Source organism: Cohnella lubricantis, assembly GCF_014212015.1.
Taxonomy (GTDB): Bacteria; Bacillota; Bacilli; order Paenibacillales; family Paenibacillaceae; genus Cohnella; species Cohnella lubricantis.
In genome coordinates this window covers 1-57,671 of record NZ_JACJVN010000023.1, presented here as the reverse complement: position 1 = coordinate 57,671, position 57,671 = coordinate 1, and the positions used below count along the sequence as shown (strand labels likewise).

The 57,671-nt window shown below is 56.9% G+C and carries 51 protein-coding genes and 1 pseudogene (1 of these 52 running past the window's edge); 5 read left to right on the top strand and 47 right to left on the bottom strand.

Going from position 1 to position 57,671, the window contains the following annotated elements:
* The 12 genes from H4Q31_RS05895 to H4Q31_RS05840 all read right to left on the bottom strand — a co-directional run.
* Positions 1 to 664, bottom strand: the 5' portion of a protein-coding gene (locus H4Q31_RS05895; protein ID WP_185178151.1) for an ABC transporter ATP-binding protein. 266 nt of this gene lie to the left of the window's left edge; the window shows 664 of its 930 coding nt (coding positions 1–664); its start codon is at positions 662 to 664; its stop codon lies beyond the left edge, outside the window.
* Positions 665 to 683: 19 nt separating this feature from the next.
* The gene (locus H4Q31_RS05890) at positions 684 to 881 is read right to left on the bottom strand and encodes a hypothetical protein (RefSeq protein WP_185178150.1); all 198 of its coding nucleotides are present in this window, start codon (positions 879 to 881) and stop codon (positions 684 to 686) included.
* Between the two features lie 53 nt (positions 882 to 934).
* Positions 935 to 1,447, bottom strand: a complete 513-nt coding sequence (locus H4Q31_RS05885; RefSeq protein ID WP_185178149.1) for a DUF1854 domain-containing protein — start codon at positions 1,445 to 1,447, stop codon at positions 935 to 937.
* Positions 1,444 to 3,675: an ABC transporter ATP-binding protein gene (locus tag H4Q31_RS05880; protein WP_185178148.1), complete on the bottom strand. Its 2,232-nt coding sequence runs from the start codon at positions 3,673 to 3,675 to the stop codon at positions 1,444 to 1,446. Before H4Q31_RS05880 ends, H4Q31_RS05885 begins: the two co-directional genes overlap by 4 nt.
* Entirely contained in the window at positions 3,675 to 4,148 is a 474-nt protein-coding gene (locus H4Q31_RS05875; protein ID WP_185178147.1) for a S24/S26 family peptidase, read from the bottom strand. Before H4Q31_RS05875 ends, H4Q31_RS05880 begins: the two co-directional genes overlap by 1 nt.
* Complete coding sequence (locus H4Q31_RS05870) at positions 4,138 to 4,404, bottom strand: PqqD family protein (RefSeq protein WP_185178146.1); 267 nt, start codon at positions 4,402 to 4,404, stop codon at positions 4,138 to 4,140. The genes H4Q31_RS05875 and H4Q31_RS05870 overlap by 11 nt, the downstream gene beginning before the upstream one ends.
* Positions 4,401 to 5,201: a hypothetical protein gene (locus H4Q31_RS05865; RefSeq protein ID WP_185178145.1), complete on the bottom strand. Its 801-nt coding sequence runs from the start codon at positions 5,199 to 5,201 to the stop codon at positions 4,401 to 4,403. Before H4Q31_RS05865 ends, H4Q31_RS05870 begins: the two co-directional genes overlap by 4 nt.
* A gap of 119 nt (positions 5,202 to 5,320) precedes the next feature.
* Complete coding sequence (locus H4Q31_RS05860; RefSeq protein WP_185178144.1) at positions 5,321 to 5,521, bottom strand: hypothetical protein; 201 nt, start codon at positions 5,519 to 5,521, stop codon at positions 5,321 to 5,323.
* A 29-nt stretch (positions 5,522 to 5,550) separates the two neighbouring features.
* Positions 5,551 to 6,912 (bottom strand): UDP-glucose dehydrogenase family protein, encoded by a 1,362-nt coding sequence (locus H4Q31_RS05855; RefSeq protein WP_185178143.1) that lies wholly within the window; start codon positions 6,910 to 6,912, stop codon positions 5,551 to 5,553.
* Positions 6,913 to 8,301 carry a sugar phosphate nucleotidyltransferase gene (locus tag H4Q31_RS05850; protein WP_185178142.1) on the bottom strand — a complete coding sequence of 463 codons (1,389 nt, stop codon included), beginning with the start codon at positions 8,299 to 8,301 and terminating at the stop codon, positions 6,913 to 6,915.
* 111 nt (positions 8,302 to 8,412) lie between these two features.
* Entirely contained in the window at positions 8,413 to 9,099 is a 687-nt protein-coding gene (locus tag H4Q31_RS05845) for a sugar transferase (RefSeq protein ID WP_376698219.1), read from the bottom strand.
* A gap of 192 nt (positions 9,100 to 9,291) precedes the next feature.
* On the bottom strand, positions 9,292 to 9,762 hold the full coding sequence (locus H4Q31_RS05840) for a PilZ domain-containing protein (RefSeq protein ID WP_185178140.1): 471 nt from the start codon (positions 9,760 to 9,762) through the stop codon (positions 9,292 to 9,294).
* Between the two features lie 233 nt (positions 9,763 to 9,995).
* On the opposite strand from H4Q31_RS05840, the gene H4Q31_RS05835 reads away from it, so the two are divergent.
* Entirely contained in the window at positions 9,996 to 10,376 is a 381-nt protein-coding gene (locus H4Q31_RS05835) for a helix-turn-helix domain-containing protein (RefSeq protein WP_185178139.1), read from the top strand.
* Positions 10,377 to 10,463: 87 nt separating this feature from the next.
* On the opposite strand, the gene H4Q31_RS05830 is transcribed toward H4Q31_RS05835, so the two are convergent.
* The 20 genes and pseudogenes from H4Q31_RS05830 to H4Q31_RS05735 form a co-directional block, all read right to left on the bottom strand.
* Positions 10,464 to 10,628, bottom strand: coding sequence for a hypothetical protein (locus H4Q31_RS05830; protein ID WP_185178138.1), 165 nt, complete (start codon positions 10,626 to 10,628; stop codon positions 10,464 to 10,466).
* 163 nt (positions 10,629 to 10,791) lie between these two features.
* Positions 10,792 to 12,018, bottom strand: coding sequence for an acyltransferase family protein (locus H4Q31_RS05825; RefSeq protein ID WP_185178137.1), 1,227 nt, complete (start codon positions 12,016 to 12,018; stop codon positions 10,792 to 10,794).
* 25 nt (positions 12,019 to 12,043) lie between these two features.
* Complete coding sequence (locus H4Q31_RS05820) at positions 12,044 to 13,072, bottom strand: NAD-dependent epimerase/dehydratase family protein (protein ID WP_185178136.1); 1,029 nt, start codon at positions 13,070 to 13,072, stop codon at positions 12,044 to 12,046.
* A complete protein-coding gene (locus tag H4Q31_RS05815; protein WP_185178135.1) occupies positions 13,069 to 14,139 on the bottom strand; it encodes an acyltransferase family protein in 1,071 nt (356 codons plus the stop codon). Before H4Q31_RS05815 ends, H4Q31_RS05820 begins: the two co-directional genes overlap by 4 nt.
* Positions 14,108 to 16,384, bottom strand: a complete 2,277-nt coding sequence (locus H4Q31_RS05810) for a glycosyltransferase family 4 protein (RefSeq protein ID WP_185178134.1) — start codon at positions 16,382 to 16,384, stop codon at positions 14,108 to 14,110. The genes H4Q31_RS05815 and H4Q31_RS05810 overlap by 32 nt, the downstream gene beginning before the upstream one ends.
* Positions 16,381 to 17,544 carry a glycosyltransferase gene (locus tag H4Q31_RS05805; protein WP_185178133.1) on the bottom strand — a complete coding sequence of 388 codons (1,164 nt, stop codon included), beginning with the start codon at positions 17,542 to 17,544 and terminating at the stop codon, positions 16,381 to 16,383. The genes H4Q31_RS05810 and H4Q31_RS05805 overlap by 4 nt, the downstream gene beginning before the upstream one ends.
* Complete coding sequence (locus tag H4Q31_RS05800) at positions 17,534 to 18,811, bottom strand: glycosyltransferase family 4 protein (RefSeq protein ID WP_185178132.1); 1,278 nt, start codon at positions 18,809 to 18,811, stop codon at positions 17,534 to 17,536. Before H4Q31_RS05800 ends, H4Q31_RS05805 begins: the two co-directional genes overlap by 11 nt.
* Positions 18,733 to 19,914, bottom strand: a complete 1,182-nt coding sequence (locus tag H4Q31_RS05795) for a glycosyltransferase family 4 protein (protein WP_185178131.1) — start codon at positions 19,912 to 19,914, stop codon at positions 18,733 to 18,735. The genes H4Q31_RS05800 and H4Q31_RS05795 overlap by 79 nt, the downstream gene beginning before the upstream one ends.
* A complete protein-coding gene (locus H4Q31_RS05790) occupies positions 19,911 to 20,789 on the bottom strand; it encodes a glycosyltransferase family 2 protein (RefSeq protein ID WP_185178130.1) in 879 nt (292 codons plus the stop codon). Before H4Q31_RS05790 ends, H4Q31_RS05795 begins: the two co-directional genes overlap by 4 nt.
* Before the next feature lie 25 nt (positions 20,790 to 20,814).
* Positions 20,815 to 22,176 carry a lipopolysaccharide biosynthesis protein gene (locus H4Q31_RS05785; protein ID WP_185178129.1) on the bottom strand — a complete coding sequence of 454 codons (1,362 nt, stop codon included), beginning with the start codon at positions 22,174 to 22,176 and terminating at the stop codon, positions 20,815 to 20,817.
* A gap of 1 nt (position 22,177) precedes the next feature.
* Entirely contained in the window at positions 22,178 to 23,287 is a 1,110-nt protein-coding gene (locus H4Q31_RS05780) for an acyltransferase family protein (RefSeq protein WP_185178128.1), read from the bottom strand.
* Positions 23,284 to 24,714, bottom strand: a complete 1,431-nt coding sequence (locus H4Q31_RS05775) for a hypothetical protein (RefSeq protein ID WP_185178127.1) — start codon at positions 24,712 to 24,714, stop codon at positions 23,284 to 23,286. The genes H4Q31_RS05780 and H4Q31_RS05775 overlap by 4 nt, the downstream gene beginning before the upstream one ends.
* Entirely contained in the window at positions 24,698 to 25,957 is a 1,260-nt protein-coding gene (locus H4Q31_RS05770; protein ID WP_185178126.1) for a glycosyltransferase family 4 protein, read from the bottom strand. The genes H4Q31_RS05775 and H4Q31_RS05770 overlap by 17 nt, the downstream gene beginning before the upstream one ends.
* Complete coding sequence (locus H4Q31_RS05765; protein WP_185178125.1) at positions 25,954 to 27,072, bottom strand: glycosyltransferase family 4 protein; 1,119 nt, start codon at positions 27,070 to 27,072, stop codon at positions 25,954 to 25,956. The genes H4Q31_RS05770 and H4Q31_RS05765 overlap by 4 nt, the downstream gene beginning before the upstream one ends.
* Positions 27,023 to 27,997: a glycosyltransferase family 2 protein gene (locus tag H4Q31_RS05760; protein ID WP_185178124.1), complete on the bottom strand. Its 975-nt coding sequence runs from the start codon at positions 27,995 to 27,997 to the stop codon at positions 27,023 to 27,025. Before H4Q31_RS05760 ends, H4Q31_RS05765 begins: the two co-directional genes overlap by 50 nt.
* A 14-nt stretch (positions 27,998 to 28,011) precedes the next feature.
* The gene (locus H4Q31_RS05755; protein ID WP_185178123.1) at positions 28,012 to 29,700 is read right to left on the bottom strand and encodes a hypothetical protein; all 1,689 of its coding nucleotides are present in this window, start codon (positions 29,698 to 29,700) and stop codon (positions 28,012 to 28,014) included.
* A 1-nt stretch (position 29,701) separates the two neighbouring features.
* The gene (locus H4Q31_RS21750; protein WP_185178122.1) at positions 29,702 to 30,991 is read right to left on the bottom strand and encodes an efflux RND transporter periplasmic adaptor subunit; all 1,290 of its coding nucleotides are present in this window, start codon (positions 30,989 to 30,991) and stop codon (positions 29,702 to 29,704) included.
* Between the two features lie 14 nt (positions 30,992 to 31,005).
* Positions 31,006 to 31,272: pseudogene (locus H4Q31_RS05745) on the bottom strand (UTP--glucose-1-phosphate uridylyltransferase); the annotation flags it as partial.
* A gap of 278 nt (positions 31,273 to 31,550) precedes the next feature.
* Positions 31,551 to 32,177 carry a CpsD/CapB family tyrosine-protein kinase gene (locus H4Q31_RS05740; protein ID WP_185178120.1) on the bottom strand — a complete coding sequence of 209 codons (627 nt, stop codon included), beginning with the start codon at positions 32,175 to 32,177 and terminating at the stop codon, positions 31,551 to 31,553.
* Positions 32,152 to 32,904 (bottom strand): YveK family protein, encoded by a 753-nt coding sequence (locus H4Q31_RS05735; RefSeq protein ID WP_185178119.1) that lies wholly within the window; start codon positions 32,902 to 32,904, stop codon positions 32,152 to 32,154. Before H4Q31_RS05735 ends, H4Q31_RS05740 begins: the two co-directional genes overlap by 26 nt.
* 228 nt (positions 32,905 to 33,132) lie before the next feature.
* Between H4Q31_RS05735 and H4Q31_RS05730 the strand changes: the two genes are divergently transcribed.
* Positions 33,133 to 35,535, top strand: a complete 2,403-nt coding sequence (locus H4Q31_RS05730; RefSeq protein ID WP_185178118.1) for a glycosyl hydrolase family 28-related protein — start codon at positions 33,133 to 33,135, stop codon at positions 35,533 to 35,535.
* Between the two features lies 1 nt (position 35,536).
* On the opposite strand, the gene H4Q31_RS05725 is transcribed toward H4Q31_RS05730, so the two are convergent.
* From H4Q31_RS05725 to gltB, 10 genes are all read right to left on the bottom strand, one after another.
* Complete coding sequence (locus tag H4Q31_RS05725) at positions 35,537 to 36,523, bottom strand: nucleotidyltransferase family protein (protein ID WP_185178117.1); 987 nt, start codon at positions 36,521 to 36,523, stop codon at positions 35,537 to 35,539.
* 1 nt (position 36,524) lies between these two features.
* Complete coding sequence (locus H4Q31_RS05720; RefSeq protein WP_185178116.1) at positions 36,525 to 38,288, bottom strand: ABC transporter ATP-binding protein; 1,764 nt, start codon at positions 38,286 to 38,288, stop codon at positions 36,525 to 36,527.
* A 13-nt stretch (positions 38,289 to 38,301) separates the two neighbouring features.
* A complete protein-coding gene (locus H4Q31_RS05715; RefSeq protein WP_185178115.1) occupies positions 38,302 to 39,483 on the bottom strand; it encodes a nucleotidyltransferase domain-containing protein in 1,182 nt (393 codons plus the stop codon).
* On the bottom strand, positions 39,473 to 39,937 hold the full coding sequence (locus H4Q31_RS05710; RefSeq protein WP_185178114.1) for a lasso peptide biosynthesis B2 protein: 465 nt from the start codon (positions 39,935 to 39,937) through the stop codon (positions 39,473 to 39,475). Before H4Q31_RS05710 ends, H4Q31_RS05715 begins: the two co-directional genes overlap by 11 nt.
* A gap of 2 nt (positions 39,938 to 39,939) precedes the next feature.
* A complete protein-coding gene (locus tag H4Q31_RS05705; RefSeq protein ID WP_185178113.1) occupies positions 39,940 to 40,239 on the bottom strand; it encodes a lasso peptide biosynthesis PqqD family chaperone in 300 nt (99 codons plus the stop codon).
* Positions 40,193 to 41,155: an aldolase gene (locus H4Q31_RS05700; protein ID WP_376698218.1), complete on the bottom strand. Its 963-nt coding sequence runs from the start codon at positions 41,153 to 41,155 to the stop codon at positions 40,193 to 40,195. The genes H4Q31_RS05705 and H4Q31_RS05700 overlap by 47 nt, the downstream gene beginning before the upstream one ends.
* Before the next feature lie 87 nt (positions 41,156 to 41,242).
* Positions 41,243 to 41,371, bottom strand: coding sequence for a paeninodin family lasso peptide (locus tag H4Q31_RS05695; RefSeq protein WP_185178112.1), 129 nt, complete (start codon positions 41,369 to 41,371; stop codon positions 41,243 to 41,245).
* 14 nt (positions 41,372 to 41,385) lie between these two features.
* Positions 41,386 to 43,335, bottom strand: a complete 1,950-nt coding sequence (locus H4Q31_RS05690) for an asparagine synthase-related protein (protein WP_185178111.1) — start codon at positions 43,333 to 43,335, stop codon at positions 41,386 to 41,388.
* Positions 43,332 to 44,210: a UTP--glucose-1-phosphate uridylyltransferase GalU gene (gene galU / locus H4Q31_RS05685; protein WP_185178110.1), complete on the bottom strand. Its 879-nt coding sequence runs from the start codon at positions 44,208 to 44,210 to the stop codon at positions 43,332 to 43,334. Before galU ends, H4Q31_RS05690 begins: the two co-directional genes overlap by 4 nt.
* 293 nt (positions 44,211 to 44,503) lie before the next feature.
* Positions 44,504 to 49,111, bottom strand: a complete 4,608-nt coding sequence (gene gltB, locus H4Q31_RS05680) for a glutamate synthase large subunit (protein ID WP_185178109.1) — start codon at positions 49,109 to 49,111, stop codon at positions 44,504 to 44,506.
* 422 nt (positions 49,112 to 49,533) lie between these two features.
* On the opposite strand from gltB, the gene H4Q31_RS05675 reads away from it, so the two are divergent.
* Complete coding sequence (locus tag H4Q31_RS05675) at positions 49,534 to 49,758, top strand: hypothetical protein (RefSeq protein WP_185178108.1); 225 nt, start codon at positions 49,534 to 49,536, stop codon at positions 49,756 to 49,758.
* A gap of 410 nt (positions 49,759 to 50,168) precedes the next feature.
* On the opposite strand, the gene H4Q31_RS05670 is transcribed toward H4Q31_RS05675, so the two are convergent.
* Both H4Q31_RS05670 and H4Q31_RS05665 read right to left on the bottom strand, forming a co-directional pair.
* The gene (locus H4Q31_RS05670) at positions 50,169 to 52,301 is read right to left on the bottom strand and encodes a YhgE/Pip domain-containing protein (protein ID WP_185178107.1); all 2,133 of its coding nucleotides are present in this window, start codon (positions 52,299 to 52,301) and stop codon (positions 50,169 to 50,171) included.
* Positions 52,302 to 52,447: 146 nt separating this feature from the next.
* Positions 52,448 to 53,035, bottom strand: a complete 588-nt coding sequence (locus H4Q31_RS05665; protein ID WP_185178106.1) for a TetR/AcrR family transcriptional regulator — start codon at positions 53,033 to 53,035, stop codon at positions 52,448 to 52,450.
* A gap of 334 nt (positions 53,036 to 53,369) precedes the next feature.
* Between H4Q31_RS05665 and H4Q31_RS05660 the strand changes: the two genes are divergently transcribed.
* The gene (locus H4Q31_RS05660; protein WP_185178105.1) at positions 53,370 to 53,753 is read left to right on the top strand and encodes a PilZ domain-containing protein; all 384 of its coding nucleotides are present in this window, start codon (positions 53,370 to 53,372) and stop codon (positions 53,751 to 53,753) included.
* Between the two features lie 136 nt (positions 53,754 to 53,889).
* Here H4Q31_RS05660 and H4Q31_RS05655 read toward each other — a convergent pair whose 3' ends face one another.
* Complete coding sequence (locus H4Q31_RS05655) at positions 53,890 to 55,134, bottom strand: RluA family pseudouridine synthase (protein WP_245347504.1); 1,245 nt, start codon at positions 55,132 to 55,134, stop codon at positions 53,890 to 53,892.
* A gap of 290 nt (positions 55,135 to 55,424) precedes the next feature.
* On the opposite strand from H4Q31_RS05655, the gene H4Q31_RS05650 reads away from it, so the two are divergent.
* Positions 55,425 to 55,751, top strand: coding sequence for a hypothetical protein (locus H4Q31_RS05650; RefSeq protein WP_185178104.1), 327 nt, complete (start codon positions 55,425 to 55,427; stop codon positions 55,749 to 55,751).
* Positions 55,752 to 55,808: 57 nt separating this feature from the next.
* On the opposite strand, the gene H4Q31_RS05645 is transcribed toward H4Q31_RS05650, so the two are convergent.
* Together H4Q31_RS05645 and H4Q31_RS05640 are read right to left on the bottom strand one after the other, a co-directional pair.
* Positions 55,809 to 56,477: a tetratricopeptide repeat protein gene (locus H4Q31_RS05645; RefSeq protein WP_185178103.1), complete on the bottom strand. Its 669-nt coding sequence runs from the start codon at positions 56,475 to 56,477 to the stop codon at positions 55,809 to 55,811.
* 110 nt (positions 56,478 to 56,587) lie between these two features.
* The coding region (locus H4Q31_RS05640; protein WP_311771692.1) for an ATP-dependent helicase C-terminal domain-containing protein at positions 56,588 to 57,671 on the bottom strand (1,084 nt) is incomplete at its 5' end.

The window sequence follows — 57,671 nt, the reverse complement described above, 5'->3', positions numbered from 1 at the left end:
CACCGCGAATGGAGCGGATGTCGATCAGCTTGCCGGTCTGGATGATCGCCACGCGGTCGCACATCAGCTCCATCTCCGACAGCAGATGGCTGGAGACGAACACGGATGTGCCTTCGGCCTGGGCCAGCTGGCGCAGATAGTCGCGCAGCTCGCGGATGCCGGCCGGGTCCAGGCCGTTCGTAGGCTCGTCCAGAATGAGCAGCTTCGGACGGTGCATAACGGCCTGTGCGACGCCGAGACGCTGCCGCATGCCGAGCGAATATTTCTTGACCTTGTCGTGAATCCGGCCCTCCAGCCCGACCAATTCGACCACTTCATCGATGCGCTTGCGGTCGACTCCCGGGTTCATCCGGGCGAAATGCACGAGGTTCTGATACCCGGTCAGATACTTGTACATCTCCGGGTTCTCGACAATGGCGCCAACCTGCGACGCGGCCAGCGGATATTCCTTGCGGACGCTGTGTCCGCCAATCTCGATATCTCCCGATGTCATGGCCATCAATCCGACCATCATGCGAATCGTCGTCGTCTTCCCCGACCCGTTCGGCCCCAGAAATCCGAATACTTCCCCCGGATTGACTTCCAGAGACAAGCGATCGATAATCGTGCGGCTGCCGATGCGTTTGGTTACTTCCTGCAGTCGCGCGACTGGTGCTTGAGACATGTGCTCCCCTCCGGTAACCTTATTGGATATCGGACCTATTATACCAGTCGATGGCAGCCAATCCGGCTTTTTTAACAAAATTTAAACCAGAGCATACCGAACAAATGCCCAACGGAATCTCCGATCGGTAGAATCCTGTCTTGAACAGCGCGTGCACGCGATCGGTCTCCAGCACCTCCGAGCAGGCCAGGCAGTAGAAGCGTCTGGGTGGTTCCAAATCAAGCCCTCCTTCGTCGAAAATACAGCTTGCCCTGCCCCGATCCTCCCTGCTCACAGCCACTTGGCCAGCCGCCTCCCGGTTCTGCCGTTCATTCTCCGCTCCTCCGGAAGAAGGAACCGCTGCCCGCAAGCATCGGTCACGATTCGCTGGCCGCCCGGCATCGCCGTGACGGCTTCGTACAGCGGTCCCGTCTGGAAAGCGAAGGGTCCGCGGTCTGTCGCGACCTCCCAATGGAATTGTCCGAGCTGGCGCCGCAGCGCCGTTATCCGCTTAATGCGAGGCAGATAGGGACTCAGCCTCAATTCGCCCTCCAGCACCGCCCGGCTGGCGGACTCCATCCCGTCCAGCGACAAGAGAACGCCCCATTCCTCGCCTGTCGGCTCGCCGATCCAGATCGCAGAATCCGTGTGTGTGATGGGAAAAAGCAGTCTGGCCGCAACGGTTCCGTTCCGTCCGTCCCAGCTGGCCGCCAGCAGCCCGCCTTCTTCTTGGCGGAACCGAATCCGCGCCGGATCGATCCAGATTCGCTCTCCCGTCCCGCTCATCCCGCTCATCGCACTCATGGAACGGCCTCCTCTAACTCTCTTGCTTCTTCGCGCGCTTCAAGCAGCTGCCGGTACAACCCGTTCCGCGCGCGCAATTCGTCATGCGTGCCGCTCTCGACGATCGTTCCGCGGTCCAGCACGATGATCCGGTCCGCGTTGCGCAGCGTCGACAGCCGATGCGCGATCGCGATTGTCGTTCGGCCTTCGCTTAGCGTCTCGAGCGCCGATTGTATGTCCCGCTCCGTCTCCATATCGACGGAGGAGGTCGCCTCGTCTAACAGCAGAATCGGCGGATTAAGCAGAAGCGCGCGGGCGATGGCGATCCGCTGCTTCTCGCCGCCGGACAGCCGCACGCCGCGTTCGCCGACCAGCGTATCGTAGCCGTACGGGAGCCGCTCGATGAACGTATGCGCGCGGGCCAAGCGGGCCGCTTCCATGATCTCCATCGGCGATGCGCCGGATCGGCCGTATGCGATATTCTGCGCGATCGTGCCGTCGAACAGGAATGTCTCCTGGAACACGATGCCGATATGCCGGCGCAGATCAGCGGTCGCCAAGGTGCGCAGATCGATCCCGTCGATCCGGATGCTGCCGCCGTCCGGATCGTAGAATCTGCCGAGCAGCTGCAGCAGCGTCGACTTGCCCGCTCCCGACCGCCCGGTAATGCCGATCTTCTCTCCCGGGCGAATGCGGAGCGAGAAGTCCTCGAGTACGCTTCGCCCCTTCTCGTAGCCGAACGAGACGCGATCGACCGCGATCTCGCCTCTCGCATCCGCGAGCGGCACCGGCTTCGCCGGCTCCGGCAGCTCCTCTTGGGTGTTCAGCAGCTCGAAGATCCGGTCCGCCGAAGCGATCGATGTGTTCGCCTGGCCGACCAAGCTTAAATTCCAGCGAAGCTGGCCGATAAACATCGACAGGTAAGTCGTGAACGCGACCAGTGTGCCTAAGCTGGCGGTGCCGCGAATGACCTGCCGGCCGATAACAAGCCAGACGAGTGCGATGCCGCCCGATACCGCCAGATTGAAGCCCGGCTGCAGCCATTGCGACCACCGCTGCTGCTCGATCACCCGAGCGACAGCGGATTCGTTCCAATAGCCGAACCGGGCCTTCTCTTCCTCCTCGCGATGGAACGCTTTGATCACTCGCACGCCTTGCAGCGCATCGCCTATGTACTTCTGCAGCAAGAACTGGACATTCCAGGTGCGATTCATCAAGGAACGCATCTTCGGCCATAGCAGAGCGGCGGCCAATCCGCACAGCGGAACGGCGCAGAGCACCCACAGCGTCAACCGCCAATCGATCAGCAGCAGGACGGCGAACACCGTCCCCGTCATGACGAGCTGGGCGAGCAGCTGCGGAAGTCCTTCGCTCAGGAACGACTGCACCGAAGAGGTGTCATATTGAATGCGCCCGATGAAGGGCGCCGACGCTCGATGCTCATAGTAGCGGACGGACAGCCGCATCAGCTTGTCGAACATATCCTCGCGTATACGGCTGATCATTCGGTTGCCGATGCGAATGCTGATCGAGCTGCGCAATACTTGGAAGGCCGCCTGAAGCACGTATACAGCCAGCAGCATGCCGATCAGGCCGGCGAACCGCGCCTGAGATGAACCCAAGACGCCGCCGTCGATCATCAGCTTCATAAGATAGGGAGGCAGCGCCTCTAAGCCGACGCCGATGAGCAGCGCGGCCCCGGAGAGCATAAGCGGCTTGCGATACGGAGCCGCGTAGCGCAGCAATCCGGACAGCACTCGAAGCCGCTTGGACATGGCTGTCCGCAGACTCCGCCCGGCAGGACGGGCTGCTCCCGCTTCCGCTTGACCCGCATCCGAGGCTGGCTCTGCGGAGCCATTCGCTGACTCTCCATCCGAATCCGAAGCCTCCTTCGCCCACTGGCCGATCCGTTCGGCGATAGCCGTCAACTCTCGGATGCCGGACAGCAGCGCCATCGCAAGCCGTATCTTGGTCCCGTCGGTCAGGCTCAGCTCTAGCCAAGCGCCGCCTCCGGTCTCCCGAACAGCCGCGCCGGACGACAAGCTGCGGGGAATGCTCCGCAGCAGCTCGCCATTCGGCCCTTGGACGTCCAGCGAATGCTTGCGCAGCACGAGCGTCCGCGGTTCGCTGACGCCGGTCTCGGATAGGGGGGTGCTCCACTGCGCCAGAACGTCGGTCAAGCCGGCCTTCTCTCGCAGCCGCGCCGCTGTGCCGTACGCCGTTAGCCGCGATTCCATCTTCGCAGCCATCACGCGCCGCTCCCTTCCGTGAAGCCGCTTCGCCCGCCGGACGAGATCCGCCGTGAGAGGTAGGCGAACAGCTTCAGTGCGCGCGGGATTCGCACGACGAGACGGGACCACAGGCGCCGTCCAGCCGCGCGCTCCTCGATCGTCTTGCCCCGGCGCTTCAATTCGGCCAGCACGCCGATAATATGGGCGCCAGTCACGGGAACGTCATAATGGGGGCTGCCGTCTCCGCGGAATTGGAACCAGTCCTCCCCGCCTTTGTACTCGACGGTATGAAGCCGGTGGGAGTAGAGCAAGCCTTCGCTGCTGACGACGAGCCCGATCTCTCCAATCGCCAATGGACGCTGAAGGGGGATGAACCGGCACTCATCTCCGGGAAGGATATAGGGATACATGCTGAATCCGGATGCCGGAAGAATAACCTCTCCCCGTCGTTCCATCAAGGCGCTGAACGTTCGAAGCAGCTCATCCCGCACGATGAATCAGCCCGATCTCTATCATCTGATCGAGGAAGAGGGCGACATCTTCTCGAATGCGGTGAGCTTCGGCGCCATCGAATTCGCCGCAGATCCTCTCCGCCACTTGCTCGAGCGTCCTATTCTCAGACAGCAGCTCCCAAATTCGGCCGCCGGTCTCGTTCAGCTTGGTAACGGCCAATGTCTCCTGATTCAGAAGGATCGTCTCTCCGTCTATCTCGAGCACCTCCACCGCCTGATGCCGCCGATAGGTCATGATATGGCCTCCCAGAACAAATCATTTTTCTGAAAATACAGCTCGTACGCCGGAACCCGCTCCACCAGCGTCTTGCAACGCTGAATAAGTCGCTGCGTCTCCAACGGATCCTTCTGCCAATGCACGATCTTGTTTAATAGGTTCAATAGAGCTTCACTTCGGCTGATCTGCCGGCTGCGAATATCTAGGGATTGCTTGATCAAGTAGATACCTCGAAGCGGATACGGCCCCGCCGCGGTATGCTCCCGGAAGTCGTTCCGGAACGGTGAATCGTGTACGAGTACGCCGCCATCGCGCGCAATCTCTACGATCGAGGTCTCATCCGCCAGCAGCGGGCGAGGCCTCGACATGCCGGCGATCGTCGTCTTCCCAGCGCCGGACAAGCCGGCGAATAGGTAAGCCATGTCGTCGTGTACGACGCAGGACGAATGGATGATGACGCCCCAGCCGTGCTGTTCAAGCACTCGGCTGTACCAATTCAAGAGCGCCGTGCGTAATCCGAAATAGTCATGGAACCGAATCGACGTCCGCCGGCCGTCCGCGCTTGACTCGATTCGATAATCCGTGCGGACCGTGACCGTTGCGCCGTCCGCGCTGGGCTCGAATCGCACCGGATCAACACCTTCATATGGCGCGCCGAATCCGCCGGCGACCGCGACTTCGTAATCCGGCTCTAATCCATGCTCTATAGATAGCCAATGATCGCCGATCGTAAGCTCGACCATCCGCTCGGCCTCTTCGCCATCGATCCGGAATCGTATGAGATGGCTGCCGATCCGCTGCCAATGCTCGAACACGGGAAGTCCTCCTTATAAAGAGAGAGGGAAAGAAAGATAAGCTCTTTCTCTCCCTCAGGCTAGCGAAGCTTGTACGCTTCAGGTCTATGGACAACCGGTTTATACCCGTCTGCCGTCCATTACTTCTTGCCCCAAGGCCACCAAGGCCACCAGGGCCAGCCCCAGTTGCCGCCTCCGCCGGGAGGCCACCCGCCGCCTCCTCCGCCTCCGCCTCCGCCGGGAGGCCATCCGCCGCCTCCATGGCCGCCGGACGGATTGGTGAAAGTCTCGAAGACAACCTTCTGATGAAGGATGATCTCGGGCTTAACATACGATCTCATATTCGATCACCTCGCTTTTATGATCTATTCTAGGATACGATATGTATCAAGTCAATACGGTTCGTATCTTGTTCGAGGTTTGCTTCATATTGCGTGTGGGCGGCTCTCCCAACCGAATAGGATTGATAGCCAGCCGATTCGAGCTGTTCCTGCGTGTAGACGTTCCGCCCGTCGATCATCACGCGGCTCTTCATCGCAGCCCCAGCCTGCCTAAGATCGAGTTCCTTGAACTCGGGCCACTCCGTCAGCAGGCAGATCGCGTCGGCGCCTTCAGCCGCCTCTATCGCACTGCCGCAATAGGCAACCGCATCGGTGCCGATCATCCGGCGGAAGTTATCGGCGGCGATCGGGTCATACGCTCTCACGATCGCACCGCGGACGATTAGCTCGCCGATAATATCGAGCGAGGGAGCCTCGCGAACATCGTCCGTATTCGGCTTGAAGCTCAGCCCCCACACGGCGATCGTCCGGCCTTGCAGTTCTCCTAGCAATTGTTCCAGCTTGATAATGACCTTCATTCGCTGCTCGCGATTGACCTCGACGACGGACTTGAGCAGCTTGAAATCATGCTGAACGTTACCGGCGAGCTGAATGAGCGCTTGGGTGTCCTTCGGGAAGCAGGAGCCGCCGTATCCGATCCCCGCCTGGAGGAAGGAGGACCCGATTCGCTTGTCATAGCCCATCCCTTCGGCTACCCGGGTGATGTCGGCGCCTACCTTCTCGCATATATTCGAGATTTCGTTAATGAAGGAGATCTTGGTGGCGAGGAAGGCGTTCGAGGCGTATTTGATCATCTCCGCGCTCCGAATATCCGTTATTAGAATATTGGCGGTCAGCGGCGCATGAAGCTCGGTGAGCGTCTGCCTGACGCGGTCGCTCAGCGTGCCGATCACGATTCGGTCCGGAGCCATCGTATCGCGAATCGCCGTGCCTTCCCGTAGAAATTCAGGAACGGATGCGATGTCGAACGAATAGCTGGCATGCTGGGCGATGATTCGGCTGACCGCCTCATTCGTTCCCACGGGGACGGTGCTCTTCGTCACGACGATCTTGTAGCCATTCAAGGCGCGACCGATCTCTTCCGCAGCCTTCTTGATGTAGCTTAGATTGGCTTCCCCGCTCGGAAGCGATGGGGTTCCTACTGCGAGAATGACGATGTCCGATCGCTGCACAGCTGCCGTTAGGTCCGTGGTGAACGTTAGCCTCTCTGCAGCCGAGTTGACTTCGATCAGCTCCTTGAGACCCGGCTCATAGAAGGGAACCTCCCTACGGCGCAGCTTGTCAATCTTCTCCGCGTCCAAGTCGACGCAGACGACTTCATGGCCGAGCTCGGCGAAGCACACGCCTGATACGAGGCCTACATACCCGGTACCGATAACCGCTAATCTCATCTATCCCAACTCCTGAATTTGTTTGGCTAGACTAATAATCTCGCTCCAATGGCGGTAGATTCGGACGACGTCCTCTTCTGCCAGCTCGCTGCCATGCTGAATCTCGATGAACTCGATGTCCGTCACCGCGCGAATCGAATGCCTCGTGCCGCCAGGGATAGAGATGACATCGCCGGCGCTCACCGTCCGATAGTCCGCATTGATCACCACTTCCCCTTCTCCCGCGATGATCGTCCAGACTTCCGTTCGCATCCGGTGATATTGGTAGCTTAAGTTCTTGCCGGCCTTCACGAGTATCCGCTTGGTCAACACCTCCGTGCCATTCGGATATTGGAGGAAATCGACGATCTTGTAGGAACCCCACCTTCGCTCCTCGAACATCGGCCGCTGCAGCCAATGGGCGGACAAGTCTTTGACGCGCGAACTAGCCGGCTTGTCGGAGACTAGAATGCCGTCCGGACTAGCCGCTACGACCGCATTGGCAAGCCCGATGACCGCGATCGGAATCTCCAGTTCATTAATGAGATGCGTGTTATGGCAATCGTCCGTAATGAAGCCTTTGCCCGACACTGCATTGTCCATCTCTTGGGTCAGCGACTCCCAAGTCCCCAGGTCTCTCCATTCACCTTCATAAGGAACGACGACGATCCGGTCCAGCTTCTCGACGATCGCATAATCGAAGCTAATCTTCGGAAGCCGCTTGTACTGCTTGCTCATCTCCTCGTACTGGATGGGCAGATTCATGTCGATTAATCTGTCGATGATCCGGCCCAGTTTAAATGCAAAAACCCCGCAATTCCAAAGCGCTCCTTGATCGATCAAGGCTGCCGCTTCTTCTGTGCGGGGCTTCTCTTTGAAGCACTTCACATCGTATTCATTCATCGGACTCGAGGGAGAGTCTGCGTCCGGAACGATGTATCCGAGATGCTCGGAGGGCTCGGTTGGAACGACCCCCATTAAAGCAAGTTCCGCATCCGTTCGGCGAAGCGCCTCTTCAAGCCTCTTCATCGTCTCGAAGAAGCCGGCGCTCACGTATGGGTCGACCGGCATGATCGTAATGACTTCATCGACGGATACCCCAACAACGGAATATAGATATACAGCCGCCAGCGCGATCGCCGGGAACGTGTCTCTTCGCTCGGGCTCTTCGATGATCGGAGCTTCCGTCCCAAGTTGGTGCAGGATCAGCTCCGTCTGGGGTTTGCCGGTCGCTATGTATCGCCCTTCGCCGAAGCCGGCTTCCTCAAGCTGTCTCCAGACACGCTGCACCATGGACTCCGTGATGCCTTCCGGGTTCTTGATCAGCGGCAGGAATTGTTTGGACCTTAGGTCGTTGGACAGCGGCCATAATCGTCTGCCCGAGCCGCCGGAGAGAAGCACGATTTGCACGGGATCGCCTCGACTTTCTGATGAGAATACGTCATTAATGAGGGCATGACTGATTCATCTCGGTTATCGCATCTAAATTGTCACATTGGATCCAATCCAACAGTGGATTTCCTAATAAGCGCCCTTCGGCCGAACAATCTGCCAGACTGTCCGCCAGATGATGCGACAATCCAGCCAGAGGCTTTGATGCCGGATATATTGCAAATCCAATTCGATCATCTCGTGGAACGACAGCCGGTTCCGGCCGCTTACTTGCCACAGGCCGGTACAACCCGGGGTAACCGTCAGGCGTTGGAAGTCTCGATCGCTGTATTGCAGCACTTCGCGAGGGAGCGAGGGCCGGGGACCGACCATGCTCATCTGGCCGCGGAAGACATTCCACAGCTGCGGGAGTTCGTCAATGCTTGTCTTGCGAATCCATCGTCCGATGCGGGTAACGCGAGGATCTTCCTTCATTTTGAACATAGCGCCTATCATCTCGTTCTTCTCGAGCAGCTGCTCAAGCCTCTCCTCTGCATCGGTAACCATAGAGCGGAATTTGAACATGCGGAACGGATAACCGTCCTTGCCGACCCGAACCTGGCCGAAGAAGACCGGCCCTCGCGGATCTTCTAACTTGATTAGAATAGCGACGATCAGCATGATTGGAGATGCGATAATCATCGCGAGGAGCGATACCAGCACGTCGAAGGCCCGTTTGCCTAAATCCGTGCGCTCTTGTCGCGACAGCTTCGACTGAACCAGCACTTGGGTATCTGTCTTCCAAGGCGTCTGCATCTCTAACTCTTTGACAGGCATATTCATCCCGAATTTCCCCTTATTCAAAGATAAAGCTTGTCGGGGCATTCAACCCCACCTCACGCCATACCAGCGACGATTGACGTCTAAGGCGCATGGTCGCGCCCACGGCATGGCCGAGTGCCTGCAGTGATAAAGGTGCGGCAGACATTACCTTCGGCACGAGCCGATCTTAAGAAGAGGAATGCCCGATCATACGCGGCAGCCATCCATCGAGTGATACATTCTGGACTTCGCGTCGCTCATGGACCGATACAGAATGTGAATTCTGGACTGGCCCGGCGTGAGCTTGAGAACCAGCTTGTTCAGTTCGCCATGCAGCCTGAGCCGTTGCGCTTCGGACAGCGGCAGGAATCGCATGCCGTATCGGTATGCGGCCTCTTCCGGCTTCCTCCACACGATCTGGCCGATCAATTGCAGGCGATCCTCTCCGGTATCCCATTCCATCTCGAGCCATATTCTCGAGGTGACGGGGAACAGCAACGGCGTGCGGAACCCGCATCCGCCAGGGCTGATATTGAGCAGCAGCAGCGCCCCTGCATGGGTTCGAATCGACATGCCGTTGATCCTGACGATCCGAATGAGCGCCCGAACACCGCCTACAAGCTGAAGCCGAACATGCTCCCGGCGATTACAGCCGGATGGCATCAATTCGCTAGTCATTAGCCTCCTCCGTTCAGTAAAGTTGGAGGTATACATGTGGGTCTTGGCGGCTATACTGTTGTTAAATGCTACGTATTGTAACCATCATGAACCTTACTTTAAGATACATTTAGTATCATGTCAAGCGTGTTTTTTCGAGTAAGCGTTTTATTGTGTGACATTTTGTCTCACTTGAAGAATTCCGAAACAAATCGTATTATGATGGAATTATAGTCAGGGGGGAGTTAATACGAATGAACATTGGGGATCGAATTGCGGAACTCCGGGACGCCAGATCACTCACGCAGGAGCAGCTGGCCTCCTCTCTCGGCATCTCTCGCGCGGCGCTGTCGCATTATGAGAAGAATCGGCGGCAGCCTGATTTTGACACCTTAATTAAGTTAGCGGATGTCTTCCATGTATCGATCGATTATTTATTCGGCAGAACGAATCGGCCCGAGATTACGCTCGACCCGAAGGTCCGGGACTTCGTCGACCAGTTGGAGCTGTCGGATCAAGAGATTCTGGAGCGATTCGACTTGTCGGTTGATGGACGCAAGCTGAGTCCGGATGAAGCCAAGCGCTTCATTGCATTCGTGAGGGCGGAGCGCTTGATGGATACCCCTCAAACATGACCGCGACCCCCTGTCGGTTGGCCGCCAGGGGGTCGTTTTTTGGGCATTTTCACATATGTATGCAGGCAAGTTCGCTTCCGTCTTCCGTTATTCTTCTACTGCAGCTTGGCTCGCAACTTCGTGCCACTTCTGGGAATCTAAACCGAGTTGTTCTAAGATGGCTCGAACATCAATGCAAACCTTCTCCGTTGCATCTCTACTATCCATTAACTCCATCTCCATCCCAATCCCTACTAACTCCTCGGCTTTCATCCCGGGCACACAAACTCCTTATTCTTGAATTTGAAATTGACATACTTTTCAAAACTTAACTTTTTCTATTATACATAGCTAGGTCCAAAGAACCTGTCGCAATATCGGGCTCATAACCTGACATGAGGTTCTATTTTTGTCGAGGGGGAGCGAAAGGTCGGTTTCATAGGATTTTCTTCGGATTAGGCCGGCTTGCGAGCGTTACCGATTCCTTGTGTCGATGTTCCGGGGGAGATGAACGGACTGCCATCACTATAAGAGCGAGCCTTCGACCTAGCGCCATGGAAGGCTTCTCGACGAGTGCCCATGAAGCATATGCGACGACTAGCGACAGGATGAGGGTTAGCAGCATTAGAATCGGCAACGGTACTTTTCCATGAAGAAGATTGATGAGAGTGAACATCACAACCAAATGATAGAGATACAGACTATAAGAGATGTTGCCTAAGAACACCGGTACTCTGGCCGTGAGCAGCTTGGCTGCACGCGTGGAGGCTAAGGCGACAATCATAAACCCCGCAACGCCGACAGCATAGATCTGTTTGCGCAGCAGCATGTCGAAAGGAACGTCGATGCCGAGTTTATTCAATACGGCGATGAACGCGAACGCACAATTGTAGAATAGATAAGACAGCGCTAGCAGACCATATTTGAGAGACTTTCGCAATCCGCGGAACCAATGGACAATCTCCCTCCGGTACTTGGCGAGCAGCATGCCATAGAGAAAATAGGCTAAGAAATGTACACTGTAGGTATAAGCCGACATTTGACCATTGGACTTTTCAAAATCAAACGTATTATTTAGAACCCCGAGGCTGAAGAGTACCAGACAAATCAGCAGAACGATCGGCCAGCGAACTCTCATGAGAAGGAGAACAACAAAAGGAAAAATAATCGAGATTCGCATCTCGTGTATGAGCGACCAGTATACGCCGTTTAATGTATACGTATGAACATCAACAATCGCATAGACATGTTCTAGTAAAATATCCGAACCAATCGTGCCCGACCACTCGCCGTTAAAGACATCCGTCAAAAGATCAGTGCCTAGCAATGGTGAACTCTTCATGCAAATTAGCGCTATGAATACAGACACGACGTATGGGACATAGATTCGGAAGAAACGCCGGATCAAGTACGGACCGTAAGGCTGTGCCTTGCCTTCCAATAGCGGAAGGGAGAGTACAAAGCCGCTCAGTACAAAAAATAGGACGACAGCAGCCGCACCATTGACGAGCATGCCGAACGGAGAATAGGTGTGAGAGAATAACTGTCCGGCAATCGGGCTAAGGAACGACGGCACGATCGCCATATGGTAGAATAAGACGGTCAACGCAGCCAATCCTCGCAGTGCATCTAGTTGGACGAATCTCTCCTTGTGAACCTTCATTCGGCACACTCCTCATTCTCGGTAATCAGGTAATATTCAGGATGCCGCCATACATCTCGTACTGCTTAATAATGCGATGCCATCTCATCATTTCCTGATACCACTTCAGCGTCACTGTCTGATCCTGCTTCGATATCGTACCCGTGACGAGCGCATCGTAGATTTCAAGAACCCCGTCGGCGACCGTGCGTGCCGGTTTCCAATTCAATGCACATCTCAGTTTGTCGAAGTTAACCCGATAGGAGCGATGATCAGGCTCTCCATACCATTCGATCTTCAGATCCGTTCCCAGGGCAGTGGCAATTGCCTTAGCCAATCCAAGCATTTGATAATTATTCTCATTCGACCCTACATTAAAGACTTGTCCGTTAATGAGCTCGGGGTCAGTCGTCAACAGCAGACACATTACATCCGCCGTATCCTGAACATGGACGAACGGTCTCCATTGCAGACCGTCGCGGTTGATCGTGAATACACCTTTCTCCCAGTAAGCAAGCGTCATGGAGTTTAACACCAGATCGAATCGCATTCTCGGGGAATATCCGAATACGGTCGCTTGCCTAAGTACGGTAACGGTAAACTCGGGGCTTGCAAGAGAAAGGATCTCCTGCTCGGCTTTCTCGTTCGCTCTCGCATATGTCGTGAGCGGATTCGTCGGCGATAATTCGTCAATAGCGATTGTCGGATCTTGAAAGCCATACACGCTGCATGAGGACGGTAGAATGTATTGAGCCACCCCTGCCTTGCGAGCCAACCTCGCGGTATTCACTCTGGATAAATAATTGATTTGATAGGTTGCCTCTTGGAACAATTCCCCGCTAGGGTCATTAGAGATCCCGACCAAATCGATTACAGCGTCCACGTCTTCGAATAGACGTTCGCCCATCCTGCGCGTATCCTCTTGCACGACCGTCAAGTTCTCGTGCTCGTGCAGCTTGTCTTGTCCGAAGAAATAACGATCTACCGCTACGACCTCATACCCCTTCCCCAGAAGCTTCGGGACAAGAACACTCCCAATGTACCCGCCTGCGCCCGTTACCAGCACTTTACTCACGATAACATCCCCTTGGATATTTTCGATTCAATTTTCAAGCGGAAGCTTCTCCCCAGAATGAACGGAAAATAATGATTGATGACATAGATAATCGGGAGCAGAAGCAGCAAAGTGACAAATACCTTCGTAAACTCATAAGCGTATGTGTTAGTTATTGGGCCGAATTTAACCAGCAGGCGGCTGACAATAGTGAATAAGGGCAAATGGCCCGCCATGATAATAAGAGCGTTCCGTCCGAGATAGGCAAGCGCCTTGGAACGAATAGCGCTCGACAGCAGCAGGCACAAGACAATACCGCAAATCGCCGCCATATAAAAGTCGATATAATGACCAAGCAGCTTCATGTTCAAATTGACCCTTTGGACGGTGAACGCGATGTTTAATCCTAGAAACAGCAGTCCCCCTATGATTTTCGCTGCTAGAGGCAGCGAGACAAGATAGTCAATCAGGCTCTTAAACAAATGGCCTAGACCGAAGAAGACGACAGCGGTCATCGCCACATCGAGGCTCCAAGGCAGCTTATACGGGTTCACGACGCTGTCCAGGTATCCGAGCAGCGAACAGGTCAGCAGCGTATACAATATGAGAACTCGGCTGCCTGCCAGTCGAGCAATCCAATAGTAAATCACCTCCACCGAGAACAGACAGGTCAAGAACCATAGCGGCAGGTTAAAGTCCATCCATTCTCGGATTCCCGCCGAGTAGAAGATACCGAAGAATTGCCGCATCACGCTTAAATCAGCGTAATAGGCGGAGTCGCCGAAATGGTAGCGAAGCAGGAAATACAGAAAGGAGACGGTCGCGAACGAGACGTAAGGTATGAGGAGCGTTCGCGCCTTCTTCGCCAGAAAGGCGGCAAACGATGGATGAGCGTCCGTTCGATAGAAGAAGCCTGATATGGCGAAGAACAGAGCCATATGGAACGAATTAATGAAGATGCCAATCGGGTCGTATTCCAGCGGCGTATGGGCCACGAGTACAAGGATGATGGCGATTCCTTTTGCGATATCTGCCCATTCCAGCCTCTTGCCGCTATCAATAGGCGACTTCCCGTCCAGGACGAACATCCCCTTTGCCCTTTGATTGGTGCCCTTCCTCTACTAAAATATCGCGAATGAACTCGGTCACGTTCTCGATCTGCGCTTCCTTGTCGAACACGGACAGCTGCTTCGGTACGACAGCGGATTTGCTTCGGACGTCTACCATTGAGACTCGGCTCAGGAAGCCGGCCATCGCCTGAATATAACCGCTCTCCCACGGCTTGCTGCCGGACAGCCGGTACAGCCAGCTTGAGCCGAAATCGTACGAGAGCGGGATTCTCCCCGTCACGATCGGCAGCGAAGCGGCCAAATATTCGCTCAGCTTCGTCGTGTAGCGGAAGCTGCCTACGCTGTCCACGCTCTGCGGCAAGCTTGCCAGATCCATCGCTGACAGTATTGCCGGAACCTCAGCGCGGTCCACACGTCCAGTGAATCGAATTCGGTCGTCTCCCGCAGCCAACTGCTCCAGCTTCGCCTTGCCGCTGCCGTCGCCGACGATGAGCACCGCCACATCGGAACGATTCACGAGCTTTAGAGCTTGAACGAGTTCGTAGCCGTAACAGTAGCCGGCTCGCGAATTCCAGTTCAGCGAACCGACGATGCCAATGACAAGCTGATCGTCGGGTATGCCAAACCGCCGTCTAACGCTGCTCCTGGCATCGCGCCGCTCCTGCTCCGATAGCGTGAACGGAGCCCAGCCCGCCGCCGTCATGGAATACTTCGTGCCGTAGGTGAGCGCGCGCCCGGCCAAATAGGGCGTCCAGCCAATAAATCCGGCAGCTCTCTTATATAGCGCCTTCTCGTACAGGTGGAACATCGGGCCAAGAAGCTTGTGCTTGCTGCCGATATAAGGGCCGACCGCATCCCCGCTGCCGATCACATAAGGCACTCCTGCTATCAGTCTCCCAAGAAGAACCGCCAGCCCTCCCATGAGGCCCGTTCCTTCCATGACGACGAGCGGTGGACGCTCCCTTCGAATGTAACGGAAGATACGCCACAGGTTGCGATGCTTGCTCTGCTTGGAGAACGGATAGAAGTCAGCGGGAACGCGGGATAGAAGCGCTCTTAGCCGGTTCTCGTCATCTCCATGGCTCCCTTGCGTGGCGAATGCCAACACGCGGGAAATGCGCTCACTCTTAAGCCGATACGTCTCTTCGCACAAGTCCATATAGCGACGGGCCATCGATTCCCAAGTCTGCTGAAGCGCCGTCTCTCTTGCCCGCGCGCTCCATTGCCGCCTCAGATCCTTGTCGTCGGCCAGTATTCTCATCGCACGCTTGAGGCCATCGACATCTTCAGCATCGTCCAAGACGATGCCAGCCTCGCCGCCTCCAACTACCATCTCTGACACGCCGGACTGATACGTCGTGATGACCGGCAGTCCCGAAGCCAGTGCTTCAATAACCGCCAATGTGCAAGCCTCGTACCGGGAAGGGAATACGAAGAAGTCCGCCTGTCTCATCACATTCGGTATGTCTTTGCGGAAGCCGAGAAAATGAACGCGCTCCCCTACGCCAAGTTGCTCTGCCAGGTGAAGGAACGGACTTCCCTCCGTCGCCCCCGCAACTGCCAGATGAAGTCCATCGACGTCTCTCAGTGCCTTCAACACCGTGTCTAGGTTCTTCCTCGTAGAGCGAATGTCTCCCGCGAACAACGCGACTGGCACATCTGCCGGCAATCCGAATCTGGAGCTTCCATCGCCACTCGATTCTCGGGGATAGAACTCGTCCGGATCCACTCCGTTCGAGATGACGCAGACGTTCTTGTCGAAGCCCCACCCAGCCAACTCGTCCTTCACCTTCACTGAGACGGCGATCAATCGCTTCGTTCTCCTGAAGGCGATCTTCTCCAGCGCCGCATTGACGGACGTGAACAGAAGCTGATACAAGCCGAAGCCGTTCTTCTTCTGCCGGTACGGGTGAGCCGCCGACTTCAGCCAGGAACCGTGTACGAAATGAACGGCGTTGATATCGCTACGCGCCCAAGTGATGAAGCCGTTGACAAGGATCAGATCGAATTGCCGCCGGGCACGGGCTAGATAGAAGGTGCTCTTTAACGCAAAAATCTGATTCTTAACGAACTGCGACGGCCATCCGTTGACCCCAATCGGTATCCACTTCGCCGACGCGTTATCGAGCAGCTCCGGTGCCACATCGCTCGCGACGAGCGTCAAGCGGTATCCTTGCTCTAGCATTACTTTGGCGATCTCGTAATTGACTCTCGCCTGCCCGTCTCCTTTGATGAATCGATGGTTCACGATACATATGTTCATAGCTTCACCTCGTAGGCTCGTTCCCGCTTCAATTCAGCATCCACGGCTTCCAACCCATCCTTCTTGCTCAGTGCCTGTCGAATGGACCGGAGCAGCGACTCGGCGAACACCGATCCGTCGTACTGCATCGCGTGCTCGCGGATCGCCTCCGGGTCCCAGCTGTAACCTTCGAACGCGCGAAGCGTATCCGCGAGAGACCCGGCATCCTGATGATCGAAGAAGACACCGTTTAATCCAGGAACGATCGTGTCCAAGGCACCGCCTCCGCGGTAAGCGATGACGGGTCTTCCGCAAGCATTCGCCTCGAGCGGCGTAATCCCGAAGTCCTCGAGACCGGGAAATAGCAGCGCCCGACAGCGCTGCATGTATTGAACGACCTGCTCATCCGGCAGACGCCCCAAGAACTTCACCGTGCCGCCGGCGAAGCTCTGCAGCCTGTCGCCGTCCGGCCCGTCCCCGACGACAAGCAGAGGAACACCGAGCTCGGAGCAAGCCTTCACGGCTAGGTCGATGCGCTTGTAAGACACCAGCCGCGAGACGACCAAATAATAATCTTCTGAGGGAAGCGAGCTCACGGAGAACCTTGACACATCGACCGGAGGATAGACGAGCTTCGATTCTCTGCCGTAACAAGCTTGAACACGCTCCCGGACGACGGACGAGTTGGCGATGAGCAGATCGACGTCTCTTGCAACAGTTCTGTCCCAGATCCGCAGCAGCAGCGTCAAGCCCTTTGCCAGCCCCTTCAACAGCGCCGGCAGCCGCATGCCCTCCATATACGCTGAGAAATCCCACGCGAAGCGCATCGGCGTATGGCAATAGCAAACGTGCACAGCTCCGGTCTTAACCGGCGCTCCAATCGCGTAGGCGCTGCTAGAGCTGATCACCAAGTCGTAATCACTCAGATTGATGGACCTGACGGCTAGCGGATATAGCCAGAAGAACTGTTTGAATCGCTTCAGGATACCTGGAATGCGCTGCATCCAAGTCGTGCGGATGTCCGCATCCTGCAGTTCGGCCAGCAGCCGCTCGCGGTCAACGATCGTCGTGTAGATCGGCGCCGATGGGAACAAGCGGTGAAGCACAGCCACGACTCGCTCCGCTCCGCCCATCTGGTTCAAGTAATCGTGCACGATGGCAACTCGCAAGTTAGGATTCATAAGAGTTCCTCTCCCGCAGCTCCGCGTTCCGCAATCGATCGGGGCGATAGATCGTTCCGTAGACGGCTTCGACTCGCTCCGCCGTCGATTGAATGGTGAACTGGCTTCCGACACGCCTCTTCGCCGTTGTGACCAATCGTTCTCGAAGCGGTTTGTCCGTCAGCAGCCTGGTCACGCAAGTCGCCAGCGCCTTCACGTCCCCAACCGGGTACAACAGTCCGCTAATGCCGTCCTCCACGATCTCGGGCACGCCGCCCGCATTCGTCGCCGCGACCGGCAGCGAATGCGACATCGCTTCGATCAGAACGCGGCCGAAAGGCTCATTGTCCGAGCATAGCAGGAGAGCGTCTGCCGCTCGGCAGATGGCTGAGACATCTTGGCGGAATCCCGCGAATCTGACTCTGCCGCTCAGGCCAAGCTCCTCCGCCAAACGAACGAGCGAATGGCCATATCGGACGTTCTCTTCACGGAATTTCGCTTCGCCTACAACCCACAGATAGACGTCATGCCCTTGCGCGACAAGCTCCCCGGCGGCTCGGATGGCGTCCTCTTGCCTCTTCCAAGGGGCAATCTGTCCGATAATCGCAATCGCCTTGGCGTCAGCAGGCGTATCAAGCTGCAGCCTAATATGTTCGCGGCTGCGCGATTCGGCGGCGGGCTCGTCGTCACGAGGGAGTTCCACTCCGTTAGGAACCAAATGAAGCTTACTCCCTAAGATTCGATGATCGAACTTGTCCATGACCGCCTTGGAAATATTGAGGATCGCCTCTACTCTTCGCGCAGCCAGCCGCTGGATTCCCCGCCCAATCACGCCCGCGGGAGGAATATCCCTCACGTGCCAGATGACCGGCCGCCGGTGAAGCCAGCGGAACAAAGCCGCGATGATGCCGGCTCTCAGCGAATTGGCATGGACCAGATCAACGCCGCTGTTGCGTATCGCCAGCGCGAACCGAAGCCCTGCCCCGAACATGCCGATGATGTCCTTCGCGATTCGCAGCGGATTACTCGACAGCTTCGCGCGGTAGCTTGCGATCGGCGAGACCTCTATGCCGAGCACCGCCGCGCGCTCAAGCAGTTCACCAGCTGGCGCGAACACGATGGGCGTTGCCTGCTTCAGGTGCTTCGCCGTCAGGAGCAGGCTGATCTCCGCTCCGCTGACAACGCTCGTATGGTTGTAGAAGGCGACCTTCATCCCGTTCTCCTTCCCTTCCGTTCCTGAATCGCCTGCTCGAAGATACCGGTTACCGTTCGCGCGACCCGCTCCCACGTATAATTCTCCATCACGAACCGGCGGCATTGCTCCCGGTCGGGCACTCGTAATGTTCCTTCAGCCGCTGCAGCGATCTTATCCGCCATCGCCTCCGGCTCTCCGCTCGAGAACAGCAGATCATCCGACAGCTTGGACAAGATCTCCACCGTTCCGCCGCCAGGCGTTCCCAACACTGGCGTTCCACACGCCAATGCCTCTACAGTGACAAGTCCAAAGCCCTCAAGCGTGATCGTCGGCACGACGGCGATGTCGGCGGATTGGTACCATTCGACCAACTCTTCGTTCGACACCCGCCCCAGCAAGCGTACGGACCCGCGGAGACCGAGCGCATCGGTCAAGCGCTGAAGCTCAGCCCGCATCGGACCGTCCCCGGCGATGTAGAGCGAGACATGTTCGGCACGGTCCGCCGCCAACGCCATCGACCGAATCAATCGGTCGATTCCCATCCTCGGCACGAGCCTTCTCGCGCAGAACAATACCAGCTTGTCTGCTGGGAGCCCCAGTTTGTGACGGACGAATGCCCGATCCTTCGCGGGATGGAAACTGTCTGTATCCACCGCGCCTGGAACGATATGAATGCGATCGCCTGCAACGCCGTAATCGTCCCGCAATATCGTCTTGAAGTATTCGCTGAGCACAATGAAGCGGTCTGAACGGCGGTAGGACAATGATTCGATCTCTCGCTTCACTCGGTATCTCATGCGTTGGCTCCAGTCGCTGCCGCCTTCCTGATAACGGGATTCCTGCGCCCATGGACCATGGAAATGCGTGACAATCGGCACGTCTACGGGAATCAAGCTTCGGCGCAGAAGCGAAGCATACAGGGCAAAATGAGGGTTCAACACATCGTAACGCCCCTCTGCCAGCTCCTTGCGCACTTGCGTGCGAAACGCCATCATCCTGCTGAGCGTGCCGCCGCCTATACCCTCTAGCACTTCTCTCACGTATGCCGGCGCGCCGGTCGGTTCGCCCGACGCGGTCATGAATCCCGTCATTCGATGTCCCGAAGCCGACATAGCGTGCAAATAATCCGCGAAATATCGGTTAAGCCCCCCAGGCGTATGATCGATCCAACCCATCCCTGTCGATAGTATGTTCATAGCGCTCCCTCTCGTGCCCCGTATCGTTTGCGATGGGCCCGTATATATCGAATAGAGCTTGCAACGCCGCGCAGCGATTCCCGAATTCCTCGCCCTCCGCCCGTCTTCGCTCCGTGAAGAATGGCGTGGAAGATGCCGATCGCAAAAAAAGAAACGGCCTTCAGCCATTTCTTCTCGGTGTAAAAGTATCGTTTGAACGTGACGTACAGCCTCGAGGAGACGATATGCGGCTTATAGTAATCGCGGTTGATCTCCGATGGATCGTGGTAATTGACAGCCTTGTCGAGCAGCGCGATTCGATAGCCCTTCGCGACGGCCCGGGTCGCAATGTCCACCTCTTCGTACCCATAGATGAGGAACTCATCGAAGCCGACCTCTCGAAATAACTCCACTGGGAAAACGGTGCTATTAATAACGATGGTCTTCATCGCATCGCCGCTGCCATATACCTTAGACTGGAACCCCAAGAAGGTTTGGTCATGCGGATATATTAAGCTGCCCCGCTTGTTCTCGATGCCCGTCACGACCCACTTGGCTCCGCCAAGGCTGTCATATGCCTCCAGCGCTTGAGTAGTTAGCCTCAGAAAGTCCCGGTCGACAACGACATCGTCGTCGATGAACAGCACATGCGTGCCCGTGACATGACTTAACGCGTGATTGCGATTAGCCGCCAGCCCTCTTCGAGGTCCTGCCGTATACTTCACGGACGGGAACCCTTCCTCGACCAGATGGCGCGAACGCATATCTGTACTGTCGTCGGAAACGATGATCTCGTAAGGCAGCGCCGCCGACCGCATCAGCGATTGCAGCGCTTGAATGAGATCATCCGGCCTGTTCCTCGTGCAGATGCAAACAGAGATTCTGCATTCGGCCATGGATACACTCCTCACATCGCCATAATTAATTTGCGCGATTGGCATCCAACCGCACCTTCTTCGGCTTTCCGGCGAATCGTAAGCCCAAGCCATACAGCTCCCGGACATCAGCTTGTTTCGGAATCAAGTCGGGTATCAAAATACGTTGGATACTTTTGGCATACCAGATGATTCGGACGATGAAGCCGGCAAGGAAGCCCATAACCGAAGAGAAAGCGGCGCCGTTGATGCCCCACGCCTGAATCGTGAACGCCATGCTGCCTAACGTTACACCGACTAGCACAGCAGAGGCGACCGTGTTGTGCAGCGTTCGCCCGACGCTATTCAAGGCGTTGCCCAGCATATCGGACAATCCTCCAAACAAAGCGTTAGGCAACAATATCAAAGCGGGAATAATCGCTGCACCATAAGGATTACCGAAGAGAACCGGGATAAGCATCGGTTCAGCCAAACCTAGAAGGACAGCGCCAATCACCGTGCTTAGCGCTGTCAGCCTAAACATTTTGCACACCTTCTCATGCAGCAGCGAGCGCTCCTCTTGCACCATGTTCGGGAAGCTCGTCATTCCGACAGCCCGCGGAATCGCCCACAACACACCCGTCGCGCTGGCGGCAGTCTGATAGAAGGCAAGTGCGGCAGGCGTTAAGGAGAACAGGAAGATCTGCGTCCCGCTTCCGCCAAGCACGTTCATGACCGCTCCTCCATATGCCTTGAAGCTATACCAGACGGACGCCTTGAACAAATCTTTACGGAACCGTCCGAGATTCCTCAGGTAAGCGCGGGATTGCCAAAGATATGGAAGCGTGGCCGAGAAAGCGACGATTGTCGCCGTAAGCAGGCACAGGTAAATACTGAGAGTGCCGAAGCTATAATAGAAAAGCCAGAGAACGGTAAGGGTGAGCGGCAGCCCAACCCGAATGACGTTAATCAGCGTAAATCGCTGCTGTGCGGCTAGTACGCCTGACAGCATGCTCGTAATAGGGCCCGTGAAGGTTGATGCGTAGAACAAATACGCAGCCCAACTCTCCCGATCCGTTAGGTGCCCTTTCACCGTCCATTCAGTTATTAAGGTGACCAAGACGGCAACAACGAGACCGGTTCCCCCGCTCCATGTCAGCAGGGTTGCGAATAGATCCTTCTTTTCCCCGTCCTGACTCTTCCCCCACATATACACTGTCGCAATATAGATGCCCACGTCGCATAGACCAAGCACGAAGCCGTTCCACATCGTAATTCCTAAATAAAGCCCTCGGTCATCGGGTGTGAGGCCTCGTGACAATATAATGGCAGAGAACACGCTGATCCCCATGACGCCGAACAAGCTCGCGAACGTCTGAGCCGTTCTCGCCAACAAGGAAGACTCGCGCAAACCGTTTAAGACACGCAATTCAAAGCATCCTCTCTGCTTTGGACGACAGATATCGTTCCCTCTCATATCGCCTCGCCCGTATTACGTTATCAGCCAACCTTCGACCAAGGAAAATGGCCGGGACTTCAATATAACGCCATCCCACGTAAGCTAACGCGATTGCTATTGCGACCGAAGCGATCAGCAGATAGGGAATAGGAACGATGCCATAAAAGAAAAATACGAGAGACAGCAGGACCGGTATGTGATACAAATAAAGACTGTACGAAATATGACCAAGGAACATCGGTATTCTAGTTTGCAATGCCGACCCAATCCGTCTAGAGGCAAGAGCGGTGGCGATAAATCCTCCTGCGCCCAACCCGACAATTTGATCTTTGGCAAACACATGAAGCGGCAAAAAAGTTGCATAAGTATAACAGATATAAGACATCAAAAGAATGGCGATTCTGGTTAAGCTTCGTCTGCTTCGAATCCAGGCTGCAGCTTCGGACCTATAGCGGGCGAGCAATAACCCATAAATGAAAAAAGAGAGATAATGTAACGAGTCAATCGATAAAGCTATCGCTAGCACAAAGCAGGCAAGTCCTGAAATGGCTGTAAAGAACCATTTGAAGCGGCATAAAATAATAACGATAAACGGGAAAATGATGGATATGCGCATCTCGTGAACGAGAGACCAGTAAACGATATTGACGGCTTTAGCATCAAAAAGAAAAATTCCAGAAATATGCTCCATAAACAGCCGCCAATTCAAGCTGTGAGACCACCAGGACTGAACCTCCCCACTTATGCCTTCCCCGGTCCGCATCGGAGAGAGAATGTGCAATAAGATTACTACAAAGAACGAAATGATATAGGGCACATAAATTCGAAAAAATCGTTTGATGAGGTATCCTGCATAGTTTGGCTGACTACCGCTTAGAAAAGGAAGAGAGAGTACAAAGCCGCTAAGCAAGAAGAAAAACATAACGGATTCATGCCCTCTGACTATTATGCCTAGCGGCGATTCAACCAGTGTCTGCATTGTTGGAGATAGAAAAGACGGAACCATGATCAAGTGACTGAATAGAACCACCATTGCCGCCAATCCACGAAGAGAGTCGAGTTGAACATATCTCTCTTTCATATCTCTCCCCCTTTCTCGATCCGCTTAGAGCTCTTGTCCAAATAGCCGATCGCGATCCACAAAATGGCGACCACGGAATAATGTCCACCCGTTAGCCATTGGAAGGTTTCGGCGAGCAACAAGCCTAATATCGTAAGATGTATGGAGCTTCCACCAACCGCCGATCTGAATGCTTTATATAGAATCATTAGGAGAATCAATAGATATAAGAAACCGCCGATTACGCCCGTCGCCAGAAACATATTACTTAAATCCGCCTCTGACGCCACGAGATTCCCACCGAATTTACCCGCTGCAATCGTAGTGCTCCCGAGACCGTGCCCGAGCGGATTTTTAAACCCCTCTATAAAACCGTTAAATAACAAGTCCTGATGTCCCTTCAAAGTCGAGTGTTCGCCGTAGGGATCTGTTAATCCGATGACGGAATGATAGATCAGATCGTTACTCGTATCCAATTTGGTCATTCCAAAAAAAAGGCCAGCCGCGCAGAACGAAGCGGCGACAGTCAACAAAACCCGATGGGACATCTTCTTCGCAGATAGAATCGTGAGGATAAATACAGCGACTAAAGCGGTTACTATAGGTCCACGCGCGGATTCAACGAACAGAGACGCAAAGAGAAATATGACCCCTGCTAATACCGGAAGCTTATAAATTAAGGCACCTCGCATGAAATAGACCCAGCCGACGACGATGGAAATAGCCAAGAAATGTGCATATTCCGCCGAATTTGTGAATGTTGAGATTGGCCTTGTCAAACTGTACACTTGAAGCGCGGTATACCCCGTAATATCAATCCAGTCTTGCTCAAAAGGGAAGAATCCGAGAAAATATTGTTTAAAGCCGTAGGCGGCCGTCATGAGACCGATCACGAATACCGAAGCGAATATTTTGCGCAGCCAAGCTTCGTCGAACAGTTCCCGGGATAAGATCATAAAAAAAACAGGCACCATGTAGAACATGACTCCCGCGATCCCGGTCAATAGGCTTCCTTGCTCCGGATTGAATATTTGCAAGAATTCTACTGCCAATAACCATCGGAGCAGCTTGAAGGTCAGGGTGTCGTCCGCAATGGCTTCCCGGATAATGTACTTCTTGTAGAACCACCCAGCCGTCAGGAACAGGATAAATATCGGACCAAGCATGACCAAAGGATCCATCGTGTTCCACCCGACGACCGGAATCAAGATCCGCCGAATGAGGCCGAGAAACGGCAGGAACAGGAGAAGCAAGTAAATTGCATTCTGCGGACTTCTCTTCTGAATGGTGAAGAGAATAAGAAACAGCCCCGCCGTCAGCAGAAGCCGGACAAAGCCCGGCTCCATGACTAACCATCCGATCATGAGGCCCATTCCGGCGTAAAGCATGAACACAATAGCTGTATTTAGCAGCTTATGCTGCCAGATGCGATTAACGATCGTATCCAATGGCCGATTCCTTTCTTCCGCCCAAGATCGAGATCAGGTTCGAGACGATCGTCTCTCCCGAGTACAGGCGTTTTGCCTCCGAGCGTGCGATCGCAGCCAGTTCTTCCCGCTTCGGCGTCGCGAGTTCCTCCGCTAGTTGCCGGGTCAGCCGCTCCAAGGCATCGATATCGCCCGCCCGAAAGATCCGGCAGACCGTCTTGTCGACGCCTTCGGCAGCTCCAATCTTATCGCTGGCGATGACGGGAATGCCCGTAGCGAGCGCCTCCGCAACCGTCAGGCCGAACGGCTCATAATGAGCCGGTTGAATCAACGCGTCGACGGAAGCGTACAAGGCGTCCATCTCCTTGCCCGACACCCGTCCCAAATAGGTTGCAATCTCCGGATTGATATTCTTCAGCAATCCTCGATAATCCGACCAAAGCGAGTGGTTGCCAACGATCAAGATTCGGACTTGGCCGGCCAGATCTTGGAGACGGTGAGACAACTCGACGATCATCTCTGTTCCCTTGCGGACGGAGATCCGTGACGCGAACAGGAACGTGATTCTGCTGTCTCTCCTCTTCCCCTCCTGGCCTTGCTTCGGCACGAACTTCTCGAGGTCGATCGGATTCGGAACGATGTGGCGGACTTTCGCGGAATCGAGCTTGTAATCTTCGATCATCTCATCCGCGAAGCTTCTGCTCAGGCTCAGGATATGATCGGCCGACCTCGCATGGCGCTTCTGGACGCTAGCCCGCATCATCAGCAGCAGACGGACGCCCGCTCGTGTCAGTATGCCTTCCGAATGCCTCGCCAGACGACTCTCCAGGCGATGCCACCTAAGCTCTCCTGCCGCATGCACACTGGGATGCAGCACGATTGGCGGCAAGCTCGCCTTGTGCTTGAGCAATGCATGCATCTCGATATGCGAGAATTGATAGACATAATCGTAGGGCTTCTTCCGGTGCTCCTCGACGATGCGTTCGGCGAGCTTCATCTCGCAGCGCAAATTCGCGATTTGACCTGTCACGAATGCCATATAGTTGTTCCGGCTGTACCACTTGTTCCACTTCCACGAAGAAGGCTGGCAGATGACTCGCAAATTCTGCCTCTCGATAAGCTCCGGCGGCACGTTGTCAGGCTTACCGAAGAAGAAGCAGTCAACCTCCACGCCTTGGTTGGATAGCTCCAGCAGCAGATGCCTGCCAACACCCGTCGCTCCTCCGTCGTTGTTCGGCATCGGGCCGATCCAAGCGATTCTCATTGCAGCGATCCCCTCCCTATGAACAAACCAACGACCTCCTTGGCCAACCGTTCGGAGCCGAATGATTTGACTCTCTCCAGTCCTGCCTTGGAGACGGAATCGTAAAGTGCCGTGTCCGTCATGAGCCGCCGCATGGCGTCGGCTAGCTTGCAGGCATCCTGAGGGGGAACGAGCAATCCGCTCTTGCCGTCTTGGATCGATTCCCGCGGTCCCCCTTCCCGGGAGGCGATCACGGCTTTGCCCAGTGCCATTCCTTCGATGATGACCATCCCGAACGGCTCCTTGTCTGAAGCATGAACGAGAATATCGAAGGATTGCACCCATAGCGGTACATTCGATTGATGCCCCGCGAAGATTACCTGATCGGCAATGCCCGCCTTTTCCGCCTGCGCCCTTAACTCCCCTGGATAATCCGGCTCCGACTCATGCGGGCCGCCGACCACGACGAAGCGGATGCCTGGACTGCTCTTCGAGACGATCGAAGCCGCCTCAAGGAACGTATGAATTCCTTTCCACCTCTGCAGTCTCGCTACAATGCCGATGACCGTGGCGTCCGCTGGCAGTCCCAACTCGTCTCTCGCTGCCGACTTTGACGGCAGCTTCGTCGTATCATACTCCTCCAGATCGACCGAAGGATAGATGACAATCGCCGGCACCTTATCGTTGTGGCTGGCTTGAACGGTTCTCGTCGCTTCGGAAGGACACGCGATCGCCTTCGCCGGAATCCGATTGATCCATCTCTCCATGGCATCCATAGAAGAGAAGCCGTGCTGATACCAGGCCGACTCGACTCTGGACAGGTAAGCGACGGGACCCGCATATAGATGGGCCTTGCTCATCCACGAGAGAACATAATGGATTCTCTCTCTCTTAAGCCAGACGAAGATCGCCCACTCCGTGCGCAGGAATCGGCCGATTTGTCTTAACTTCCCGGCGGAACAGACTGTGACAGAATAGCCTAACGCCTTGGCTTCGTGCGCCAGCGGTCCATCCTCCAAGAACAGAATCGAGAAATCCGCGTTACCCGTTCGCTTGTTTGCTTTGAGCAGGTGAAGCAGCATGATCTCAGCTCCGCCTCTCAAGCCCGCGAGCGGCATGACGATGCCGACCTTCATGACGGGACACTCCCCATGTTTGAATTCCTAATTTTCTGCCTTTTAATGAAGCAGCAAGAAGCGGGAAGGCATGTCCCCCCCCGCCTGCTAATCTTCTAATGAATTGAAGCAGCCCCGGCGACGTTCTCGATCCGACCAATACCGCCCATAGAATAAATGCGATTCTCTTGGTCCAGGACAAGTACCCCCATAAGATAAGCGTCTCATTATGTACAGCGTTCATGGCGGCAAGCGGCTTGAATTCCCCCCGCTTATCCTCATCATGGCGAGTCGAAGGATAATGGTAGACGCCGATGAATGGATCGTAGATTAGCTTCCATCCCATCCGCTTCAGAGCAAGTCCGATAGCGAGTTCCCAATGCACCTGCGCTCCCGTTCCCCGCAAGCGAAGCTCGAAGCCAAGTTGCCTTAGAAGTTCCGTTCGATAGGCGCAATTGACTCCCTTGAGAAAATCAACTTCTCGCGCCTTGCCTGTCCCGAGATGATGATTGCCGATCATTCGGCCGAACCATTGAAGTCTCCCTACCTTACTCGCAGCCCCATCCAATATCGCTCCATCCTGATAGATCAAATCCCGCCCGCCGGCGCCGGCCACACTCGAGTCCTTCTCGAACGCTTCTGCGAGCAGCTCCAGCCAGTCGGCGAACGGTTCAGAGTCGTCGTCGGTAATCGCGACGATGTCCCCCGTCACCGCCGTTAAACCATGGCTCATCGCCTGTACGACTCCGGGCAAATCGACGTACATGATCTTGAGCAGCGTCTCGGCAGCGGCAAGCGATTCTGCGTAATGAATTGTCTCGGTATCTTCCCTTCTGACGACGACGATTATCTCGTGGGGAATTCTCGTCTGCCGAAGCAGTGCGCTAACGCACCGCCGCAGATCGTTCACCCTGCGATAAGTCGGTACCAGTACGCTGATCTTCAATCCTTCGTTCACCCTTACATTGGGATAGTTGCCGTCAGGCGGTTCGCTTCGCCGGCAGGCGTATCGAACGACTCGTAGACGCGCAAGGACAAGGAACCCGCACTAAGCATGGAAGGGGGCAGCTCGAATCTTACTGTGCGTTTGCCGCTGATTAGACGATCCGCCCCCGTAAAGGCGAGATAGGCGGAATCGACGACGCCCTCGGACGGGCTATATAATTCAAGCTTCATGCTGGAGAAGCCGCGGTTCACGACCATTTGCTCCTCGGCGCTCACATCGACTGCAAGCGTAACGGACAGCGATGACTCGGAATTTGAGCCGTTCAGCTGCATCGAGGAGGACTTGGAGAGATGAACCGTGTAGGGATAGAAGGCCGATCCGTCGTACTGCTTCACCTCTGTAGTAATACTGGCGATTGGCAGCACGTAAGGCGCCGCGCTGCCTGCGTCGAGCAAGTTCAGCGTCAAGCCATCCTGATTCTCCGATTCGGGCACCACGAAGAAATAACTGATGACGGTACCCAAGTTCGGGTTAAGCGCCGAAGGAGCTTCGGCTTGACGAACGCCATCGTAGCTTACCCCATCCTCGCTCACGATCTCCGCCACGAAATCAGGCAGCGGAACGGATAAGCTGCCGCGATTGTTGATCTTGAATTTAGCTACGGCGATCTTGTAGCCATTGCCTTCGCCCTTATACAGTTGCAGATCGGCGAGTGAGACATCGATCTCTTCCCGTATGCGCTTGTTCTCATTATCGAATTGAATCGGCGTATCGAACGTATAAGCGGCTGCCGGATTACGCAAGGCTGCACTCTGCGGGAGCTGAATGCTTAGGCGGCCGATCGAATACGAAGTTGATCTCCCGGCCTCATCAATGAAACGCTCGGGAATCAACACGTTTAGCCTCATAAGGTTCGCTCCGCTGTCCGTTGGAATCGCGTAATAGATGTTCTGCTCTTCTCCCGGTTCGAGAATGACGCTCTCCTCCCCGACTCTTGAGCCCAGGTATGCCTTGTTCGATGCGACCCCCGAGACGAGAAACTCCGGCAGCTTCTCTTGCCATTTGCCATTGTTCTTGACTCGCAGTGTCAGGATCGTAACGGCGCCAGACGGCGTGCTGCGGGTATAGGCCCTGGTCGGCGCGTATTCCAAAGACGACGTCAACGAAGGTATCTTGAAGGCTTTGCCCCAAGCGACCGACAAGCTCTTGTCCGCTAATACGGAGCCGTCCCCGCTCCAGACGAGACTGGATACCGCGAGCTCCTTGACCAGCGTCTCCTTCTTGGGATAGACATAGGCGTCAACCTTGATCCAGGCTAGCTTGGATACGGTAATGGCGTCCTTGCGGGTGATGACGGTCATATAGTTCAAGTCGACGGACTCCTTCGGCTGTATCGTTGCCTTGTTAGCCGAACTCGACTTTAAGGCATAGGTGATTCCCGCCGTCGTCTTAGCTCTTAATTCGTAGTCGGGCACCTTGACCAGCTTCGAGCTCGAATTCGTTAGTCGGACAACGGCAGCGATCCTTGTACCGTTCGCTACGCGTTCGTTCAAGACCCCGATGACTTCGGCTTTCAATGTGCCCGTCAGTTGGACCGTGGCGGTGACGGCAGCGTTCGCTTGGCCGAGCGGAGAGACGCCGAGCGAGACGAAGAGCATTAGCATCAGGACGGTTGCAAGAGCACCCTTCTTCATAGGCAACATGTCAGTTAGACCCTCCCTGCGGTACAGATCGTACCTTCTCTTTATCCTTCAACTGCTGAATTCCGGTCAAGGCGACCCATTCACCCTCAGCGACTCCCTCGACGATCTCTTGAACGAAGCCGTTGGAGAGGCCAAGATTCACCTTACGCTTCTCGGCTACGCCGTTCGAGATGACGAAGACGTAACTGTCCGCCCCTTCCGTGAGGATGCTCGCAACAGGAACCGCAAGCACATTCAGTTCCGCTTCGTCTGTCAGCCTGACTTTGACCTTCATGCCCGGCTGCAGCGCGATATCCGGGTTGGGCACCTCGAGGTCAAGCTCGTAGGCATTGGTGTTCGGATCCCTGAGCGTCGCGAGATAACGAATCTGTCCTTGGAACGTTTGAGAGGTTGTCGGAACGATAACCGGGAGACTCTCCTTCCCGCTGACGACGGGCAGCGATTTCTCTGTCAGCATCGCCTGCAGAATAACAGGATCTAACTTCGTAATGTTTCCGATAGCTTCGTCCGAACGAATCGTTATGCCTTCAGATAGAGACAATTGCGTCAGAACCCCGTTGATGGGCGCCTTAATAACTAGCTGCTCTTCTTGCTGCTTCAGTTGCTCCACAGTCTCCTTGGCGTTCTCGAGTTGCTCCTCCAGAGACTTCAATTGCTCTTCCGGCTTCGAAGCATTCATTCGCTGGATCGTAATACTAAGATCCAGCTTTAGATTGTCGTAAGCCGCCCGGGCTTCATTCAGATCGTCCTGTGTCGCCATGCCCACGTCATAATCATTGCGAACCTTGTTGTACACTTTGAGTGCTTCTTTGATCTGGTTATTCAGCTTCTGAATGGACGTCTCATTCTCAACGTTAGCAAGAGAGATCTGCTTCTTCGCTTCCTCGATCTGCTGCTGAGCCTCGAGCACAGCTTCCTCCGCGCTCTGGCGCAGCTCCTTGTCTTCCTCGAGCAAGCTAAGGCGGGCGATCACGCCGCCCTCCTTCACCATATCCCCTTGCCTCTTCTCCACCTTCTCGACTTTGCCGCCGATCGAAGCGATGAGATTCAGCTCTTCGGACGGCAGCACGCTGGCGGTTACTTCCTCGGGTTCTCCAATGATTTGTCTCCTAAGCTCCTCCGTCTTCACGGTTAATGGAGCGGTCTCCACCGCTTGTCCATTGTCGGCTGGCGCGCTGTTCAAGCTCGAACAGCCCGTCAACAGAACCGCGCATAGGAGCATCGTTCTCAAAGCCTTGGATTGGGCCTGTCTACGATACGACTTCCTTGGATCAAATCTTGTGCTTCTCACGGCTCTCCCCCCAAAATCGCATCGGTCAGCTGGATCTCGCCGCCGGCTCCGACTTGCTGCTTGTCGAGATAAAGGAATATTTCAGGGGTCATAATATAGCGCCCCATTATAGCCAAATTTAAAGGTGCGTAGCCAGGAGTTGGATTCTCCATGAGTAGCTTCACTTGATATAGCCTGTCGTCGCAGCTGAACGGGTCAACGATCCCGTAACGTTGCGTCTCCTTGTCGGATATCGGCAGAACGCTGATGACCGGACTTCCGGTCGCTTCATGCTGGTTCATTTGCTACTAGTTATCCTCGATTGCTCTCTTTCCTTTGACCGTGACGATCAGAATGTCTTCAATGCCCGATTCAAAGGCCTTACGTATCTTGCTCATCGTCTCTCCGTCCTCCCGCCATTGACAGCAGCTCATGCTATATATCGAAATAGGGCATTTAACCCGTCCTCACGCTACACCCTCGACGATTCACGTCTAAGGCAGACAAGCCCACAGCATAGCCGAGTGCCTACAATGATAAAGGTGTAGTAGACATTACCTAAGATTGAACAGCATCGGTCTTATTTGACTAGAACGGCGCCGAGTAATTTGGCATTCGCGCCGGCCAGAACTTCCTGTGCCTTCTTGGCCAAGTCGCGCTTCACTTTGCCAATCTTCATTACCATAAGAGCGCCGCCGCATTTGGCAGCCAAATATTTGGATTCAATACAATCGATTAAGGGCGGAGTGTCGAGGATAACGATATCGTAAGAGGAGCCGCTCCATTCGAGAAGATCTAGCATACGCTCAGAGGTCAGGAGCTCGGACGGGCTTGCGGTAGCTGAACCAGAGGTCATGACGGACAGCCGGCTGATGTTTGTGGCCTGGATGGCGTCCTCGAGCCGGCATTCTCGGGTTAAGTAAGGAACGAGTCCTTGACCGGAATCCCCCGTCATGTATCGGTGCAGAGCTGGCTTCCTCGCATCGGCATCTATCAATAGCGTCCTTCTGCCGGATTGAGCATATGCGATAGCAAGACTTAAAGCCGATCTGGATTTCTCTTCGCCGCCGCGGGTTGACGAGGTCACGACAATCGTCTTCAAGTCGTCCTCGGCTAATTGAAAACCAATATTCACTCTAAGCGTTTGATAAGCATCGAGCTCGTGCGATGCAACATCGTCTTTAATGGCGATTGGCAACGATCTCACCTGCCTCTCTTCGGAACGGCTTTCGGCTGAAGGATTGCGGCTTCTTCGGTTTAGGCGGTTCGACAATCGCAAGCACCGGTCTGCCGAATACTTGCTGAACATCGTTCTCCGTCTTGACCGAATCGTCCAGGAATTCCAGCAGGAACGCGATTCCGACCCCGAAGATCAAGGAGATCGCGACAGCTAGAACGATAGCTTGATTGCTCTTGAAATTGATGGGCTGCGGGTTCGGATCCGTCTCGTCTGCCGTGTTCAGGATCATGATGTTATCGACCTTCATGATGTTTGGAATCTCCGACTTGAACACCTCGGAGACCGCGTTGACGATTCTCGCCGCCTGCTCGTAAGAATAGTCCTGAACATAGATTGCCATGACTTGCGTATTGTTCAACGCGAAGATCTGAACTCGGTCGATGAGAGATTCCGAGCTGACATCCAACTCGGGATAGCGTTGGATCACCTTGTCCATGATGGCAGGTGTCCTGATAATCTCCCTGTATGTATTGATCAATTCGATATTAACGTTGAGCGCTCCGTAATCCATCTGCTCGATACCGACTACGCTGTCATCCAGCGTCTTGTTGACGATCAGCTTCGTTGCCGCCTCGTAGATTGGCTGATATTGTTGATTCGTGTATACAAAGGTGACGATGGTCGAGACAACGACTAACAAGAGGATCAACCACAAGCGCTTGCGAATGACCGCTACATAATCCTTCAATTCCATCGGGGACCCCCTAATTATGTGAGAAATTCGCTCCATTGATACGTTACGTAACAAATAATACGATACAGAACGTAACATGTCAACATCGTTTTATGATTTTCCCGGTTTTACGTTCCGATTTGTATCCCGATGGATTCCTTACCTATTACTATGACTACGGTCCTGCATAGGATAGGAGACAAGGCTCTATCCACCAGGATAGAACAGCCTTCGAAAGGAGACTTGCTGATGGCTGACATCTTCAAAGAGATCAACGTCAAAGATTTCGGCGCCACAGGCGACGGACAGACGAATGATGCGCCTGCCATTCTGTCCGCAATCACAAGCCCCAATAATACCATTCTCTTCCCGGAGGGTATCTATCGACTAACTGCGAACGTCTACTTTCCAAGCTCCAAGACGATTGTTTTCGAGAGGGGAGCAGCTTTAGATACCGCCTCGGGCGTTGTTGTTACCGTCAACGCCGACATTAGAGCCGGCTTGTTCCCCATCTTCACGGGAGCGGGAACTTACAATACGAACAGCAAAGACCATACGATCTATCCTCAATGGTTCGGCGGCTCCGCCGAAGGAGACGAACAAACGGGAATCGTAACGGCATCCGCTTCAATCGCGGCCGGATCACGGCAGCTTGCCGTTCCTGCCGTCGACAAGAACAAATTCGCGAACGGCCATACGGTCATGGTCCTCCATGCGGGAACGAGCATTCCTTCTACATTCCCGAATCCCGCGCCTGCGCCGACCTTGACTTATTATGGAACGCCCGGCACGACGACTTACCGTTACCGGATTGCCATCTTGGACAAGAACGGCGGGATTACGGCAGCAAGCGAGGCAGTTGCGATCACGAGCGCCGCCTCCCAATTAAGCTTCCGAGAGGGCAACAAGATCCGGATCACGATGCCGGCGCTTAGCGGCAGCCAGCGACACGGCTTTGTGGTATACGGGGAGCCGACGAATCCGGAAGGATCTCGGGGAATATTGGCTCTGCTTCGCGATGTCACCGCCTACTGGGAGGACGGCGGGCTTGGCAGCATCGAAGCTTCGACGCCTCCTTGGATTCCAATTGAACCGCCATCAGCCAAATTGAACAATACGCTCTTGGCTACGATCGACTCCGGAGGCGGAACAGCAACGTTGACTTTATCAGCCGCTGCTGGTGCAACCGTGAATGGCAATGCCGTTATCCTGATGGACAATGCCGGCGCCTTCAACCGAGCTTACAGCTTCCTTGGCTCCGGTGGAGGAGGAACGCTCAAGCTGCCATACGGCGTCTACAACTTGCGACTCGACCCCAATACGGCGCGATCCGTATTCTTCGTATCGAATGTCAGAACCATTGGGGTCAACAAACCAATTTGTCTCATGCACGTGAATCCAAGCAACGATTTGATTCGATACTTCACAGCTAGAGATAACTCCGCATCCGACTGGTCGTTCGAAGGAATCGTCTTCGACGGCGGCAACCGAACCTATACAACAGAGTATTATCAGGTTATGTTCGAAACGTTAGGTACGATCGGTCATTCCCGCTTCCTGTTCAAGGACAACGAGTTCCGGTATTCCCGCGGTAAATTCATTCAAACGTATTCCGGCAATTGTACCGACTACCAGATAACCGGCAACTACTTCCACCACGGCTGTTCGAACGCGCTCGGGATCGGCGGGCACCGATTCCGTGTCGATAACAACCTGTTCCAAGACATCTTCTTCGGCTACGGAGGCACCAAAGTAGGGGGTGCCGAATGCATTATTATCCGCAATACGACGAATGGATCTTCCGATCTGACGTCGTACGGCGATATCATTCACAATACCATCTCAAATTATGGCACCATCAACTTTGGCGGCGGCACCGCTCGTTATTTGAACATCAATATCTCCTACAATCAGATCCTCGGATACGACAATGCAATCGGCCTAGGCGGCAACATGGACAATATCAGCGTGGTCGGCAATCAGATCAGCATTCAGAATCTCGGCTATTTGCACGGTCAAGCCATCAAATTTGAGCTGTCTACTAACGGCTTGTCCGCGACGGATATTCTGATCAGTGGCAATCATATTAACGTGAATGCGGACCCCGAGACGGGCCTTAGTTCGAATGGAATCAGCGCATCCGTTAATCCCAGCAACCTGAATAACGTTCGAAATATTCGGATAGTCCATAATACGATCCAACTGGCCGGCAAATCCGGCAAGTATCCGGTCGAGATCTACCACATGAAGAACGTCCTGTTCTCCGGCAATTATCTTGAGACTGACAACGCCGCTCTGGACTCTTCATTGTATACCTTCATGAATAACGCCGAGTACTGCGGATGGATCGTCTCGGATAACGTCTCACCGGGCAAGAACCTCCACATTCCAGCCGGTTCCATCGTACAAGGGAATCAGGTTGGCGGCCTGCGCATTCAGAACAATACAGTCGTCAGCGGCAATAGCCTAACCGGCATTCCAACCACTGGACCTACTGCATGGGGCGGCATTATTAACTTGGCAGGATCGGATAATGTCGTCTTGGGCAACCGAATCGATTTGTCGGGCCATTACGCGAACGCAGCTGCGGTCAATCAGATGGCATCTGCTGCTAACAACATGATTGCGAATAATCTGATCAAGCCCCGTTAATTCAATACGACTTCCTCAGCGAGTACAGCGCGTACTTCCAAGAGTCGAAGATCAGATGCTTGAAGTGCAGCTTGTAGCGATAATATTCAAGGTCCTTCCTGCCTAGCTTGGCATTCCGGATCGTGTCATAGTTCCAGCGGCAGTTCAATGGCCGGAAGGGGAGGGGCTTCATCCGGCGCAAGTGGGGAAATTGCTCATAGACGATCGACAGCACGGTTCGAAGCCGCCTTGACGTCTTGTCCTTCTCTGCCTGGCGCAGCAACGAGACGAAGTCGATCCGTTCGCCGAAGCGGTGCAGCATTTGAACGATGTCCAGCAGATACTTCACGGAATCCATCTGATGTCTCGCTCCATGCAAGGCGATAAAATAAAACGTGTGCTGCACGGACAATTGCCGGATCGACCGATAAGGCTCCAAGCTCTCGGACGCATCCTGGAACGGCCCCGGATCGATCTCCGACCAATACGGCTTATCGAACGCCAAATGCAATTCGACCATCAGCTCACCTTGAGACAGGCGGGCATGATGGTCTTTTAATATCTCGAACGTATAGCCAAGACATTCCAAGCATTCGACCGCTTCCGGATAATAAGCCCTCGGGATATACAGATCGAGGTCGCCTGTCGTCCTCGCGGCATAATGGCCGAAGCAGCGTTCGGCGAACTGGACGCCCTTCAGCGGAATCGCCGGCAGCCGAAGCGCCTCGAAGGCGCGCAGCAGCTCTGCTTCCTTCGTCTTCATATAGCAGCTATGCTGCAACCCGGCCAAGTAGCTCTCCTCTAACGCCCGCCGGAGCTTATAAGCCGCCCGCGCCGCTTGATCAGCTTGATCAGTCGAATCAACGCGATTGAGCCGTTCATTCAGCAGATGATAGACCTGCGGGGCGATCGCGAACAGCTTAATCTCCGCAAGCAGCATATCGACATTCAGATCCAATGGCATTGGCTGCTCCGGATCGTATAGGGATCTCAGCAGATGGATCAGCATGCTAGCCTCCTGCAGCTAATAGAATAGATTTGGACTGGCGGACAACTCTTCCTTGTTCGACAGCGACGATCTGATCCGCGTTCCGGATCGTGGAGAGCCGATGCGCGATCACGATGATCGTCATCGTCCCTTTCAGCCGGTCGATCGCCTCCTGAATCTTCGCCTCGTTGTCCGCATCCAATGCGCTCGTCGCCTCATCCAGAACGAGAATGGCCGGCTTGCGCAGAATGGCCCGTGCCAGCACGAGCCTCTGGCGCTCTCCCCCCGACAGCCGAATCCCTCGGTCGCCAATTGGCGTATCCAGCCCCTGGGGAAGCTTACGAACGAATTCCGCGGATGCCGAGAAATCCAATGCTGCCCAAATCTCCTCATCGCTTGCCTTCGGATTCACCAGAAGCAGGTTCTCCCGGATCGTGTCGTTGAACAAGTAAGGATCCTGCGGCACGTAACCGATCGAACGCCTGAAGGATTGCAGCCGCTTGCCCTCGAGCTGAACGCCGTCGACCAGAATCTGTCCGCGTTCCGGCCGCACCAAGCCCATGACGAGATCCGCCAAGGTGCTCTTACCCGCACCGGAGCTGCCGATGATGGCGGTCATCTGACGCGCTGGGAAAAGCAGATCGACATTCTGCAGCACATAGCGCTCATCGTCCTGCCGGTAGCGGAAGCAGACGCCGCGGCATTCCACCCCCTGCTCAAGCCGCCACGCTTCGGTCGCTGCCGAGTCAGTCTCCGCCGGCTCGCCTCCCCTGAGATCCCGCGCATCTAGGCACTCCTGTCGGAGAACAAGAATTCGCTCGAGCGACGGGACCGCTGAGGCGATATGCTCCAGGCTGGACTGAATGCCGCTGAACCGCGGCCATAGCCTGGAGAAGATAAGGACGATGACCACCAGCTGCTCCAGCCCGGAATGGAGAAGCTTGGTGGACAGCAGCAGGAAGGCGGCGATCAGAACGGCGGATGCTGCTTGGTAGCTGAACTGCGAAGCCGATCTCAGCTTGGCGTATGCGATCTGCTCATCGTAAATATCGGAGCTAATCCGCTTCAGCCATCCGACACGGGACGGCTCGAGCATGTTCGTCTTGATATCCTTGATGCCGTTCATCTGGTCGGTCAATCCCGCCATGAATTGCCTCGACAGCTCCACCGTGCGGGAGCCGAGCTTCCTCGACCTGGCCACGAAGCCGCGGGACATGAGCACGAGCAGAATGCCGGAGAAGATCACGAACAGCGTCAGCGGCGCCGACAGCCAGAATGCCAATCCGATCTGGATAGCCGTGAACAGGAGGGAAGCGAGCAGCTGCAGCGAATGCGTCACCCCGCCGCTCACCTTGCCGATCTCCGTCGTCAGGGAGTGGACCAGGTCCGACTTCCGGCTGCGAACGAAGAAGCTCCAGTTCGAGCCGAGCAGGTCGCGGTGCGTATCTTCCCTGAGGCGATTAACGAAGGAGTGATGTAGCTTGACGCCCACGATGCTATTGCTTCTTTTCAACAACCCTTGCCCCACCGACAGCGCGAGAAAGATCCCCAATACGGCCGGCAGAGCCCAATTCTGCGGAATATCGCGGAGCGGCGCGAACAGCCCGGCCAACGGAATCCGCCCGGCATCGATATCGGCCATTCCGGTCATGCCGATCATCGGCACGAGCAGGAAGATCCCGATGCCCTCCAGGAACCCGGAGAGCACCGTCCCGATCAAATGGAAGTACAAGAGGCCGCCGGCGAACTTGCGCAGCCGCTTCGTGAAGTACAGCACCGCTCTCATCGGCGAATTCCTCCTAGGATAGCGCGGCTTTTCTCGCTTTACGCCAGACCCATAGAATCGGCCGCAGCAGGATGTATATGAATTGGATATATTTAGGCAGCGGCAGGAGCACGGCATCTTCCGGGTATGGATAGAGGAGATCTAATAGATGCCAGAGCTTTTGCCGTTTTGTTTTCGTTGCGAAAAGGTATCGTTTGTAGGCGCGCTCGTTCGCGCTGCCGCCATGGAGGTCCGTCGGAGCGCGCAATAGCGGCGGCACCCTCGCCGCCAACGACGCGGCGGTTCGGCTGCGGGCCAGCGCCTGCAATTCGGCGGTCAGCGGGGTCTTCAGCAGCTTCGATGCCAGCAGAAGCCCCTGCCCGGCGACCCCAAGCGCCTGGTTCTTCCTTAGGAACGTTCGCAGCCGCCCCCCTTCCGCTGCTCTTCTCGCGAGAATGTCGAGATCCGCGAGCCAGCGCAGCCGGAACCAGCCGTGTCTAGCGCCATGAACGGCCAAATAATAAAATAAATCCTCTTCCGATAAATAATAAACGGGTCGTTGCGATAACGCTGAGACCCTTCTGCGCTCCCACAGCTCCTCGAAGCTCGGCTCCCGGGAAGGGCCCGGTCCCAGCCTCCAATGAATCTCGATGCATACTTGTCTGCCGGTATGATAATAAGCCGAATGATGCTGACGCCATCTTCTGCCGTTAATCGCGTTCAGGTGGATATCTTCCGTGACGTATCCATGCTCCAGAAGCACGGCATTCACCCGGTTCAGGTCGCCGGCCGGGACTAGAATGTCCAAGTCCCGCGAGCTTCTAAGCGAGACGTCACCGTACAGGTCTGCCGCGAGAGCCGGGCCTTTCAACTGCAGCGAACGAATGCCGCGTGCTTCGAGCAGGCGGCAGATGCGATCCATCTCGCCGCTTAAGTGCAGCATCCGATAAGTATTGGCAGCGTAATCCCGCCCCAACGTCCGGACGACTTCCGGAGGGACGAACGAATACGCCCCGCTCTGCAGCCTCTTGTACGCCAACGCCGATAAGCGGTGATGGCGAACGAACCGGATGAACGCATCCCAGTTAATCTCGGCCGCGAGCGACCTTTGATAGCTCAGGGATCGATCGTCCTGCTCTCTTGTCGTAAGGCTGAGGAGCAATTGCAGCTCCTTCGGCAGCGATTCCATGGCGCCAGGGATTAGATTATTTCGCATCCGCTTCCTCAACTCCAGTCCGTTCCAACCGATTCGCAAATTTCCCGACAACCGCATAATGCTCCATTTCCTTCGCGCCGGTTACATACCAAGTCCCGCTCCTCAGCCACGCATGGGCAATCATTCGGCCGCCTGCATCCTTAGCCGTGCCCAAATAGAGCGTACTGTCCATGCGGCGCCTCTCCAGCATCTTCATCGCCGCGACGGCCCGGACTAGGCACGTGCTCTTCCATGGCGTATGCCGGCTCGCCCGGTTGACGGCGGCGGATACCCGTTCGATAACGATGCTGCGCTCGCGGCTGCGCGAGAAGGGAGTCTCCGACATCGGCTCGCCTAATCCTGCGGTCACCCGCGCGAACGAGCGGGCAACGATAGCTTTGGACCAAGCCAAATAGAAGAATGCCTCGACCAGCAGGCAAGACTTGGCGATGATGCTTCCGAATCTCCTTCTCATGCTCAGCCCGCTTCATCTACCGTACGGATCAGGCCTTCCTCCAGCAGCTTCTCCAGGAATTCGAGCACCTGCTCCTCGCACTCTGTAGGATCGACCTTGTATACCGCCAGCAAGCTCCCGACGAGCTGATCGATCGCGATCGGTTCGCGGATGCGGTCCCAGATCGCGCCGCCGACGGGGCCGAGATTATAATATTTGCCTCTCTGAACATTCAACATCACTTTATCTTCGCCCATGCCGCTCGCAATATTGCCTTCAGCCTGAACGACCTGCCGGGCGATGGTCAGCTTCCGGTCTCTCATCTTCCTTAACATCCTCTTCTTGAATAGTCGATAATACGAGGGACGCCAGATCATTCCCCGTGAAGCCTGACAGCGGCCTCACGATTCGGTGCATGTCCATACATGAGACGATGGCGGCCGTCGTTGAGAAGTGCCATTCCAACAGCCCTGAACGATACAGCAAATTTCTCCGGAACGTATGCAAGAACGCGGTCGCCAGCTTCTCCAGCCTCGGGATCCGCTCCAGCCGAACGTCGCCCCGCTCTTCCTTCCTTAGCTCGTACAACCCCGCCAGCGGAAGCGGCTCCGAACAGTAACCGGACACCGGAATTGCGAATTTGGTCTCTCTGCCGATTAACGGCCGGTATCGCTCCGCGTCCATGCCGAGATGATCCAGGCTCTCTTGCCACAGCTTCTGCTGCGGATAAGAGGGAACCACATACGGCAAGCCCTCGCGCGGATCAAGCGTCACCGCAATCACATCGTCGCTTAGCAGCGAACAGCCCCGGCTCACGAAGATGGAGGCGAGCGTCGACTTCCCGGCGCCCGAATCGCCTACGAATGCGTAAGCCTTGCCGCCAATGACGATGGCGCTGCCGTGCAGGGGAAGAATATTGCGTTGAAGCAAGGCGGCCCCCATGCAGGTTCCGAGCAGATACTGCCGGATCTCGCCCCTATCGGCGCCGGCATCCGGCGCTACCAAGATGCGCGTTCCCCGTTCGACGCAGAAGGCCGCGGCGTTCGGAACGCGGAATCGAACGCGGTCTCGTTCCGCCTCGTATTTGCCTTCGCGAATCTCCCCTTGAACATCGGCCAGCTCGATCGTCAGATCCGGATCGCCGCCGCCGGTATAAGGAAGCAGCTCCGGCAAGGGAATGTCGCTGGCGATCGCCAGCCCAAAGGCGATGTACATTCGCCTCCGCGCAACTTCTGACACATCGCTCACTCCAGTAACCAAATTGAAAACCGGCCCTCATACGGATCGTATAAGGGCCATGTTCTGCCTCGCGACTGAAGGCTAGCTTCAGCTCGGACCATTCAGCTCTTCATGTCCGTCGGTATCGAGGAAGTCTCTAACCGTATCCGGCGAACCTGCGAGCGTCATCTTGATATCCAGCGCTTCGAGCACCGGCTTCGTCCATTCTTTGTTCATACGATCACCTCCTTTCATGCATAGCGCTTCACGAATCGGTATAAGATCAAGCTTCGCATCAGGACATTTAAGCTTGTGTCGAACGGGTTGTCCGGCAGTCCATTATTCCAGCGCTCGACGTTCTCGAGGAGCACCGGAACGTTCACATATTCAGCCATCGCGGAATCACTCGAGAGCTCCTTCAGCTCCTTCAGGAACAGACGCCAGTCGCCGCTCATCCTTCGAACGCCGTCGGCCCCCTGTATGCCGCGAACGGTCTGGTTCAGCCGGATGGGGTCGGGCAGCAGGCTTCGGGTCGCTCTTCGGATCAGGGCGCGGTCCATTCCGTTGCGCACATATTGCTCCTCGGGAACGGACAGGCAGAACCGGACGACTCGCTGGTCGTTCGTCGGATCGCGATGCCACACCTTGTAGTTCAAAGATAATTTCGTAGCCATTAAGCCGCTCGTATGCCAACTGCTCGGCTGCTCGAAATGCCGCCTCCTCGCTTCATACATGCTAAGCGGCTGATGGAATCCGCCCGGATCGATGCCGAGCGATCGCAGCTTGGCGTCTATGCCCGTCTTCGCAGCCAGTTGAGGATGGATTATCCTCGGAACCGGATGCGCGAAGTCGTTCTTCGAGAGCCGCAGCTGGCCTAGCGCCCTGCGTCTCACGTCCTGGAACACGCGGGATTCACGGGTCCCGACATTGCGGCTGTAAGACCGGATCTCCTTGTACAGGCGAATCCATCGCATTCGCTTCAGGAGCATAGCGTAATAGGACAGGGCAGGACCCCAGGAGATCGTGAAGTTGCCTCTCCCTCCGCTTAGCAGAACGCCTACGCCCTGCTCGCTAGCCCTCTCGAATATGCCTCTGATCCAGTAGGAGTTCTCGATGACCTTGTACGGGATCTCCGCCATGTCGAGCCAGCGGTCGATCTCCGACAGCGGGCTGCTGCCGTCGAAGTCCAGATACATAGCCTCGATGTTGCCGACGTGCTGGACGGTCGTACGGATGAAGGGCGTCTCGTCCGCGATCCGATTGCGGGGCAGCTTCGCGTTCGCTTCGGAGATCGGGACGAAGCTGAACGTGTACAGCTTCTTGTGCTGCTCCCTAAGCGCCTTTGCCGCGAAGCTGACGACCGAGCCCGAATCCAGCCCGCCGCTCAACTGCGCACCGACCTGACGGTACGTTCGGAGCCTGGCGTCCACCGCCGTTTGGAATACGTCGCGGAACGCCTCCTCATACTCCCGATCGTCCTTCAGTCGAAGCGGCTTCACCTCTTCTAGCAGCCTGCAGTAGCGGGTCAGCCGGACGCCGTTCTCCGAGATTGTCACCGTATGGGCAGGCGGCAGCTGCTCAATGCCTCGATGGACCGTCGCGCCATCCGCAATCTCGGAGACTCCTGGATTAGCCAGATATTCAGCGATCCATTCCTCGTTCAGCCGATTGCCCGTTCCGGCGCTGGCGCTCGAGAAGCCCAGCAGCGGGTTTAACGCCGTGCAGAAGGCCGCGCGCTGATTCCGCCGGCTGTAGTAGAGCGTGCGGCTTCCCGAGAAGTCGCGTGCCCCGAATAACTGCCGTCTTCTCTCGTCCCAGATCACGAATGCAAAGTCGCCAATCAGCTGCTTAGGCGCATCTTCCTCCCAGCGTTCATAAGCCAGCAGGATCAGCTCGCTGTCCGCCGCTTGTCCCGCGCCGCCGCGATCGCGAATGCCCAGTCGCTCGATCAGCTCCGCACGGTTGTCCAGGATCGCATCCGCCGCGACAGCCAGCCGCCTGTCCCGATCGAAGTATGGCTGCGCCTCTCCAACGGACTCCGGCGTGATCCATTGCGCCCGGCAGCCCAGCAGCAGGGACGACGTCCGCCATGTACGATGATCGTCGCAAGGGTATTGCTCCAGAGCCTGCTCCATGACGGCTTGCGCTTCCGCGGATATCGGTTCGTTGTCGAAATGGATCATGCCATAGATGGCGCTCACCTTATCACAGCCTTGTGAAGCAGCTCTTCGATCTTGTCCAGCAAGGGCTTGCGCAGCGCCTCATGTCTTAAAGAGAATTCTAGTATGGTCGTAATAAACCCCAACTTCTCGCCTACGTCATAACGCGTCCCTTCGAATTCATAGGCGAATACGCCTTCGGCCTCATTCAGCTTCTGAATGGCGTCCGTCAGTTGGATCTCCCCGCCGGCGCCGATCTCCTGCTCAGCCAGAATATCGAAGATGTCGGGCGTGAGGACATAACGGCCCATAATCGCGAGATTCGAAGGGGCCTGTCCGACCGGCGGCTTCTCCACGAAGTGGTCCACCGCGTACAAGCGGCCGAAGCCGTGGGATGGACCCACGATCCCGTACCGATTCGTCTCGTTGGCCTCAACCGTCTGGACTCCGATGACGGAGCGATGGTGCTGCTCATATTGCTGCATGAGCTGCAGGAGGCAAGGTGTCTGGGATACGACGATATCGTCTCCGAGAAGCACGGCGAACGGCTCGTCGCCGATGAACTTGCGCGCGCACCATACGGCATGTCCCAAGCCCTTGGGTTCCTTCTGCCGAATGTAGTGAATCTCGACGCGGGAGGGCTTCTGGACCTCGCTCAGAAGCTCGAGCTTCCCCTTCTCCCTTAAGTTCTGCTCCAGCTCGAACGCGGAGTCGAAATGATCCTCGATCGCCCGCTTGCCTTTGCCCGTCACGATAATGATGTCTTCGATGCCCGATTCGACAGCCTCTTCCACGATGTACTGAATCGTCGGCTTGTCGACGATTGGCAGCATCTCCTTAGGCATCGCTTTAGTCGCAGGCAGGAACCTCGTACCTAGGCCTGCAGCCGGAATAATCGCCTTGCGTACTCTGCTCATTCGATCACCCTATCGTTAGTTATCTATAAATCGACTTCTGCCGCGCTAAAAAATGATACGTTATGTATCTTTTATACCCCTCACTCTACGATACAAATCGTAACGTGTCAAGCTGAATTTCCGCGGCAACGCATTACAAAACCTCTGAACGTCCAGGACCGGGCCGCAGTCCATGCCGTATCAGAGGCTTGAGGTATCGCTTCTATCGCGGAGACGGAATACATAGGCAACAAAAAAATCCCCCGGAGCCGACCTCAATCGGCTTTCCGGGGGATAGACGCACACACTTCAGTTTAGTTCCCGCCCGCCCGCGCCATGTCGCGCAGATTGGCTTCGAATGCGGCCAGCAGCGCCTTCTCGCCGGTGAGGCCTTGCGCCTCGACCTTGGCGATCTGCTCGAGCATCCGCTTGTAGTCCTTCGGAATGACCTTCACGACCTTCGGCAGCAGCTCATCCCACTGCGCCAGCACGCGGCCGCCCAGCTCGCTGCCGGTGTAGCCGACATGCTTCTCGATCAGACCGCGCACTTCGGCGATCTCGGCGGCATCCTCGAGGTTCTCGAGCGCCACCATCTCGAAGTTGCAGCGGCGGACGAAGTCGCCGTCCCAATCGATCACGTACGCGATGCCGCCCGACATGCCGGCCGCGAAGTTGCGTCCGGTGCGGCCGAGGATGACGACGCGTCCGCCCGTCATGTACTCGCAGCCGTGATCGCCCACGCCTTCCACGACGATGCTCGCGCCGCTATTGCGGACCGCGAAGCGCTCGCCCGCGATGCCGCGAATGTAGGCTTCGCCGCTCGTTGCACCGTAGAACGCCGTGTTGCCGGCGATGATGTTCTCCTCCGCCTTGAACGTCGCCTTCGGCGAAGGCTGGACGATGATCTTGCCGCCCGACAAGCCCTTGCCGATGTAGTCGTTCGCATCGCCCTCGAGCCGAAGCGTCATGCCCTTCGGCACGAAAGCGCCGAAGCTCATGCCGGACGTGCCGACGAAGCGGAAGTCGATCGTGTCTTCCGGCAAGCCGTCCTTGCCGTAGCGCTTCGTCACTTCGTGGCCGAGAATCGTGCCCACGACGCGGTTCGTGTTCTTGATCGGGAACGTGCCTTCCACGCGCGACCCGTTCTCCAGCGCAGGAGCCGCTGCATCCAGCAGCGTCCGCAGATCGAGGGACTCCTCGATCAGGTGGTCTTGCTTCTTCGCATTATAACGATAAGAGCCTTCCGGCAGCTCCGGCATGTGCAGCAGATCGGTCAGGTCGACGCCCTGCGCCTTGAAGTGGCTGATCGCCTTCTTCGTATCGAGGCGGTCGGTCCGTCCGACCATCTCCTCGATTGTGCGGAAGCCGAGCTGTGCCATAATCTCGCGCAGCTCTTGCGCCAGGAAGTGCATGTAGTTGACGACATATTCCGGGTCGCCCATGAACTTCTTGCGCAGCTCCGGATTCTGCGTCGCGACGCCGACCGGGCACGTATCGAGCTGGCAGACGCGCATCATGATGCAGCCTAGCACGACGAGCGGCGCGGTGGAGAAGCCGTATTCCTCGGCGCCAAGCAACGCGGCGATCGCGATATCGCGGCCCGTCATCATCTTGCCGTCGGTCTCGACGATAACGCGGTCGCGCAGGTTGTTCAGGATCAGCGTCTGATGCGTCTCGGCAAGGCCGAGCTCCCACGGCAGACCCGCGTGGCGGATCGAGCCGATTGGGGACGCGCCGGTGCCGCCGTCGTAGCCGCTGACGAGGATGACGTCCGCGCGGGCCTTCGCCACGCCGGCCGCAACCGTGCCGACGCCGACTTCGGAGACGAGCTTGACGTTGATCCGCGCATGGCGGTTCGCGTTCTTCAGATCGTGGATCAGCTCCGCCAAGTCCTCGATCGAGTAGATGTCATGGTGCGGCGGAGGCGAGATGAGGCCGACGCCCGGCGTCGTGCCGCGGACTTCGGCAACCCACGGATATACTTTGCGTCCCATAAGCTGTCCGCCTTCGCCCGGCTTCGCGCCCTGCGCCATCTTGATCTGGATCTCTTCCGCGTTCGCCAAGTAGTAGCTCGTGACGCCGAAGCGTCCCGACGCGACCTGCTTGATCGCGCTGCGGCGCAGATCGCCGTTCGCATCCGGCTTGAAGCGCGCCGGATCCTCGCCGCCTTCGCCGGAGTTCGACTTGCCGCCGATCCGGTTCATCGCGATCGCGAGCGACTCGTGCGCTTCCTTGCTGATCGAGCCGAACGACATCGCGCCCGTCTTGAACCGCTTGAAGATCGACTCGACCGGCTCGACTTCCTCTAGAGGCACCGGCGGCTGATCGAACTTGAAGTCGAGCAGCGAGCGCAGCGTGCGAATCTCTTCGTATTCGCCCTGCACGAGCGCCGAGAACTTCTTGTAGGTCTCGTAATTGTTCGAACGGGTCGCCATCTGCAGCGTATGGATCGTCTTCGGGTTAAACAGATGGTCTTCCCCGTCCTTGCGCCATTGGTAGTCGCCGCCGGAATCCAACTCGCGCACAGCGCCTTCCTGCTTCTCGTACGCGCGGTTGTGCGGCTTCAGCGCTTCTTCCGCGACGACATCCAGTCCAACGCCGCCAATGCGCGAAGGCGTCCACGTGAAGTACTCGTCGATCACGTCGCTCTTCAGGCCGATCGCCTCGAAGATCTGCGCGCCGCGGTACGACTGGATCGTCGAGATGCCCATCTTCGACAGCACCTTGACAACGCCCTTGTTGGCTGCCTTCAGGTAATTCTTGACCGCCTTCTCATGCGAGATATTCCGCAGCCGGCCTTGGCGGATCAGATCGTCCAGCGTCTCGAACGCCAGGTACGGGTTCACCGCGCTGACGCCGTAGCCGAGCAGCAGCGCGAAGTGATGCACCTCGCGCGGCTCGCCGGACTCGAGCAGAATGCTCACCTTCGTCCGCGTACCTTGGCGAATCAGATGGTGATGCAGCGCCGATACGGCCAGCAGCGACGGTATCGCCGCGTTGTCCGCATCGATATCACGGTCGGACAGAATCAGGATGTTATGCCCGCGAGCGATGACACGGTCAGCCGCCTCACACAATGTTTTCACAGCATCGCGCAGTCCTTGTTCCCCTTGATCCGCTGGGAAGAAGATCGGCAGCGTGATCGACTTGAAGCCCGGACGGTGCACATGGCGCAGCTTCGCGAAGTCTTCGTTCGAGACGATCGGCGATTGCAAGCGGATATGCCGGCAGCTCTCCGGCTCCGGACTCAGCAAGTTCCGCTCCGGTCCGATCGTCGTATACGTCGACGTGATGATCTCCTCGCGGATCGCGTCGATCGGCGGGTTCGTCACTTGCGCGAACAATTGCTTGAAGTAGTTGAACAGGCGCTGCGGACGTTCCGACAGCACAGCCAACGGCGCGTCGTAGCCCATCGAGGCGAGAGGTTCCGCGCCGCTCGCCGCCATCGGCTCGATGATCTTGCGAATATCCTCGAACGAATAGCCGAACGCCTGCTGGCGCTGCTGCACGTTGTCGTGATTCGCCTCCGGCAGCTCCGGCGCTTCCGGCAGCTCGTCGAGATCGATCAGATGATCGCTGAGCCATTCGCGGTACGGATGCTCAGTCACGATCTTCTTCTTGACCTCTTCATCGGAGATGATGCGGCCTTCCTTCGTGTCCACGAGCAGCATGCGGCCCGGACGCAGACGGTCCTTGAGCACGATGTCCTCCGGCGGCAGCTCAATAACGCCAGCTTCGGACGCCATGATGATGAGGTCGTCCTTCGTCACATAATAACGCGCCGGACGCAAGCCGTTGCGGTCGAGAATCGCGCCGATCTGAACGCCGTCGGTGAAGCCCATGGCGGCAGGTCCGTCCCATGGTTCCATCAGCGTGCTGTGATATTCATAGAATGCCTTTTTATCATCGTCCATATGCTCGTCGTTCTGCCATGGTTCCGGTACCATCATCATGGCAACGTGGGCGAGCGGGCGTCCGGCCAGATACATGAACTCGAACGTGTTGTCGAACTTGCCGGTGTCGGAGCCGTCATGGTTGATGATCGGCTTGACCTTCTCCAGATCGTCCGCGAACAGCTCCGATTCGAACAGCGTCTGGCGGGCATGCATCCAGTTCTCATTGCCGCGCAGCGTGTTAATCTCGCCGTTGTGGATCATATAATGGAACGGATGCGCGCGCTCCCAGCTCGGGAACGTGTTCGTCGAGAAGCGGGAGTGAACGAGCGCGATCGCCGTGACGACCTTCGGATCGTGCAGCTCGAGGTAGAACTCGCCGACCTGCTCGGTCGTGAGCATACCTTTATAAATAATCTTCTTGCTCGACAGGCTGCTGAAGTAGAACATGTCGCCGCCCGGCACGTTCTCCGCATACCGGATCGCCTTCTCGGCGCGCTTGCGGACGACGTACAGCTTCCGCTCGAACGCCAGATCGTCCTTCAGCCCTTCCGGACGAGCGAGGAACACTTGGCGCACGAACGGCTTCACGCGCTTGGCCGAGATGCCGAGCATGTCGTCGCGAGTCGGCACGGTTCTCCAGCCGATGACCTCTAAGCCTTCTTCGGCCGCTACCTTCGCCAGGGCCTCCTCATGCTTCATCCGCTGCGATTCCTCTTGGGTCAGGAACAGCATGCCGACAGCGTAACCGCCCTCTTCCGGCAGCTTGAAGCCAAGCTTGATGGCCTCGTCGGAGAAAAAATCATGCGGGATCTGCAGCAGAATGCCCGCGCCGTCGCCGGAGTTCGGTTCGCTGCCCTGACCGCCGCGGTGCTCCATGTTGATCAGCAGGGAGAGCGCTTGTTCGACGATCTCATGCGACTTGCGGCCTTTGATGTGGGCGACGAAGCCCATGCCGCAGGCGTCTTTCTCGTATTGCGGATCGTACAGGCCCTGCTTCGGGGGCAAGCCGTTAACTAGCTCTTTCATATAAACGCAACCTTTCTGTAGGAAGAGTTTGGATGGAAGCATCGCGACGACACGGTAAAGTGCAAAAGCCCCAAATTGCTGTAAACGATCCGCGAACGGCAGCCCCGCAGGACACGCCGTCAACGAATCGTCCGACATTACGGATGTGATCAACAAGCCTGACTGAGATATCTGTTAATATTGACAAATAATATCGCGATTGTCACCAGATAGAACGTTCGGAATCAGGGATGTTTTATAATTATTCATTTTGTATTTATAGTATTTTAACACCAGCGTGTGAGGTATGGCAATTTAATATTTTTATGAAGGCGATAACAATTGTTGCTCTTTGCGAACAAGCACAGGATCAGAAGCGGCGAATGTTCGGAAAATGGTAGATTCTGAGCGCCATGTCAGCAACCGGCGCACGGACGCGCGACTTGGACAGCTTGCGCGTGATGGATGCATGCAGGCGATCTGGCCGCCATCATTGGCGGTTCCTGGCGATTGTTGCGCATGTAGTCGATCTATTCGCCTTCTTTGGCCGTTTTCTGGCGATTGTTGCGCATGTAGTCGATCTATTCGCCTTCTTTGGCCGTTTTCTGGCGATTGTTGCGCATGTAGTCGATCTATTCGCCTTCATAGACGGTTACTCCTGCGATTGATGCGCATGTAGTCGATCTGGTGACCCTCTTCAGCGGATAATCGTCAGCTCCCCTACATTCAAATGCATAAATATACAATCCGCCATCGAATCCTGCCAGGTCGCCGCGCCAAATTGAATGCGGTATTCATATCCTCTCCATGTACGATTCCCCAAAGAGCTCTCGAGCCCGCTAACAGACTCATGTTTTGACGCGAATGCTTCTTCCGCAGAAAAAAAAGCCGCTCCGCAGGGGCAAGCCCCCGGGGTCGGCTACTCTGATTCTTTGCATGCCGCTGCTCTGATTCATTGCTTCCTTGCGCATCGCTGATCTGCTTTTTTGCTTCTTTGCTTCTTGCTTCTTTACGCATCGCTGCTCTGATTCTTTGCTTCTTTGCGCATCGCTGATCTGCTTCTTTGCTATTCGTACGATTAGACCGCCGCCGACGCTTCATCACTATACATGTGCGTGTTCGTGTTCGCGATGCGCCGCGCGCGCAGCAGGAACAGCGCAAGAATCAGCGCGACGAACACTACGGCGTAGTACGCCAGGACGAGCAGCTCGCCGCCGATTTGCGAAGCCGTTCCGCCCCCGAGCACGTAGCGGACCGCCTTGATGGCGTATGTCATCGGCATCCAGTCGCCGATGCGTTGAAGCCAGCCTGGCAGCAACTCGCTCGGATAGGTGCCGGCGCTCGACGCCAGCTGCAGCGTTAGCAGAATAATCGCGATGAACCGTCCGACGTTGTCGGCCAGCGTAACGAAGAAATGCACGATCGTCATGAACGTCAGTCCGATCACGGCGCTTACCGCGTAGAAGAGCGGGACGTTCGGCACGTCGAGTCCGAGCCCGGCAATGAGCAGCGTATCGGCCAGGATGACTTGAATCAGCACCAGCGGCCCGAACAGCATAAGCTTCGACAGATACCAGCGCCAGCCGCTTCTCACCGTGCCGGCTGCATCGCGCAGCGGAATGATAATCGTGGACAGCATGACGCCGACGTATAAGCCCAGCGCCAGGAAGTACGGCGTCATGCCGGTGCCGTAGTTCGGAATGTCGGCCAGCTTATGCTCTTCGACCTGGATCGGATCGGCGAACATGTCGGCTTGCTGTTCGGTGCCTGCCAATTCGGAGGCTTGCCCGGATGCGTCGCCGAGCTTGCTCGACAGCTCCTGAGAGCCGTCCTGCAGCTCCATCAGCCCGCTTGCCAGCGACTGCGTGCCGCCCTGCAGCTGCGCCGAGCCGTCCGTCACCTGCAGCAAGCCCTTGTCCGCCGCGCTAAGGCCCGAGCTTAGCTCCGCTGCCCCGCTCGCAAGCTCCTTGGCGCCCGCGGCCAGCTTGCCCGCGCCAGCGCTTGCTTCGCCGAGCTTGCCGCCGAACGTACCCGCGCCGGCCTTCACCTGGCCGACGCCCGCTTGCAGCTCGGATGCGCCTGCAGCCAGAGACTGCTGCCCGGCCGCCAGCTGAGCTGCGCCGTCCGCTAGAGCGGCCGTGCCTTGCTGCAGTTGATCGGCGCCGCCGGCGACGGACTGTGCGGCTGCCAGCAGCTGCTGGAACGCCGCGTCGTCCGCCATGCCGCCATGCGCTTCGGCGTACTGCTGCAGCCCCGCGGCCAGCTTGCCCGCGCCGTCCGCTACGCCGGCGCTGCCTTCCTTCGCGCTTGCCGCGCCTGCGGCCAGCGTCTGCCCGCTCGCGGCGAGCTGCTCCGCCCCCGCCGCCAGCTTGCCTGCCGCCGCGGCTGCCTGATCGGCCCCGCTCGCCAGATCGCTGCCTCCGGCTGCCAATTGCTGCAGCCCGTCGGCCAACGCCTCGCTGCCGCTGGACAGCGTCGTCGCTCCGGCAGCCAATTCCCCGGCTCCGCCGGCCAGCTTGCTCACGCCTTCCTGCACCTGCGTCGCGCCGCTAGCCAGCTTCGCCAGATTATCGCGGAGGCGCTGTGCGCCCTCCTCCGCCTCCTTCGCTCCGTCCGCCAGCTTGGACGCTCCGCCGGAAGCTTCCTTGAAGCCGTCCGCCGCTTCGCCCACGGAATCAAACACTGCATCGGCATAAGCCTTGGTCACAGCTTGGCCAACCTTCGTCCGCAGCGCTTCCGACGCTTCGGAACCGATCTTGGAGGTTAAATAGTTATACCCGTCATCGACGTAATATTGGATTTGCGCCGGCTGCGGCGTCTCGTCCTTCAGCGTCGCCGCCTTCTGCGAGAAGTCTTCCGGAATGACGAACGCCATCGAGTAGCGATGAGACTGAAGGCCGGACATCGCCTCCTCTTCGTCCGTGAATTCCCACTTGAAGTCATGCGTGCTCTTCAGCTCATCTGCCAGATCCTGGCCGACATGCAGCGCCGTACCGTCCATCTCGGCTCCCTTATCTTCGTTAACGACCGCTACAGGCAGCTTATCCAGCTTGCCGTAAGGATCCCAGAAAGCCCCGATCAGCATGCCGCTGTACAGCAGCGGAATGACCATCAGGCCGACCATGGAGACCATCGTCATCTTGTTGCTCGTCAGCCGCTTCCATTCGCCTCGGATCGGTCCGTATGGCGGACTCTTCTTCTTACCTGCCATCTCTCTTCACTCCCTAGTTGCTCATTATATTGTACGGTACGAATTGACCGTTTTCCCCATTCGGTCACTTCGATGCATAAAAAAGGGCCGCAGCGTATCTCAGTGCTGCGCCAGGCTGCAATATGCCCTCCGCCGCTCCAACCGGATCAGCGAATCGCCAGCCCCTCGATACAGTAAAATCGAAAATGCGCTAGCACTTCCTCTTTCCCGAGCGGCGGATGCGAATGATGGTTATCGTCCGTCAGCGCCAAATACATTTTCAACATCATATAGGCTGTCAGCTCGGGGTCGCACGCCCGAATCTCGCCCTTCTCCGATGCTTCCTTCACGTGTCGCGCGATATAACCGACAAGCGCTCGCTCGACCGCCTCCAAGCCTTGCTTGGCATGCGGCGTCCCGATATCGCGTACCTCCTGCGACAGCTTCGCTGCCAGTGCGTGCCGGTCCCTGTAATCCAGCACCCGATGCAGCACGTTCATCAGATTGTCGGCGAATGGGAGCGAAGGATTCAGCGTCTCGTCGGCCACGACCCGCAGATCGCAGATCAGCCCGTTCATAATCTCGTCGAAAAGCTCCTCCTTGTTGGCATAGAACGTGTAGATCGTTCCCTTGCCTACGCGCGCCAGCTTCGCAACCTGATCCATCGTCGTCCCCTTGTAGCCGAATCTCGCGAACGAGAGAGCGGCCGCTTCCGTCACCTGCTTGCGCCGGTCCGGCGTTCTGCGTTCCTGCATGGTCCCATCCCCTCCTTCCATCCGCGCCCTAACGGGGACTCTCGTCGTTGCGCATTTATTTAGCATATCCCCATAGCTCAGAGCCTGTATTTATCGGCCGCACAAGTGACTGACCAAAATAACAATTCGGTCATTTCGTTCTAGAGTAAAATATCACAGCTGCTATCAATTTTCAAGTCGGCATTGTCACCAATTTGCCATTTTCCGTCCAATCGCTGACGGGATTTTTACAAAAAGTGAATAGGCTGAGCCCGTCGTTCTGTCGTATACTGGGGGTTGCAGGACAAATTTGTCGATTTTTGATCGGACTCACTTTAATGGAGGTTGACCGCGATTGAATCTATCGAGACGCAACGAACCGTTTCGCTATTTGTTCGAACCGGGCATCCCCTGTCTAATTCGCCCTTACGAGATGAACCTTCAAACGATCTTCCACACGAAGCAAGCGCAAGCCGAACTGCTCGATCTGAGTCCGCGGGGCTGCAAGCTCGACTGCGCGCTGAACTTCCGGGCGACGGACAACGAATGCAAGCTGGTGCTGAACCTTCAATTGGCGAGCAGCCTGGAGCTGCGGGGCACGATTCTCTGGCAGGAGGTGCGCGCGCACGGCTTCCGTTACGGAATTCGGTTCGTGGATGGAGTCCAGCAGTCAATCACCAATGAACTCAAGCAATATACGCGTCGCAAAAATCATTCGAAGACCGAGCCGTCTTCATGAAGCCAGGCTCGGGCAGAGCGCTGGTGCGGGTGAGCGCTGGCGCGGCACCGCGCGGGCACGGGCAGAGCGCGGGCGCAAACGCGGGCTCGCACTCTCCCTTTGGCTCAGGTGCAAGCTTAGCTCTTGTAGCCGCTGGCTACTCCTGCTGTTCCCGCTCGCGCAGCTTGTCCAGCGCCGCGCTGAAGTCGTCCGGCAGCGGCGCCCTCGCGGACAGTAGCTCGTTCGTCCACGGATGGTGCCAGAGCAGCTGCTCCCCGTGCAGCGCCTGCCGGGAGATGAGCCCCCTCTTGCCACCGTACAGCCCGTCGCCTGCGAGCGGATGGCCGATCGCCGACAGATGCACTCGAATCTGGTGCGTCCGCCCCGTCTCGAGCCGCAGCCGAACGAGCGTATGATCGGCGAATCGCTCCACCACCTCGTAATGCGTGACGGCCGAATCCCCGGTCTCGCTGACCCGGCGCTTCGTCGAGTGATGGCGGTCCTGCCCGATCGGCTTGTTGATGGTCCCCCGGTCTTGGGACAGCATGCCTTCCGCCAGCGCTAAGTAGATGCGTTCGATCTTCTTCTCGCGCATCTCCTTGTCATACTGATAGTGCGCGAACTCGTTCTTCGCATACAGCACCGGGCCGGTCGTCTCCTTGTCGATCCGGTGTATGTGGCGCACTCGGACATCCTGGTTCGACATCTCGTAATAAGCCGCGACCGCATGCGCCAGCGTCCGGCGCTGCCCCTTCTCGCTCGGATGCACCTCGATGCCCGAAGGCTTGTTCACCACCAGCGTGAAGTCATCCTCGTACAGCACGTTCAGCTCCATCCAGTCGGAAGGGAAGTCCCGCTCCTCCGCAGGGAACAGCTGAAGCCGCAGCTTGGAGCCTTGCAGAACAAGCCCCTTATTGTGCATAAGCTTCGTGACGAGCTTCGGCGCAAGCGGCGTATGCTCCAGGACCCTCTGCACCGGCTCGCCCATGAGCGTCTCGGGCACGCGGATCTCCAGCCACTCGCCTTTGCGATGGCCGGGCTTTAACATCTCCTCCGGAACCGGCGGCCACCCTTGCCGCTCCGCCGACCTATGCGCCGCTGGCCTATGCCCCGCCGCCGTTCCATGAGACGCCTTCGCCGGACCGCCGCTCCGGCCGGGCCGCTCGCCTCCATGGCCGCGGTCCGCCCGCACGCCGGTCGCTTCGGCGCGGTTCGATCGTCCGCCGTTAGCCCTGCCGCGCCGATCGCCATGTCCCGCGTTCGCCCCGGCCTGGCGCACGCCCTGCTTCGGCGGCTTGCCTCCGAGGCGGTCCGTCCGGCCGCCTCTATCCTCTCCGCGGCCGCGGCCGCTCCGTCCCTTCGGTTCCTGGCGCTGCTGACGGCTGCGTCCGGCTCCTCTCATCGTCGATCCACTCCGTTCTCAAGGTTCGCCCCACAATATACGCCGCCGGCATCCTTCTTGTCAAATAGGCCCGCAATTGGGGCAATATTGCCGGGTTCAGGCACTCCCGCTGGCCTCGCGCGACTGTCGAAACGTCGCCGAATTATTACGTTTTGTTTACAAGCCGCCATTTCGTTGAAACTCTACAAAATAACCTAAATTAACACCGTTTCCACATTCTGCAACTCATGATAATTTGAGTGTAGGGGCTTGTCCCCGCTATCTAATCGCCAATATAGGAGGATGGGACAATGGACACGAACGAAGAACTCATCGTAGAACAACCGGAAGCGGAAGCGGCTGCAGAAGCATCCGAAGCGGCGGAAGTTGTTGAAGCAACGGAAGCTGCCGAAGCGGTTGAAGCAGAGGTTGCAGCCGAAGCTGCCGAAGAAGCAGAAGCGGTTGCCGAAGCGGCAGAGACGGTCGACGAGGCCGAAGCGGAAGCGGCTGCCGTAACGGAAGCGGCCCCCGAGGAAGTTGCCGAAGCAGCGGAAGAAGCCTCCGCAGCGGCTGAAGAACCGGTTGCCGAAGCAGCCAATGAAGAAGCCGAAGCTGCTGAGGAAGCTCCGGCTGAATAATGTTATTCTCTTGAAGGGGAGCCTAGCGGCAGGCTCTCCTTTCACATTTTCGGACCGTTACTGCGCCTTAAACCTGCTTCGCAGCGCCCACTTGCGCTCACGTCTCTTCATATAACGCGGCAGCGACCGATAGATCGTTAAGCATTCGCGATAAGACTCGCGCGCCTCCTCCGTCCGCCCCATCGACTCGTAAATCTCCCCCAGCCGGAAATAGGACTCGCAGGACGAAGATTGAATCTCCTGGAACTGCTTCAAATACGCCAGTGAGCGGTCGGGATCCGACTTCGCGAACGCATCTCCCAGGCGAAGGTACGGCAGGCCGTATTTGACCCGCGGGCTGATCTCCAGCGCCTTCAGCATCGCCCGTTCGCCTTCCTCGATATGCCCCAGCGCCAATTCGCAAAGCCCCAGGTCGCTCCAATATTCCGCCGAATGCTCCATCTGGCGCTCGATGCCGAGCAGAATATCGCGGGCTGCCTTGTAATTCTTCCCCTCGATCTCCAGACGGGCCAGCTCCTGCTTCGCCGACACGTCATGCGGATTGATCGCCAGCTGCCTGCGCATGCGGGAAGCCGCGCTTCTTCTACGGAACGGACGCAGCAGGTTTGGCGACAAGCCGATGTACCTTCTCTCCAGCACATACGCGATAATAAGCAGCACGATAATGGCCAGGAACGGATTGCCGAGCAGCCACCACAGCAGGCCGAACAGAAATATAGATTTCACAAGGAGCCCTCCTTCCGGGCATCGGAACGTTCTAGCAAGTTGCCTTCATCATACCACATTCAGGAAGACTTGGGGCGAGAGCATCCGGTTCGTCGAGAAAGGTGTTTGGCTCAAGGCGCAGGCGGGCGCACCCTCCGGGTGGCCGTGGCCTCGAGCGGATCGTCGGGCCAGAAGTGCTTCGGATACCGGCCCTTCAAGTCCTTGCGCACTTCGAAGTAGCCGCTTCGCCAGAAGCTGGCCAGGTCGCGCGTCACCTGCACCGGCCGCTGGGCCGGCGACAGCAGATGCAGCGTCAGCGGAACGCGGCCCCCTGCGATGCGCGGCGTATCGGACAGGCCGAACATCTCCTGCAGCCGAACCGCCAATGCGGGCGCATCCGGGTCTGAATAGTCGATCGGAATACGAGAGCCGCTCGGCACCGTCACATGCGTCGGCGCCTCCCGTTCGAGCTCGTTCCGCTTCTCCCACGGCAGCGCAGCCTCCAATAGATTCGTCAGATTCAGCCGCTGCAGATCGGCCCGGCTGCGCATCCCTTGAGCGTAAGGCGCAAGCCACTCTTCCAACGTATTCAGCAGCCCTTCGTCCGACCAATCCGGCCAGCCGCCGGCGTGGCGGCCGAGGAACAGCACGCGCTCCTGCAGCTGGCGTGCCGATCGGCTCCAAGGCAGCGCGGACAGCCCGAGCTCGCGGATGCCTTGAAGGAGCGCTTCGGCGACGAGCTCCGGATCGGGCTTCGCCAGCGGCCGCTCCTGCAGCGTGATCGCACCCAGCCGAGTCACGGCGCGCGCCCGTACAGCTTCCGCTTCGGAGTCCCAGCGGACCGCTTCTTCCGTGCGGATCAAGTCCGCGAAGTGCCGTCGCAGATCCTCTTCGGCGAGAGCCGCAGCCAGCTGTATGCGGCCCTCCAGCCCTTGATCGTCGAGCTCGGCGATGACGATGTACTCGGATGCGGCGAGCGGATCGCTCTCCGCCAAGGCCGCGCCCCGGCCGCCGCTAAGCGTATAGCGGCCCGGACCGCGCCGCCGGGCGATGCGGTCCGGGTACGCGAAGCCGAGCAGGACGCCGCAAGCGGCGGCTTCGCCGGCGAGATGCGCGGCGAGCGGCGCGCCGACTGGCGGCGAGGCGGCAAGCGAGCGCGGCGTGGCTGCAGGCAACGGCTCGGCTGTTGGCGAGACGGCGGGCGTCGGTGCCGCT

What these genes read in the sequence shown, in the direction of transcription:
- H4Q31_RS05885 (WP_185178149.1), bottom strand. Translation starts at nt 1,447, where the DNA reads ATGAGTGCGATGAGCGGGATGAGCGGGACGGGAGAGCGAATCTGGATC.
- H4Q31_RS05880 (WP_185178148.1), bottom strand. Translation starts at nt 3,675, where the DNA reads ATGGCTGCGAAGATGGAATCGCGGCTAACGGCGTACGGCACAGCGGCG.
- H4Q31_RS05870 (WP_185178146.1), bottom strand. Translation starts at nt 4,404, where the DNA reads ATGACCTATCGGCGGCATCAGGCGGTGGAGGTGCTCGAGATAGACGGA.
- H4Q31_RS05860 (WP_185178144.1), bottom strand. Translation starts at nt 5,521, where the DNA reads ATGAGATCGTATGTTAAGCCCGAGATCATCCTTCATCAGAAGGTTGTC.
- H4Q31_RS05855 (WP_185178143.1), bottom strand. Translation starts at nt 6,912, where the DNA reads ATGAGATTAGCGGTTATCGGTACCGGGTATGTAGGCCTCGTATCAGGC.
- H4Q31_RS05845 (WP_376698219.1), bottom strand. Translation starts at nt 9,099, where the DNA reads ATGCCTGTCAAAGAGTTAGAGATGCAGACGCCTTGGAAGACAGATACC.
- H4Q31_RS05840 (WP_185178140.1), bottom strand. Translation starts at nt 9,762, where the DNA reads ATGACTAGCGAATTGATGCCATCCGGCTGTAATCGCCGGGAGCATGTT.
- H4Q31_RS05835 (WP_185178139.1), top strand. Translation starts at nt 9,996, where the DNA reads ATGAACATTGGGGATCGAATTGCGGAACTCCGGGACGCCAGATCACTC.
- H4Q31_RS05830 (WP_185178138.1), bottom strand. Translation starts at nt 10,628, where the DNA reads ATGAAAGCCGAGGAGTTAGTAGGGATTGGGATGGAGATGGAGTTAATG.
- H4Q31_RS05825 (WP_185178137.1), bottom strand. Translation starts at nt 12,018, where the DNA reads ATGAAGGTTCACAAGGAGAGATTCGTCCAACTAGATGCACTGCGAGGA.
- H4Q31_RS05815 (WP_185178135.1), bottom strand. Translation starts at nt 14,139, where the DNA reads ATGTTCGTCCTGGACGGGAAGTCGCCTATTGATAGCGGCAAGAGGCTG.
- H4Q31_RS05810 (WP_185178134.1), bottom strand. Translation starts at nt 16,384, where the DNA reads ATGAACATATGTATCGTGAACCATCGATTCATCAAAGGAGACGGGCAG.
- H4Q31_RS05805 (WP_185178133.1), bottom strand. Translation starts at nt 17,544, where the DNA reads ATGAATCCTAACTTGCGAGTTGCCATCGTGCACGATTACTTGAACCAG.
- H4Q31_RS05795 (WP_185178131.1), bottom strand. Translation starts at nt 19,914, where the DNA reads ATGAACATACTATCGACAGGGATGGGTTGGATCGATCATACGCCTGGG.
- H4Q31_RS05790 (WP_185178130.1), bottom strand. Translation starts at nt 20,789, where the DNA reads ATGGCCGAATGCAGAATCTCTGTTTGCATCTGCACGAGGAACAGGCCG.
- H4Q31_RS05780 (WP_185178128.1), bottom strand. Translation starts at nt 23,287, where the DNA reads ATGAAAGAGAGATATGTTCAACTCGACTCTCTTCGTGGATTGGCGGCA.
- H4Q31_RS05770 (WP_185178126.1), bottom strand. Translation starts at nt 25,957, where the DNA reads ATGAGAATCGCTTGGATCGGCCCGATGCCGAACAACGACGGAGGAGCG.
- H4Q31_RS05765 (WP_185178125.1), bottom strand. Translation starts at nt 27,072, where the DNA reads ATGAAGGTCGGCATCGTCATGCCGCTCGCGGGCTTGAGAGGCGGAGCT.
- H4Q31_RS05755 (WP_185178123.1), bottom strand. Translation starts at nt 29,700, where the DNA reads ATGTTGCCTATGAAGAAGGGTGCTCTTGCAACCGTCCTGATGCTAATG.
- H4Q31_RS05735 (WP_185178119.1), bottom strand. Translation starts at nt 32,904, where the DNA reads ATGGAATTGAAGGATTATGTAGCGGTCATTCGCAAGCGCTTGTGGTTG.
- H4Q31_RS05730 (WP_185178118.1), top strand. Translation starts at nt 33,133, where the DNA reads ATGGCTGACATCTTCAAAGAGATCAACGTCAAAGATTTCGGCGCCACA.
- H4Q31_RS05725 (WP_185178117.1), bottom strand. Translation starts at nt 36,523, where the DNA reads ATGCTGATCCATCTGCTGAGATCCCTATACGATCCGGAGCAGCCAATG.
- H4Q31_RS05720 (WP_185178116.1), bottom strand. Translation starts at nt 38,288, where the DNA reads ATGAGAGCGGTGCTGTACTTCACGAAGCGGCTGCGCAAGTTCGCCGGC.
- H4Q31_RS05715 (WP_185178115.1), bottom strand. Translation starts at nt 39,483, where the DNA reads ATGCGAAATAATCTAATCCCTGGCGCCATGGAATCGCTGCCGAAGGAG.
- H4Q31_RS05710 (WP_185178114.1), bottom strand. Translation starts at nt 39,937, where the DNA reads ATGAGAAGGAGATTCGGAAGCATCATCGCCAAGTCTTGCCTGCTGGTC.
- H4Q31_RS05705 (WP_185178113.1), bottom strand. Translation starts at nt 40,239, where the DNA reads ATGAGAGACCGGAAGCTGACCATCGCCCGGCAGGTCGTTCAGGCTGAA.
- H4Q31_RS05695 (WP_185178112.1), bottom strand. Translation starts at nt 41,371, where the DNA reads ATGAACAAAGAATGGACGAAGCCGGTGCTCGAAGCGCTGGATATCAAG.
- galU (WP_185178110.1), bottom strand. Translation starts at nt 44,210, where the DNA reads ATGAGCAGAGTACGCAAGGCGATTATTCCGGCTGCAGGCCTAGGTACG.
- gltB (WP_185178109.1), bottom strand. Translation starts at nt 49,111, where the DNA reads ATGAAAGAGCTAGTTAACGGCTTGCCCCCGAAGCAGGGCCTGTACGAT.
- H4Q31_RS05670 (WP_185178107.1), bottom strand. Translation starts at nt 52,301, where the DNA reads ATGGCAGGTAAGAAGAAGAGTCCGCCATACGGACCGATCCGAGGCGAA.
- H4Q31_RS05665 (WP_185178106.1), bottom strand. Translation starts at nt 53,035, where the DNA reads ATGCAGGAACGCAGAACGCCGGACCGGCGCAAGCAGGTGACGGAAGCG.
- H4Q31_RS05655 (WP_245347504.1), bottom strand. Translation starts at nt 55,134, where the DNA reads ATGAGAGGAGCCGGACGCAGCCGTCAGCAGCGCCAGGAACCGAAGGGA.
- H4Q31_RS05650 (WP_185178104.1), top strand. Translation starts at nt 55,425, where the DNA reads ATGGACACGAACGAAGAACTCATCGTAGAACAACCGGAAGCGGAAGCG.